Below are 57,671 nucleotides of genomic sequence, written 5' to 3' on the forward strand. Positions count from 1 at the left end.
GGAAACCTACCAACCTACCGTGTGGGTGGCTCCTCCATCCATGCTGCGTCTGTTGGCGGATGCGTATGTGGTAGGATATCTGACTGCTGTACCGGATAAAATCATCTCTGTTGCCGAGGTGCTGGACCCCCTGGATCGCAAGGTGTTGGAGCGGGTCTTCGGACAGACCGTTCATCAAGTCTATCAGTGCACAGAAGGGTTCCTGGGTGCAACCTGTCGTTATGGCACACTGCATTTGAATGAAGATATCGTGCATATTGAAAAAGAGTTCATTGATCCCGCCACCCGACGGTTCGTGCCCATTATTACGGACTTCTCCAGAACATCACAGCCGATCATCCGATATCGGTTGAATGATATTCTGACCGAGGCGGCGCTGCCATGTGCCTGTGGTTCCCCGTTTACTGCCATTGAGCGGATTGAAGGCCGCTGTGATGACACGCTTTATTTTTCAAACATGCATACGGGTGAGGCGGTACCGGTCTTTCCGGATTTCGTTACCCGTTCGGTCATTGGGGCTTCGCCGGATATTGAACATTATCGTGTGGTGCAGCAAGGGGACGGAACAATGGAGGTATCCCTTCGACTTGGCGGGAACGCAGTGATGGCTCAGGTTGAGACCAATGTACTGCTGGAACTGATGAAGCTGGGAGAGCGGCTTGAATGCACCTTACCTGAGATCAGATTTGTACCGTATACGTTTGAACCGGGACTTACGAAGCTGCGCAGGGTGGAGAGACGGCATAATGGAGTGGCGGATTAAGCAGCAGGGGCCGTGCGGTATAGGTAGGAACGGGAAGTAAGTAATTTACCGAGGAAAGAAGGACACACCGTGACAGTAGAGGAAAACTTAACAGAAGCCGGACAGGGACGGATTAATGCAGGTTCTGATGTAGTGAAAAAGACGAAGGAAGGAACTAACGCTCCGGTGGCCTTAATTACGGGTACCTCCAGTGGTTTTGGTATGCTTACCGCGATCACCCTTGCCAAGCAGGGATACCTTGTTGTTGCTACAATGCGTGATCTGAGTCGAAGAGAAGAATTGGTGAAACTGGCTGAACAGGCGGGGTTAGCTGATCGTTTGCAATATGTGCAACTGGACGTGACCGATGCTGAATCCGTGCAGAAAGCTGTGCGGTCCGTACTTCATAATAATGGCCGAATCGACATGCTGGTGAACAATGCAGGATTTGCGGTGGGCGGGTTCATTGAGGAAGTATCGATGGAGGATTGGCGGCGCCAGATGGAAACGAATCTATTTGGATTAATCGCCGTGACACGTGCGGTCCTGCCTGTGATGCGTGAACAGAAGCAGGGGTTAATTGTTAACTTGTCCAGTGTCAGTGGTTTGTCCGGTTTTCCAGGGTATGCGCCTTATGCTGCCTCCAAATTCGCTGTGGAAGGATTCACGGAAAGTCTGCGCCATGAGATGTCTTCGTTTGGTGTTCGGGTGGTATTGGTTGAGCCAGGCTCTTATCGCACGCCAATCTGGAATAAAGGTTTGGGTGAGATTCACCAGAGCGAGGACTCTCCGTATAAGCATAAGCTGGACGCGGTTCTTCGTTATTCCAAACATGCGAGCGAGACGGCACCTGATCCACAGGAGGTAGCTGATCTGATTGGCCGAATTGCACGGATGCGTGCACCAAGACTTCGATATGCTTTGGGAAAAGGTTCGCGTGTGCTCATCATAGGTAAAGTACTGCTACCCTGGAAGTGGCTGGAGTGGATCATCGCCCGTGGATTAAAATAGAGATAAGGTACGAGTCACGATTGCGTAATTTCCGAATGGGAGGGGTTAGCCATATTTGAATTTATCGTCATTATTTTACTTCTTGCGATTGTGGGTCTGCTCTTTCATATCAATAGTAAGCTGCCAGCGCGTGACTGGGTGAAGGAAGCAATGGAACGGGATCGGAATCAGAAACATAATCAGGATGCTCCAAATTAAAACGCGGAGGTTACCAATGAAAATGGCATTCGTTTTGTTTGATGGACTGACTTTCCTTGATTTTGCAGGGTTTTATGATGTGATCAATCGGTTGAATTTCTTTGAACCTACCAAAGGAACGACGTGGGAAACCTGTGCCATGACAGATCAGGTCACGGATGAGTCTGGTCTAACGTTGAAGGTGGATCGAGTGAAGCCTGACCTATCGGAATATGATCTCGTGTTTATCCCCGGAGGCATGGGAACGCGCAAGCTTCGATATGACGAGGCCTTTGTAGGTTGGCTGAAACAGGCTGAGTCTGTGCCTTTGAAGGTTTCGGTGTGCACAGGCTCTCTGCTGCTGGGTGCGGCTGGTTTTTTATCCGGCAAAAAAGCAACAACACATCCCCGTGCATATAATTTGCTTGAGCCGTATGTCACCGAGGTGATTCAGAAGCGGATTGTAAAAGATGGAAATGTAATTACTGCCGGTGGTGTGGCCACGTCCATTGACCTTGGGATTTATGTTGTTGGGTTGCTTGCAGGACAGGAAGCGGCAGCGAATGTAAAACTTCAGATCGATTATCCTTATGAGATGCAGGGAGTGGTCGAAGAATGAATGCAGATCGCAAGCAAGAGACTTATATCATTCGCAATATTCAGCGGGATGAAGCAGACATCTACTGGCCTTTGCGACTGGAAGCACTGAAAACACATCCTGAAGCCTTCGGGGCTTCGTTCGAGTTGTCCATTCAACTCCCCATGAGTGAAGTGCAGGAGCGCATACATAATGAACCGGATGATTATATTCTGGGAGCATACACAGAAGAAGGAACCTTGGCGGGAATGATGGGTTTCAAAAGAGAATATGGCCTAAAGCTCAGGCACAAAGGCATGATCTGGGGCGTCTATGTTGCTCCGCCATATCGGGGAAGTGGGCTGGCTTCGCTCTTGCTCCGCGAGGTGCTGGATCGTGGAAGACATCTGGAAGGCATCAAGCAGATTAATCTGAGTGTAGTGACAACGAATGAATCAGCCCGACGTTTATACGAGCGATATGGATTTGAAGTTTTCGGCATCGAGCGTAACGCATTGGAAGTCAACGGTCAGGGATATGATGAGGCGCATATGAATTACTTTTACACGGAGCATTCAACATTGAATGAAGATACCAGCACAGGAGGAGTCCGATGACAGATCAATTTGAACTTGAGATCGACGGTGTTTCCTTTGTCTTAAAAGAGTCTCATTCTTTCGACTGGTTACAGCCCTTGGGTACGGTCTTTCGCGTATTCGATCAGCAGGATTCAGGGAATCTCTCTTTTGGTATTGTGCAAAAGGATGGAAAGCGATTGTTCGTTAAATATGCGGGAGCACATACAATTCATGCGAATCATACGGGAAGTCCCCCGGAAGCCATTCGTAATCTGAAATCATCTGTTTCCGTTTACGAAGATTTGGCGCATGACACGTTGATTCGACTAACGGATCATTTTGCAACGGATGAGGGGTATGCCTGTGTATTCGATTGGGTGGATGGGGAGTGTTTGCATTCCCACTGGTATTTTCCGCCTCCGGCCAAATATGAAGATCCGCGTTCGCCCTACTATCGGTTCAGACAGCTTCCTGTTGAGACACGCATTCGGGCAATGGAGCAGATTCTGAATTTTCATATCGAGGTGGAACGAAGAGGTTATGTGGCTGTTGATTTGTATGATGGCAGTCTGATCTATGATTTTGACAGAAACTTTATGAAAATTTGTGATATCGACTTGTATCGGAAGGGCTCTTTTACCAATACCATGGGGCGCATGTGGGGATCTTCCCGCTTTATGTCCCCTGAGGAATTTGAGTTGGGTGCACCCATAGATGCGGTTACCAATGTATTCAACATGGGGGCAATGGCGTTTGGGTTGCTTGGTGGGGAGAAAGATCGTTCTTATGACAGATGGGATGCCGGAGAAGCATTGTATCAGGTTGTGATACGTGCAGTGAGCGATGATCGGTCCGAGCGGTACGCATCGATTGCGGAACTTGGTGAGGCCTGGAAACAAGCTACGATTTAAGGTCAATGAGTGAGTGGTGGAATTTTCGCAAATGTGCAAAATCCATTCGTATACGTGTGTGAAATCCCGTATAATGGAAATTATTAAGGGGGTGCAGATGATGTGCAGATATGCCTTGTCAGGACCATATAAAGACATCTATGCATGTTTCATTTGTCGCAAATCATTTAAACAAGTTTCCAGACATGACCTGAGCCCTGAGGTGGTGGCACAACTTGAATATAAATGCCCGCAATGTGCCACATCTATGGTTAGCATGGGACACGATTTCCAGGCGCCCAAGCAAAATGATACCAAACAATGGACCAAAGTGATGATGCTGTACCGTCATGGTTATACCTATCATAATTGCGGGTGCGGGGCTGGATATCGTCCTGCAGAATTACGTCAATTATCCGAATTTCTGGAGCAACAGGAAGCTGGTAAAGGCAGTGTAGGCAAACGATTATTGCAAAGGTTAACTTCTTAGTTATGGTTCCAAAATCGAACCTGTCGTCTATGGAAATGTTGAAAATACAGGTGAGTACTTTATATACGATCAACGAGCAGCAGCGTCTATTAAGCATCAACGAGCCGGGTGGTGGGCAGGCTCCAGCCATTTTTATCGGTATGACTTCTGCCAGTTCACTGATCTATTATCATGAGCAGTTACCGCCGGATCTAATGGATGAGTTGGGGAAGGATTGCGAGCTTCCGTTGGATATTCCGAAACTAATTCGCAAGGTGGAAACCTTTGAGCTAGTTAACCGTGTGTGGATGGGACCCGCCTATGCTTTTCCTGAGATATCTTACGAGTGGAATCAGAAGGTTCAGTTGATTGGTCAGGAGCAGCGTTATTTGCTGGCAGAGCATTTTCCTGAATTAACAGATCACTTATATGAAAAAAGCCCTGTTGCCGCTTATGTTATTGGGGATTCTGCTGTGGCAGTGTGCTGCTCCGCAAGGCTCTCCGATCATGGGGCGGAAGCGAGTCTGTATACGGCCCCCGGTTATAGAGGACATGGATATGCAGCGGAGACAGTAAAGTGCTGGCAGTATTATGTCAAGGAGCGTGGACGCATGCCAATCTACAGTACATCTTGGGATAATCTTGCTTCACAGCAAGTTGCCCGTAAACTCGGATTAATTCAGTTCGGTGTGGATTTCAGTATCACAACTGTGGATTTGAGGAAGGACTGTGATGTCTGATGATTCGCACTTTCGTACAAAAGGATCTGAAGTATGTCATTGAAGCGCATATCCGAATTTATCGAAACGAGTATAATTATGATCATAGCTTTGCTGAATTTATCACCAACGCGGTGAATTCGTTTGGACTTAAAGGCAATCATTGGAGGTAGATGTTATGGATTGTTGAGTTAGATCAGACAGCTTCCGGCTCCATAGGACTTACTCAGGTGAATGAAAATACGGCTCAACTTCGCTGGTTTTTGATCGAACCGGAAGCACGTGGTGCAGGATGGGGCGGGGAGCTTATCAAACAGGCAATTCTTTTTGCAAAAGAAAAGGACTACACATCCGTGATCCTGTGGACCAATGAGTCTTTGATCGGCGCGCGTAGATTATATCAATCTGTGGGCTTTGAAGTGAAGGAAGTTCGCAAGCAGATGTTGTCAGGTCAGGAGCTTACCGAAGAACAATGGGAACTTGTTCTATAACTCTCGTTGTTGAAAGGAGTGGTACAGTGAATCGGAGAAGACTGATTCTGGGTTTGTTATCCGTATGCACAGCATTGACGGTAGCAGCATGTTCGATTCGGACAGAAGACCAAGCATTAACAGCATCGATTGAAAGCAACCTGCAGCAGATGGTTAGCGACCCTGTCCTCCTGACCAGCAGCAATCCGAATGATTATATTGCTGGTAACCGGGAGGCTTACGACGACATCTTGAATACGGGGGAGGCAGGACTGCCTTTCCTGCTACAGCAGCTCGAATCCAGTCCGGATAATGGTCTCAAGGAATGGATCATGGCTCAGGCAAGTACTGAAATGCTCGGAGAGCTTAACCCTGTAGAGGCGTGGCATAGTGGCAAGGACTGGCTCAGACAGTATAAAATGAGCGTAGAATAATGGCTCATCTTCTCTATAGTACCTGACTTAGCGGAAGTAATGGAGGGGGCGGAATCGATTCTGAAGAAGCGATAGCGTTCGCCTTTGTCTCCGATCAGAAGAACGATCCGTAACCGGAATGGTTCCCGCAAGCCGTCAAGCACTGTAGTGTGTGATGAGCCGGAAGTACAAACCTCACCTCCAGTCAGCATGAGCAGCATTGAGAGGTTCTTGGAACCCGAAAGAATACATTATAGAGGTGAAATCCTTGAAAAAGAAAATTGCTTTTTTTGATTCAGGCATCGGTGGTTTAACCGTTTTGCATAAGGCATTACAACAGTTTCCGGAAGAAAAATTTCTGTATTACGCAGATACCTTGCATGTCCCCTATGGAACGAAGTCTGCGGATGAGGTTAGAGGACATATTTTTGATTGTGTGGAAGCCATCGTTCAGGAGGATGTTCAAGCCATCGTGATTGCTTGTAATACAGCAACAAGTCTGGCTGTGAAGGATCTGCGCGCCAAGTATGATATCCCGATCATTGGCATGGAGCCTGCAGTGAAACCAGCCGTGGAGATGAATCGCAACAGTGGGAAGAGGGTGCTTGTATTTGCTACGGCCCTCACCTTGAGCCAAACCAAGTATAACGAACTGGTATCACGTGTTGATGATCACCACAGTGTGGATTCCATTGCGTTGCCGGAACTTGTGGAGTGGTGTGAACAGCTGGATTTTGATCCGGGCAAAATCGCTGATTATTTCCGGTTCAAGCTGGCAGATGTTGATGTTCATGGGTATGGCACAGTGGTGCTTGGTTGCACGCATTATCCATTCTATACGTCCATTCTGCGCACGGTTCTGCCCGATCATATACAGATCATTGATGGCAGTAAAGGCACAGTGAACCATCTGAAGCAGCGGCTTGGACTGGTGGCTCAACATGGAGACAGAACAGGGGAACAGGTCACTTTCCTCAGTTCATCAGGCCGACCGGAAGAGCAGGAGAAGATGTACAGTGCACTTCAATATCTTGAGATGAACTCCAAGTAAGTTACACCATAGGAGGTGATAGCTATGCAGTCCATTTATCTTATCCGTCACGCCAAGGCCACAGGGCAGGAACCCCATGCAGAGCTTACTGATGAAGGGATCAGGCAGGCTGAAAAACTTGCAGATATCTTGGCTCATCATTCCATAACGTATATTGTCTCCAGTCCATGGAAAAGGGCCGTTCAGACGGCTATGCCACTGGGCATAGCAATGATGCAACATATACATACGGATGAACGTCTTCAGGAGAGGGTACTTAGCTCTCTTGATCTGCCTAACTGGATGGATGTACTGAAACGTGCATACGATGATGTGGATTGGATGGAAGAAGGCGGGGAATCTTCGAGAAACGCGGCTGCAAGGGGGCTGGCACTACTGGAAGAGTTGTGGAGCAGACCGGAACAGCACGCGGCCGTGGTTACACATGGAAACTTGTTATCACTGCTTATTCGTGAGTATGAACCATCCTTTGGTTATGAAGAGTGGACCAAACTGTCTAACCCGGATGTGTATGTGCTGGAGAGACAACGACCGGATGCAGGGCTGTCCACCATTCGAAGAATCTGGACAGATTAAACAGCAAAAGAGTGCTCCAGCGATATTATATCAGCCAGAACACTCTTTTCGTTTATCCACGGGGCATATTACAATGCAGCAATCATGATCATAACCCATCCAGCCAAAAATGCGACTCCGCCAAGTGGGGTAACGGCTCCCAATTTGCGAACACCCGTCACACTTAAAACGTACAGGCTGCCAGAGAACAGGATAATCCCGGCGAACATCAGCCATCCGGCAAGCATGACGAGTGAAGAGGATTCAAGACGGTCTGCCAGCAGTCCGATCAGGATGATGCCAAGTCCGTGGATGAGGTGATATTGAACACCGGTTTCATAGATTTTGATCATGTCAGCGGATAATTTGCGCTTGAGCGCGTGTGCGCCAAAAGCACCCAATGCAACAGCCAGGAACATCATAATACTGCCGAGTATAATCAGGGTTTGCAATGTGTTTTTCTCTCCTTTTAAGGGTAATTAGATATAACATCAAAGTTTACTGCACGAGTGTTGTCTACAGTTTGCGCAATTGAATCTGCCCAATGGAGTGATCGGCTTCCTTTTTCAGAATCAGTCTGGCACGTCCTTTGGTTGGCAAAATGTTTTCATGCAGGTTTTTGGCATTGATATCTTGCCAGATCTGGTTGGCCGTACGCACGGTTTCTTCTTCATCGATATTGGCGAATCGTTGATGGAAAAAGGAATCTGTGTTCTGGAACGCTGTATTGCGGAGTAGCTTGAAACGCTCAACGTACCAGTGCCTTATATGTTCTTCTTCCGCATCAATGTAGATGGAAAAATCGAAGAAATCACTAACCAGCAAAGGCGTTTCCTTTTTGATCTGAAGTACATTGATACCTTCAATAATGAGAATATCCGGTTGACAGATCTGCTTCTCTTCTCCTTGAATGACATCGTAGGCGAGGTGAGAGTAGACGGGTGCTTTCACTTCGGGTTTGCCAGATTTCACATCACCCATGAACTGAATCAGGGATTTGATATCATAACTTTCCGGGAATCCCTTGCGGTTCATGATGCCCTTCTCTTGCAGCACCGCATTGGGATATAAGAAACCGTCGGTTGTGACAAGGTCAACCTTCGGGCTATTCTTACCTCTGGCGAGCAGTGCCTGTAGTAAGCGGGCCGCTGTACTTTTGCCCACGGCAACACTCCCCCCGATTCCAATGATGTAGGGAGTGGGGAGGGCTTCTTTTTTCATAAAGGAGGCCGTCAGTTGATTCAGCTCTCGTGAAACTCTTGCATATAGGTCAATAAAGTGGGTAAGAGGCAAGTATATATCTTCGACTTCTTGAATCGATACCTCTTCATTCAATCCCTTTAACTGTTCTAATTCGGCTTCCGTCAGTGGAAGAGTGGTCTGATGTTCTTTAAGTTCAGCCCATTCCTTGCGGTTAAACTCGATGTAAGGAGAGTATAAATTCATGAGATCCCGCTTTCTGTATGTAATATAATTGTGGACACAACCTTTAGTGTATCAAATTTCAGGAAACTGACAACACCTTTACATTGTGCCTTTCGTCAAAATGGAGCGAAAAACAACTTACTAGGAAAGTTTAACCCAATTTATGTTAAAGTCAACGTATACCATGCGGAAGGGTGACAGCACATGATCGTATATGAGAGAGAGCATGATTTTGTTTTGACCGCACAGCATGAGCATGGATTAGTAGCCGGAGAGATGGCTTCCCACTGGAAAAATGAATTATTATCCGATGCTGCGCATCGGGATGAATTGATTCTAGCGGCCAAGGAACATGACCGTGGCTGGATTGAACTGGATTCGTCTCCGTTCTGGAATGATTACAGTCAATCGCCGTATTCGTTTCGTGACTTTCCATTGCGTCCGCGTTTTGTATTCTACCATAAAGGGATTGAAGAAGTTCGTCAGAAAAACCTCTACGCCGGATTATTGTGTAGCTTGATGTACACGGAACTATTTCAGAAAAATCTGGGGGCCAATGCTCAGGATGATGATGACATCCGAGATTATCTGCAACAAGAACACGAACGTCAGCTGGATTGGGAGAAACAGCTTGGTGGTGATGCTGAAGCATTGAAACAGAGGCTGCAAAGTGATGTGGAGATCATGCTTTTCTGTGATCAGCTCAGTCTGTTTCTCTGTATGGAGGAACCTGGAACACCTGCTGCGCGTTATGATTTTTTTGCAGAAGGGCTCAGTTGTACATTTGATGCCTGTTCCAGACAACCGATTCAGGCAGAGTGGTTATCCAATGAAAAAGTAGGCCTGTCTTTTTTCCCGTTTGATGAGGACTTTACGATCGTTTTACCATATAAATCGGTACCAAAGGCAAGTATCCGCAAATTTGGTATGCAACAGGCTTATCGCCGGGCTGAATGGAAGGAACGCCGGGTGTTGATTACGGAATTGAACTGAGAACTGGAAACTCCAGGCTTGAGGAAATAGCAGCATAGAATATAACAAAACAGGCGGGCTTCTGATGTACAGGTGTACAGGGCGTCCGCCTTTCGTATGCATATATATCATCATAGACTATACTGTGAGACCGGTGAAAATACGAATGAATCAGAGTGGGAATAAAGAAGGAAAACATAGGTTATTCCCAGAAATGTTAGTGTACAGCAGAGAAGCGCATGTTAGCAGGAGGACGAATATGGATACTAGAATAGAGATATTAACGATGTGTATGGTATGGGACAAAACGAATGATCAGGTGTTGTTAATGAATCGGCCGGACCGCAAAGGATTTCCGGGATACATCGCTCCTGGGGGGAAGGTAGATTTTCCGGAGAGTATCGTGGATGGTGCCGTGCGGGAGGTTCTGGAGGAGACGGGGCTAATAGTTAATGAGATTACGTATAAAGGGCTTGATGAGTTCTGTGATCCCGAACAAGGGTTGCGGTACATGGTATTTAACTATTTGGCGACTTCATTCGAGGGTCGGTTATTGCAAGATCCGCCCGAAGGCGAGCTGTTATGGGTGCCGATGAAGCGGGTTTTTGAGCTGCCTATGCAGGATTGGTTCGCTGAACGTTTCCCACGTTTTTTCCAAAAAGGCACTTTTGAGCGGAGTGTGATCTGGGAGAAGTCGTCCGGCCGTACGTTGCAAGAAACATTTATGGTGTATAGCGATTCCGTACTTGAACAGAGTAGGACCCGATAAGTTAAACCGTCAGAAGGAGGAAAAATCATGGGATACCAGCATGCCCTGCAAGGATACAGTGCGGCGACGCTTGATGGGGAATGGAAATTAATCCATGAGCATTTAAGCTTGGGTTAGGATAAAAAATAATGCCTCATAATGTATCATCCATATCTATATATTTATATCCAAATATTATGATATAATGAAGTTTACTATTTTTATAGGAGATGACTAGTCTGTGGGTAATAGTGTGTGATTAATAGATTGAGTAAACTAGTTTGTTGAAATGAAGAATGATATATTTGTAGATTTGCCATACATAGGCTTCTGCAAACAGAACGTAAATGAATATTGTACGATGAAAAGGTGGAGATTGGCATGAAATTGTCGTTCCGGATTTTGGACTGGGAAGAAGAGAGACCCTACGAACTTTTATTGATGGCTGATCCTTCAAAAGCAATTGTGGATGAATACCTGAGTCGGGGTGTTTGTTTTATTGCCGAGTATGAAGGAGAGATGGTTGGGGAGTTCGTATTGTTGAAGACTCGTCCAGAGACTGCGGAGATTGTTAATATTGCCGTACAGGAAGAACTGCAGGGACAAGGTGTAGGCAAACACATGATTAAGGAAGCGATGGAAGCTGCACGTAGATTGGGATGCCGAATTCTCGAGATTGGGACGGGCAACTCCAGCTTTCATCAATTGAAGTTATACCAACGTTGCGGTTTCCGCATTATCGGGGTTGATCGTGACTTCTTTGTGAGGCATTATGAGGAAGAGATTATAGAGGATGGTATCCGCTGTGTGGATATGATCCGTATGGCCATAGATCTGGATGCTGTTACAGAGGATGAAAACGAAAGGAAGAGTCCTTAAGTGAATCGGCATACACATATTGGGGTATATGGCTTGGTAGCTTGGGAGGGCCGATTCCTGTTGATTCATAAGGCTCGCGGAGCATATCAGGGGCAATGGGATTTACCAGGCGGAAGGCTGGAATTTGGCGAGCAGCCAGAGACTGCTCTTCATCGTGAGATTGAAGAGGAGACGGGCCTGACCCATCTACAAGTGATGATTCGTTCTGCGGAGTCTACGGTACTGGAATGGGTGTATCAAGGTGAGCCGGAAGAGTTGCACCATATCGGGATGTTGTATGATGTTGTTTTGACCGCAGCCAGTCAGCCGGATCATATCAAAAAAGAACCCGATGGTGAAGATTCGTTGGGCGCGGACTGGTTTACACTGGAGCAAGTTAGAGATCTTTCCCTAACGCCGTTTGCAGAGTATATGATTAGCAAAAGTACATCTTGATGTGCATCCTCAACTTTATTGTTAACTTAAATTTGATGAATCCAAAGAAGCTGCTCGGATAATTTATGTCTGGGCCAGCTTTTTGCTGTGGGTCTCCTGAAGAAAACCCTAATTATTTGTTGAATGTGACGTCAAATGGTTAATGTTTAACTTGACGGTTTGTTTTTGCACATAATGGACCACAATTCAATTAAGGAGGTAAAATGGGAGATCGTATGCCTATTTTGTTGTAATTAAGCGTTCGTTGTTCTACCCAAATTGATCGATTTATTCGATTCATCTAATTTATGCATCAATTGAACTAAAAATAGGAAATGCTCCTGAGCGTAAAAGTTTATAGAATAGATAGTAGAACATGGACTTCACTTGAAGAAGTGGAGAAAGTGTAACCTTCGAACGGATCAGGACAGTATTCGACATCTGTGCGACGGTATATACAATCATTGTTTTACTTTGATTTTGAAAACGCAGACAAACCTTGACGGGAGCGTCGGACTAACGTTACTACCACCAACAGCACGATTATTGGACTTCATGAAAAATTTCGCTTAAAATGTTGAACGAACGCAAATTACGGCTTAGTCAATGATTTCCGTCAAAAACTTATGACTAAATCAAGACGGAGGGAACGTCGATGACGATCGTGGAAGGCAACAAGAAGCCCTGGGAAAGTTACTATGGCCCCAATATGGGATACGTACAGGAACAATATGAATTATTCACTCAAGACCCTGGTTCGGTTACACCGGCTTATCGTGAACTATTTGAACAATGGGGTGCACCGCCGATGTCTGGCAGGGATGCACGCACAACCTTGAATTCCGGCAACGCCCAATCGGCTTCCGGAAGCGTAGACATTCAACTATTACAGAAAGCGGTTACAGCGGGTAAACTGGTATGGAACATCCGCACCTATGGTCATCTTGCTGCAGATATAGATCCGCTTGGAATCAGTGAAGATACAGACACATCTTTGCTGGAACCTCAGCATTTTGAATTAAACGAAGAAGATCTGAAAGCTTTGCCTGCTTCCCTGATCTGGGAAGGTGCAGATGGGCAGACAGCAACCGGATGGGATGCAATCCAACGTTTGCGTCAGATATACACTGGACCCATGGCATACGAATTCAGTCATGTGCACGAAGTTCAAGAGCGTGAGTGGCTGAATCGTCGTGCGGAATCTCGGACATCACCGGCTCCACTTACGCCGAAAGAACGTAAGGCTTTGCTGGAACGTTTGGTTGAAGTCGAGCAATTTGAAGATTATCTTCACAAAACATTTGTTGGGCAGAAACGTTTCTCCATCGAAGGTAACGATGTGCTTGTGCCGATGCTGGATGAAGCTGTTCGCATCATGGCAGAAGCCGGATCAAGCCACATTCTGATGGGTATGGCCCACCGTGGACGGTTAAATGTACTGGCTCATGTTTTGGGCAAACCGTACAGCAAGATTTTCTCTGAATTTCATCATGCTCCGAACAAAGATTTGGTTCCATCGGAAGGTTCGACTGGGATCAACTACGGTTGGACGGGGGATGTCAAATATCATATGGGTGCCAACCGTTTTGTGAAAGACGGGGAAACTGTGCAGGCACGCCTTACTCTGGCAAATAACCCGAGCCATCTGGAATACGTTAATCCGGTTGTACAAGGGTTTGCTCGTGCGGCTCAGGATGACCGTCGTGACCCTGGATATCCGAAGCAAGACGTGACGAAGGCAGCTACCATTTTGATGCACGGTGATGCAGCATTCCCTGGAGAAGGGATCGTTGCAGAGACGCTTAACTTCAAAGCTCTGCCAGGATATCAGAATGGCGGAACCATCCATATTATCGTCAACAATCGTCTGGGTTTCACTACAGATAGCAGTGATTCCCGTTCAACGTACTACGCAAGTGACCTTGCTAAAGGGTACGAAATTCCGATTGTACACGTGAATGCGGACAATCCGGATGCTTGTATTGCTGCTATTCGTATGGCAGCCGAGTATCGCAATCGTTTCAAAAAGGATTTCCTGATCGACTTGATCGGTTACCGTCGCTACGGCCATAACGAAACCGATGATCCCGAAACAACTCAACCTATCGTTTATGACAAGGTGAAAAACCATCCAACGGTAAGCCACTTGTATCAGGATCAGTTGAAAGAGGAATCGATTATCGATGATGCATCCATTACGAGCATTCGCGATGGAGTAACGAACAAATTAAAAGAAGCTTATGACCAGATGAAGAAAAATGAAGTGCATGAATATTATCAGCGGAAAATCAGTGAGCCGGAGGCTGTTACGATTACTCCGACTGCGGTACCGCTTGAGAATCTTCGCAGCATTAATGCCGATCTGCTGAAATGGCCTGAGAACTTCAATGTGTATCCGAAGTTACAGCGAATTTTGCAACGCCGGAGCACTTCCCTGAACGAAGGGGAAAAAGTGGATTGGAGCCTTGCGGAGACACTCGCATTTGCAACCATTCTGGCAGATGGCAAGCCAATTCGGATTAGTGGACAGGATGCCGAGCGTGCTACATTCGCTCATCGGAATCTGGTGTTGCATGATTCGGAGAATGGAGCAAAGTTCTGCCCATTACATCACTTGCCACAGGCAAGAGCATCCTTTGCAATCTATAACAGTCCGTTGTCTGAAGAATCCGTTGTTGGATTCGAATACGGATATAACGTATATTCACCCGATACACTGGTCATCTGGGAAGCTCAATTCGGTGACTTTGCCAACTGTGCACAGGTTATCTTTGATCAGTTTGTATCAGCGGGTCGTGCCAAGTGGTCTCAGAAATCCAGTCTGGTCATGTTGCTTCCACATGCGAATGAGGGTCAGGGACCTGAGCATACAAGTGCTCGTCTTGAACGCTTCCTTCAGCTTTGTGCAGAAGACAACATGACGGTTGCCAACTTGTCGAGTGCTTCTCAGTACTTCCACTTGTTGCGTCGTCAAGCTTCCTTGACTGAAACGGAAGATGCTCGTCCACTTGTGATGATGTCACCGAAAAGTCTCATTCGGAATCCGCGTGTTGCTTCACCGGCAGTCGAATTCAGTGAAGGCAAGTTTGAGCTTGTGCTGGAGCAAGCCGGACTGGGTACACAGCCGGATCGCGTAGAGCGCATTATTTTGTGCAGTGGCAAGATTGCCATTGACTTGGAAGATGCTTTTGAAAAAGATAAAGCTGATTGGTCATGGCTTCACATCATTCGAGTGGAACAGCTATATCCGTTCCCGGCAGAAGAGATTAAACGCATACTCGCACGTTTCAGCAATGTAAAAGAACTGGTATGGGTACAGGAAGAAAACAAAAACATGGGTGCCTGGACATACATGGAGCCTCGTCTTCGTGAAGTTGCCCCGGAAGGCACAACCGTTAGATACGAAGGTCGCCCGGAACACGCAAGTCCTTCCAGCGGTTATCAGCTTGTGCATAGTATGGAACAGCAACAGATTATTACATCTGCGTTGAAACAAACGACGAAGAATAATATTCCACTGGGGAGGTAACAGCTGTGAGTGAAATTAAAGTACCTGCAATGGGTGAGTCAATAACTGAGGGAACTGTATCCAGATGGATGGTTAAAGAAGGGGATACCGTTAATCAGGGTGATGTGCTTCTTGAACTGGAAACGGATAAAGTAAATATTGAGATCAGCGCAGAAGAAAGTGGCGTGCTGGAGAAGATCATTCGTCAGGAAGGAGAGACGGTAGTGATCGGTGAAACGATCGGTACACTCTCAGCTGGTTCTGGAGGAGGAAGCGGTGCACCCGCTTCCGAACCAGCAGCTGAAGAGAAAAAGGCCGTTACTCCTGCACCTGAAGCTCCACCACCACCACCAGCACCTGTTGCGGCAGCACCGGAGTCATCCGATAGTGCCAAGACGGCTTCACCGTCTGCCCGTAAGCTTGCACGTGAACGTGGTATCGAACTGGATCAGGTTCAGAGCAAAGATCCGATTGGACGGGTATACCAGGATGATGTGAAGAGTCATAACAATCAGGCGCCTGCTCCTGCTGCTCCACCTGCGAGTAAAGCTCCAGCAGCACCAAGTGCTCCGGCAGCTGGAAATTCAACCTATACCAAACCAGTGGAGCGTCAGCGGATGTCTCGCCGTCGTGCAACCATTGCGAAACGTCTGGTAGAGGCTCAGCAGACAGCAGCCATGTTGACTACGTTTAATGAAGTTGATATGACTGCGATCATGGATGTACGTAAACGCCGTAAGGACAAGTTCAAAGAGAAACATGAGATTAACCTGGGCTTCATGTCCTTCTTCACCAAAGCGGTTGTGGGGGCTCTGAAAAAATTCCCTACAATTAACGCAGAGATTGATGGCGAAGATGTTGTACTCAAAAAGTATTATGATATCGGCATCGCCGTATCTGCGAAGGAAGGACTGGTTGTACCGGTTGTGCGTGATGCAGATCGTCTGGGCTTTGCCGAGATCGAGAAGAGCATTGCGGACCTGGCATCCAAAGCTCGTTCCAACACGCTGGCGTTATCTGATCTGCAAGGTGGAACGTTCACCATCACCAATGGTGGAACATTTGGTTCCTTGTTGTCTACGCCAATTCTGAATACACCTCAAGTGGGTATTCTGGGGATGCATAAGATCCAGCTTCGTCCAGTGGCGATTGATGCAGAACGGATGGAGAACCGTCCAATGATGTACATCGCGTTGTCCTACGATCACCGGATTATCGACGGTAGTGAGGCTGTTCGCTTCCTCGTAACCGTGAAAGAACTGCTTGAAGACCCGGAATCCCTGTTAATTGAAGGTTAATCCATAACGTTTGATTATAGCTATTATTCATATCGCTTAACAAGAAAACCCCTGAACTGGAGCGCAGCGTGAGCTGTACATCCGATTCAGGGGTTTCTTTTTGCTCTTGATATGTCTCCGAGTCTATTATATAGAGTCAGCCGTCTCGGTAGGGCTCACCGGACTAGGGTGAGTATTCGAGCCAGGGGTATTCCGCTCTAGCCAGCTCACAACGTGCTGGGCTACTTCTGTTCGGTTAATCTCATGCAGCATTTCATGGCGTCCATCCGGATACAGGCGATACTCAATATTCTCCAGCTGAAGTTTCTTATACTGCGAGACCAGATTAAGAACGCCTTTGCCATGAAGTCCGACAGGGTCCTTCTCACCTGAGAACAGGTATACGGGTTTGTGTTTGGGTATGCGCTCCATATTGTGTGGAAGATGGACTTCAAGTAGCAATTTGAAGAAGTCGCGGAAAAATCCTGCTGTACAGACTGCTCCGCACAAGGGATCATCAATGAATCGCTGAACCTCTTGTGAGTCCCGGGACAACCAATCAAACGGTGTCGTTGCAGGTCGGAAAGAGCGGTTAAATCCACCAAATACAATCGCATTGAGCAGCATGCTGGGATGAGTAGCCCCCTGAATGCCACATTGCAAGAAGGCGAGCTTCTCTCCAATACGGAGCAGACCGCGTCTGCCGTTTGTCCCGGATAAAATAAAGGCATGGTACTGTTCATGACCAGCGTACATGAGATGTTGTACCAAGAATGAGCCCATGCTATGTCCCATGAGAAACAGGGGCACCCCAGGATTCTCCTTGGCGGCTACTTCGCCCAGATTGATCATATCACTCGCCATCCAGCGGAAGGCATCGATACCAGCATTACCAAGCAACTTGGCATTCTCCACAGTTTTGCCATGACCCCGATGGTCATTGGCATAAACCGCATAGCCATTTTGGGTAAGAATGTCGGCAAATTCGGCGTATCGGGCTGCTGTCTCGCCCATGCCATGTGCAATTTGCACTACACCTTTAACGTTGCATTCCGGATCGGGAAGCCAGCGGTACACATGAATACGGGTACCTTCACTAGCGACCAAGGCAAAGGTAGATTCCTGCATCTCGTGTAATTCCTCCTTCACGGGTCACATATAAGCTTGATTTAGGGCAGATAAGAGCGAAGAACAGTGGTATTCCCGTTCAATGTATAAGAACCCAGATTGGCTGGCAAGAGATAACATTGTCCAGCTTTCAATTCAAGGCTATCTGATTCAGCATGTGCCCACTCCAAAGTTCCTTCTCCTTCACAGACAACGAGAATCGTGAAGCTGTCAGGATTGGTGGAGAGTTCCCAACGTTTAGTCACAATCCCTTTTTCAACTACAAAATAAGGGCATTCCGCAAGCTTGAGCCATTCACCAGGAGTAGCGTTATTTGTTTTCATCGTTGAGGCACCTGCGCCCTCATAGGCGGTGACATTTAATGAGTCTTCAACATGCAACTCACGTGGTTTGCCATCCAGCCCTGGACGATTGTAATCGTATATCCGGTACGTCGTATCCGAGTTTTGCTGAATCTCAGCGACAACGACACCTGCACAGAGCGCATGCACTGTTCCGGCAGGGATAAAAAACGTATCGCCGGCCTCTACAGGTACCTGACGAAGGGTATCCATCACCGTGCCGTTTTCCAATGCTTCTTTTAATGTTGCCCGATCAACGCCTTCGTTCAAGCCATAGATGATGTGTGCGCCCGGTTTTGCGTCGAGTACATACCACATTTCTGTTTTGCCAAGCTCGCCTGGAGGAAGTGCCTCATAATCGTCTGTTGGATGAACCTGAACGGACAGGTCATCGTTGCAGTCAAGCAGCTTAATCAGAAGGGGGAAACGGCCGCCTTTTTCAGAGACACCTTTGGTTCCAAGCCATTCGGTGCCCAGTTGTTCACGAACTTCATCCAGACCCTTGCCAGCCAGTGCTCCATTTAATACCTTGGTTGTACCGTTGGGATGATCTGCAATCATCCATCCTTCTCCGATATGTCCTTCAGGGGGCGTAAGGCCGAATTGCTCCAGCGCACGACCGCCCCACACACGTTCTTTGAACTCAGGTTGGAATTGTAATGGGTATGGCGTAGACATCAGTAATCTCTCCTCTAGTATATGAAATGGTGGATCGCTTTAATCAGTCATGGGCATGTAGTCGCCATGAGCAAACAAGTGAATACGTTTGCATATGTAGATGTAGAACACAGATCGCAGTAAGAAAAAGCCGTTAATAGCTCGCCTTGCGATTGTGTCTAGTTTATTGTATTTGGTGAACAAAGGAAATTATTTTTTCTCGATTCCGATCAGAAAAGGAGAAGTTTCTCGCTGCAATTGGCGATACATCACAACCTGTGCCTGTTCCACCGGAAGGGCAGAGGACCAGTCCAATACAGCTTCTGCTTCCTGCGCCCCTCCGTCATGACCAGGGTAGAGCACAACCGTAATGATGCCGCGAGGACGTAATAAAGCGAGTGCGGCTTCGAGTGCAGCGATTGTGCTGTCTGTCTCGGTGATGATGGAGGAATCTGCACTTTCTGAAGGCAGGTACCCCAAGTTGAACATAACTGCACCAACCGCACCAAGCCATGACTCAGGCACCGCTTCTGCCATTCGATCATGGCTTAGTTGAAGCATGGAGATGGAGCCAAGCTTGGCTTCATCATTTTGTTTTCGAATCCGGGCCTGTGCCAGCGTGAGGGCTTCACTTTGAATATCGAATCCAATGACTTGACCACGCCGGCCTACTTGTTGTGCCAAAAATAGTGTGTCTGCTCCTGTGCCAACCGTTGCATCTATGGCCAGATCACCTGGCTGCAGACGGGAAGCAATCCACTGATGTGCACAGCTGAGAACTGAAAGAAAGCCCATCTATGCTCGCCTCCAATACTTACCTTGCCATGAATCCCGCTCTCGCAGCTCACGATCAATGGAGTTCAACACTTCCCATTTGTTCATGGACCACATCGGTCCAATCAACAGATCACGTGGTGCGTCGCCTGTAAGACGGTGTACGATCATTTCCGGTGGAAGCATCTCCAGTGTATCTACGATCAGTTTGATGTACTCGTCCTGATCCAAAAAACGTAAAAGACCGGCTTCGTATTGCTTCACCATTGGTGTTTTGCGCATCAGATGCAGCAGGTGAATCTTGATTCCCTGTACATCCATATTGGCAACTGCACGTCCAGTGTCCAGCATCATCTCATGTGTCTCTTGAGGCAGACCATATATGATATGTGTGCACACACGTATATTCCGTTTGCGCAGTTTCTCAACCGCTTCTTCGTAACACTTCGTGTCGTGCGCGCGATTAATCAATGTTGATGTGGAATCATGGATCGTTTGAAGGCCCATCTCAACCCACAGATAGGTGCGTTCGTTCAGTTCAGCCAAATAATCAACAACGTCATCTGGCAAACAATCCGGGCGAGTAGCGATGGACAAACCAACAACACCGGGTTGCTCAAGAATTTCTTCAAAATATTCGCGCAGCTCCTCAACCGGAGCATACGTATTCGTATAGGCTTGGAAGTAGCCAATATAATGGGCTTTAGGCCACTTGAGGTGCTGTTTATCTCGAATTGTATTGAATTGGGTGACCAGATCTTCACGTCTGCTGCCGGCAAAATCGCCTGATCCACGCGCACTGCAGAAGGTGCAACCACCTTTGGCAATGGAACCGTCGCGGTTGGGACAGGTGAATCCAGCATCCAGCATCACTTTGAAAACCTTATTGTTAAATTGATCGCGCATCTCATAATTCCAGGTATGGAATCGTTTATCTCCCCACAGGAGAGGGGACTCTAATGCAGGTGCATTCATCTTCAGGGTACTCCTTTGGCTGTCGAATTACCGTAATCATACGTGAACAAAAGAAGAAGCGCTATGCGATTTCCGTCATAGACGATGGATAGCGATTATAGGTGTCTTCATGAACTTTAGCATTTTGCATTATTCGATTTCAATCGCTCACGGGTACAAGATATGGACAGGAAAAAGCATCCTGATCCATATCTTGCTGATTGGAAGACGCTTATGGGATTTATGCAAAATGCTCACTTTATCATTGTATCAAAAAACTAAAAAAAAAGGGAATCGAAACGCAAAAATAGGCCGTAAAATCAAGGTTTTTTCCTTGCTATAGTTTACACCTTATGTTATATTTAAATCAGCGTCAGACACCATCTAATGGGTATTATTCATCATAGCATTTGAATCAACGTTGACGTCATGGACCATACTATACCGTGAGGTGATATGAATGAATTCCCAAGTTAAAAACAATGAATTGAATCATGTGTCTGTTGAATTGACGGCAGAAGAAGCACTGGCTTTAACAGGTGTTCGTTTTAATGGAAATCCGAAAGTGAAAGCGGCTGCAAGACAAAAAGTTCGCGATGCTTTCGAAAAGACATTTGATTTTTCACACCAAGATAAGGTAGACTATGAACTACTAAAGTAGTTGGACCCCAATTCCAAATAAATCGAAGAGGGAATCTTTGAGATTTGCCCAAAGTGGCAGATCCGAAGATTCCCTTTTCATTGCTCTTTACAATTTGCCAGTTCTTCGGCAAAATAAGTCTGAGACAAGTATGGGACAAACGGAGGAATAAAATGCGTTTACGTGGCAGAAAAGGGATAAGAGAAAATCTGGAGCAGCAAATTGATCTTGTTGTACTGGACCCCAAGCAACATAAAGGAAAATGGTCTGAACTGTTTGGCAATGATCACCCGATCTTCGTGGAATTTGGTATGGGTAAAGGTCAATTTATCAGCCAAATGAGTTATAAATATCCGGAATTTAATTTCATCGGTATTGATATGTATGATGAACTGGTGCGTCGTGCCAGTGAGAAAGCTCGTAATGCGTGGAGTCAGGCTGATGTGGAGACACCTCCGAACCTGAAGCTTGCGCTGGCGAATATTGAACAGATCGAAGAAGTTTTTGAACCGGAAGAACTGGAACGCATTTATTTGAACTTCAGTGATCCTTGGCCAAAAGCAAAGCATGCACGTCGTCGGTTGACGCACCCGCGCTTCCTGAAGAAATACACGGAATTGCTTAATCCCAAAGGTCAGATTCATTTCAAAACCGATTCGGAGACGCTGTTTGATTTCTCACTCAACGCCATTGCCGACTTCGGCCTGCAAATGACCAATATTTCTTTGAATCTGCATCGTGATGGTTTGAATGAAGAACATGTGATGACGGAGTACGAGCAGAAATTCATGGGTAAAGGTATGAACATTCACCGGGTTGAAGTGATTGTTGGTGAAGAGGCCTTGCGTGAGTATCAGCAGACACGTCTGGACAAGTATAAAGTTCGTGAAGCTTCGGATGAGTCTGGCGAAGATCAGGAACAGGAATAAATCGAAATCTAACTTAAACTCATTAAATAAGAGCGACACATGAGGGGAATGATTCATTCTCATAGGTCGCTCTTTTTTGCATTAACAATCGATGTGCATTACTCCATAAACTCACGTCTGGGATAAATTCAAAAGTTCTCTGAATGAAACTCTTTGCGACGATAATCGTTTGGTGTAACACCATTGAACTTTTTGAACATGCGATAGAAGTATGAACTGTTGGTGAATCCGGTCCTCTCGGCAATATCGGCAACGGAGTTCTCTGTCTCTACTAGCAGATGCTGGGCCTTGGCTATGCGGGTTTCGTTAATCACGTCCGTGAGCCCTTTCAGGGTGAGCTGTTTGTAGAGCCTGCTTACATAGATGGGCGACATGCCCAACTCATCTGCGATAGAAGTTAGACATAGATTGGGGTCCGCATAGTCCCGCTCAATAATGCCATTGATTTTACGAATCAACTCTTCGTGCTTCAGTGTACGTTTCTCCTCGACTTTGGAACCAAGCTCATCAAACATCCGATAGAAGTGTTCATGTACTTCACTGATGTCTTCCGCGTCTTTGACAGGCAGCATTAGACCATCCGAGACTGAATCAAGCGTGAGTTGATTATTCTTCTTGAGGGTATTTCGTACATGGTTCAGTGTCATCGTCAGATGGGATAAAGCTAGCTGGAAGACGGTAAATGGATATGCGGCTGTCTCGCCGACGATATCTGCATAGACTTGTTTTGCTTCTCGCGTCTTACCTGTCATTAGATGATCAACAAGTTGTCTTTCCTTACCTGCTGGAAATGCGTACTCCTTGGCGTGATAAGCCATGATGTCAGAGGTATAGATCAGACAGCCCGGTCCCATGAACAAACGATGAAGTGAGGCTTCGGCTGATCTGGTGTAGGATGCAATACTGTCTTCCAATGAATCTTCTTCCGTGCCGATCGTACAGGAGATGGAGCATTTCAAATGGGTCATTACAGCTGCCTGCATCATACGTAGCAGCTCTTCGATCCGGTTATGAGCAGGTTGCTCAAGTTCATGGTTTTCCGCTTTTTCATTGAAGATGAGTGTGATCAGATCACCCCCCATGTCCACAGCTTCCGCATTGTAGTGGAGATCGGCTGTCTCGGTGCAGATGTTCATCATGGCGTATTTTACAAGCTGGGTCTCATCACGATACGTTTCGCTGAATTCGGTAAAATGGTCAATACGCAGCAATACCAGTCTGGATGCACGCTGAACATCAATGGAGGAACCATAGAACTTCATCCGTTCTTCCAGCATACCTCCAGTTACTGTTTCGCGGCCCTGTAGGGCCCCTCGTAGAAAATCCTGCCGTAACAAATGAAGACTGCCACGTCGCTCTGCTTCCATCACACGTAAACGAACAAGCACCTTATCAATAGGGTGATATAGTTTTCGGGACACAAGGTAAGAGAGCAGTAACCCTGCGAAGAGAAGTCCAACACAAAACAGAACGGTATGTGTGCGCATACTCCGTATATCTGAGGTAATCAGATCATAAGGTGTTATTCTCACATAACGCCAACCCAGATCATCGGGAGCGGTATAGGTGATGAGCGATTTTTCTCCGTCGACCTTCTCGGTAAAGTAAGCTGATTGCTCCGTATCCTGCATAATTGGCTTCATAAAAGCTTCGCTGGAGAGATTTTTCATCAATGCACGGTCGCCAAAGTCGGATAAAAGGTCTCCATTCTCATTCACGATAAAGGTCTTGCCTGGTTGATCCACAGCATTCATATTGGGACTGAGCCAATCATCCTTGATATTAACGATGACAGCATAGTTTAGCTTCGCGTTATCATTAATCGTGTCATAACAGAGATAGGTGTAGCTGTTAACCTCTGTTGCTTCGGTAGAGCCGACCTGATATGTACGCGGGATGGGCACAAAAGGTTTATAGTCATGGAAGCGTTGGAGGATGCTTGTAATCCCCTGATCATCGATCTCCGAGATGGACTGCTGCCCATTGCGCACGTTGGAACTGATAAAGAATTCATTACTTTTGGAGTTATATACATAGATGGATTCAATAAAGGGAAGGGACATACGGTAGTTGTCGAGCTGCTCCATCGCCGATGTGATTTCATAGATATTTGGTTTGGAATAGAGCAGTAATGAAGAGATGGTGTAGTCCTGATAAATCTGATATGACAATGATTTTGCAGTCTCGGTCATTTTGGCCACTTCACGGCTGGTTTGAGTAAGACTGTTCATATCTGTACGATACACCTGACGAAGAGCAATTCGATTATAGTTGACGTACAAAATAGAAGAAACCACAAGTAAGGTAGCGACGGTACTGATAATAATGCCGATCAGAATCCGTGTGAAGACCTTCTGACTGTCCTCTGAACGTTTACGCATTCTGTTTCCCCCTCAGACCTCCTATTTTGGGTGAACCACATAGAAATTCATATACATACGTGAGGCTTCATAGTTGGAAGAGCAGAAGAGCAAGAGTAACTTGAATTATATATTATGTATGCGTTTACATCAATGATAGACAGGCTGTTTTGCCTGTTTTCTCTACATAAAGTTCAACTTTCGCTGAATTGTTCACTAGGTGTAGCCTATGCACGATATCAACATTTGTGAACGGATGTGTGTGGATGTCTGTTCATTTCATGGTTCGTTCATTTTGTTCATAGTTCATTTCGCAGAATCGTTCATTTTCTGAAGGGAAGCTTCAGTATCCGTGAGTGAAGAGAGCATCTACAATAAAAAGAGAGCTCCACCACGCAGCACCGCAAGAAATTCGGGAGGGATCGAGCCATGCTCAAAGAATTGAACAAAAACAAAATCATGTTTCTGATGCTGTTGCCCACGCTGATCTTTTTTCTGATTAACTCGTATTTTCCGATGGTCGGCATCTATTATGCGTTCACCCGGTATGATTTTGAAGGCGGATTATTTGGTAGTCCATTTGTCGGTCTGGAGAACTTTAAGTTCCTATGGCAATCCGGAATGTTGCTGAAGCTCACAACCAATACCGTGGGTTACAATCTCGCCTTCATTATATTAGGAAACGGTCTGGCGATCTTCTGTGCGATCATGCTTAGCGAGATCCGGGGCAGGTTATTCAAAAAAATTACGCAATCCGTCATGTTTTTACCGTATTTCATCTCATTTGTACTATTAAGTGTAATCGCTTACAACATGTTTAACTACGAGTCGGGTTTTGTGAACACGGTGCTCAAACGTTTTGAGGCCGGCCCGGTCGACATTTATAACACACCCTGGATCTGGGTATTCCTGATCATCATCTTTTACCTATGGAAAAATCTTGGATACAGCATGGTCATTTATCTGGCCGCCATAACGGGTATCAGTGATGAGTATTATGAGGCTGCCCGAATCGACGGGGCCAATATATTTCAGCGGATCTGGTACATTACAGTACCGATGCTGAAGCCAACCTTTGTCATCCTGCTGTTGTTCTCACTCGGCAGTATTATGAAGGGGCAGTTTGACCTGTTCTATCAACTGATCGGTAACAACGGGGTGCTGTACAACGCTACAGATATTATTGATACGTATGTGTACCGTTCACTGAAAGTAACGTTTGATATCGGGATGGCAACGGCTGCTGGTCTGTATCAGTCCTTGTTTGGATTCATTTTGATCATGACCGTCAACTATATTATCCGCAAAGTAAATGAGGACTACGCCTTGTTCTAGAACGCCCGCAGGGCAGGAGGGAGAACGATCATGAACACGCCAATGAATACTCACACTCGTACGAATACGCGTCTCAGAGATTCGGAATTCACTTTAATGTTTCAACTGATTTCCTACAGCTTCATCATCATTTTATCAATCATGTGCTTGCTACCGTTTCTGCTGATTTTATCCGGTTCATTCAGCAGCAACGAGTCCATTGTGAGGGATGGTTATCACCTTTTTCCAACGGACTTTTCCCTGGAAGGTTACAAAATGGTGTTCAAATTCCCGACTCAGGTACTCAAGGCTTATGGGGTAACGGTCTTTACAACGGTGGTGGGGACTACGCTAGGGCTGTTCCTCATCACGATGGCTGGATTTGTGCTCCAGCGTAAGGATTTTAAATATCGGAACACGTTCTCGTTTTTTATCTACTTCACAACCCTGTTTGGTGGGGGACTTGTGCCTTGGTACATTATGCTGGCGAACTACTTCAATCTCACAGATACGTACACCGTACTTATTTTCCCGGGGTTGATGACGCCATTCCTCATTATCCTGATGAAAAACTTCATTCGCTCGGCAGTGCCGGATGAATTGATTGAGTCCGCCAAAATTGATGGAGCGAATGACTTCCGCATCTATTTCAGCATTGTGTTGAAACTGGCGATGCCTGGTATCGCCACCGTAGGGCTGTTTTTGGCACTGGGTTACTGGAATGACTGGTTTACCTCATCCCTCTTCATTAACAACCCGGATATGTACCAACTTCAATTTTATCTCTACAACACGATGAACACGATTACATTCATTGACCAGATGGCGATTGGCACAGGGATCACACTCAGTCAGGATGTGCCTACCGAATCAACCAAGATGGCAATGGCTATCGTTGTAACGGGACCGATTTTGTTCCTGTATCCGTTTGTACAACGTTATTATGTTAAAGGACTCACCATTGGTGCAGTGAAAGGTTAGAACGTGAACGCGCTGTGGGCGTCAGGCCACTGATATCATTTCAGGTCTGAAACATGGCGAGTCTGCGCTAACATATAAAGGTTCACCACAAAAAGGGAGGATGCGTATGCGTAACAAAACAATTCGGCACCTGTCTCTGGTACTTGCCCTGATGTTGTTCGCCGGGGTATTTGCCGCATGTAATAACGATTCGGGGGGATCGACGCAAGGAAGCGAGCAGGGAGGAACATCCGGGAACAAAGGCGAGAAAGTCACGCTCCAATTTTACATGCTTGGGGATGCTCCGAAAGATCTACCTGTTATTGAATCCGAGATCAATAAGCTGGCGGAGGCTGATCTGAACGTCAATGTGAAATTCAACTACACCTCATGGACCGACTGGGATCAAAAATATAAACTGCTGCTGTCTTCCGGACAGCCGATCGATCTGATCTTCACAGCGGATTGGACATTCTACCAGTCCTATGCCAAGAAGGGCGCGTTCCTGCCACTGGATGAAATGCTGCCTACGGCAGCGCCGGCGCTGAAAGCTCATGTACCTGATGACATGTGGAATGCTGTCAAAATCAATGACAAAATCTATACTGTTCCATCAACTTGGATTGAGTATGTAACCGAGGGAATTGCGTACCGTGAGGACTTGCGCGAGAAGTACAATCTTCCAAAACCGGAATCCTTGGAGACGCTAGAAGCGTATCTGGAGGGCATCAAAGCCAACGAACCCAATATGATTCCGATTGCGGATAGCAATGCCAACCATACCCATGGTATTCGTCAATTGACATCCAAGCTGGTTAATACAGCAGGTCAACTTCCATATGGACTGGATATTATGTATGAAACACCAACAACCGTGACGTCCTACTGGGGATCGGCGCAACATCTGGAAGACCTGAAAACATACAAACGCTGGATGGATAAAGGCTTTTTCCCGAAAAACGTACTGAATGTAAAGGATACTTCCAACTCATTGCTGCAAAATGGAAAAGCGGCTGTTGTTCTGTCCGGGGAGAACCCGAACAAATTTAATGCAGATGTTATCAAGGTGCAGTCTACTCATCCAGATTGGAAACTGGCTTATTTCCCGTACCCGAATGCGAAAGGGTTTGCACAACCGGTTCACCCTATCCACAATGGTTTTGCGATTCCGCGTAGCAGTAAAAACCCGGAAAAAGCATTGGCATTTTATGAGAAACTGGTGACAGACAAACGATATAATTGGTTGACTGAATACGGCGTTGAGGGCAAAAACTTCGAGGTAGATAATGGTTACTACAAGATGGTCGGAGATGCACAAACCAATGGCTTCCCACGTGAGGGGATGAATGGCTGGGCATGGCGTAATCCGGAATTCATGCTCTATGATAAAACCTTTGATGACGTGCTGACCATGTTTGAAGATCTCGACAAAATCAAAAAGCCGGATATTTATACCGGATTTGCTGAAGACTGGACACCTTACCAAGCCGAGAAGGCTGCATTGGAACAAGTAGAAAAACAATATCTGTATCCGCTTAATGTAGGTTTGGTGGCAGACGTAGAGGCTGGATTGAACACATTTATGGAGAAGGCTAAACAAGCAGGATTGGAAAAAATTCAGGCAGAATACACCAAGCAGTGGCAGGAGTACTTGAAGTCTACAGGCATACAATAGTTTGTACTTTCCTTCATAAAGAAAAGGTGCCTTCTGATTCGAAGGCACCTTTTCAATGTGGTTGCAGGCTTGTTTGAAGCCGTTGGTTAGAGGCATGATTGGACGAAGAATGCGGGAAGCGACATCCTAATGGGATAAATTCATAAACGGGCCTCTTCTGCGGATGAAGGACGAACGTCCTCCAGCAGATCAATAATACTTTGAGCGCTCTGCATTGGATGAACCTTGGCGATTTCCGCCAGATGACGTTTGCGTTTACGTACAACATCCGGGTAGTGATGCAACAGCTTGTTCATCCATTTAACCACTACGTCGGGCGAAGTTATGGGTTCTCCCAACCCTCTTGCCGTAAAATAATGGACGTTTTCTTCTTCCTGACCAGGAATAGGGTTGTGGAACAACATGGGAATTCCTTTGGCCAAGCCTTCACTGCATGTCATTCCCCCAGGTTTGGTAATCAGAAGGTCGGATACTTCCATTAATTTGTCCACTTCGTTGGTGTATCCCATAATGTGAATGTTTTCTTTGCGATACATGGGGTTCTGTTCCATGCTGATCCGTGTTTTATCGTTGCGACCGAGACAAAAAATGATTTGAATATCTTCATGCCAGCGTGTCAGTAGCGGATGGACCAGCTTGTCGCTGAGCATTCCCCAACCGCCGCCCATCACCAGTACAGTAGGCATGTTCTTGAGGTTAAATCTGCTTCGGATCTCTTCTCGCCCGGGATGCTCCCAGAAATTTGGATGCACCGGAATGCCCGTGACTCGAATGTTTTCTGCAGGTACGCCTCGTAGCATAAGTTTGGACTTAACCTCATCTGAAGAAACCAGATAAAGGTCTACTTCACGGTTAATCCACGTCCCATGTGCATCATAGTCGGTGATGACTGTGCATAGGGGAACCTGTACACCCAGACGCTTCAGTCTGGATATGACAGCACTTGGAATCGGATGTGTACAGACGATCGCATCGGGACGTAACTGGCGCACAACGCTGCGTGTGTGTGTATAGAACAGTTTATGCAACGCCAGTGTTGTCAGCCTGTTCAATGATTTTTTATATTGGTGTCTGTATACGTACCCGAAAAGTTTGGGTTGGTTGGTAACCGTTTTTTTGTATGCTGTTATAATCAGAGGTGCAACCTTTGGATTTAAGAAACTTCCCAGTTCAAGCACTTTTGTCTGCACGTCTGGCGAGAGCTTTCGCAAATTGCTGGACAGTGCATAGGCGGCTTGAGTATGACCCGTACCAAAGCCTTCAGATAATAGTAATACTCTTTTTTTCTCCACGCTTGCTTCACCTGTTCCTGCTAGGTTTTTCTGAGTCTAACATATCGGCTTTAAGACCAGAATGCAACTGTTGCAAGTGCGACTAAAGTACCTATTGTGGCACCCGCCAGAACATCGGAAGGATAGTGTAACCCCAGATAAATTCGAGAGAATCCGACAATAAGGGCCACAGGCAACAATATTAGCAATAAGATCGGATCAGTGGTCATAAAGGGAACTGTGACCGAAAAAATGGCAGTTGTGTGCCCTGAAGGAAACGAGTGATCCGTCAGGGGATTACGGAACGTAATTGTATCCGGCAAGGCCAGATAAGGTCGAATGCGGGGATACAATTTTTTCGCGATGGCTACAGGGATGTGGCTGACCGCAAGGGCGATACATGCCTGGAGTCCTGTTGTGCTCCATGGAGCTGGAGCAAGCAGCCAGATTAACAACGATATTGCAATAGATGAAGTTGCTCCACCCAGATGGGTGAAATAATACAGCCAAAAATTCATAAAACGATTATGAAGTCGGCCGTTGATCCACATAAAAACATTTCGATCATAATCTTGAAACTTTAAGAATAAACGGCTCATATTGGCCTCCTGCCAGTCAGGCCGCCCATAATGGCGGCATTATTTCCGGTGATTTTCTGCATCCGGTTTCGTCCTGATTAGTATATAACCGTTTTTCATGAACTTGAGGTTATTTCAGGTATATGTTTATCATATTTTTAAATGTTGTCCTTTTCAAGAAGAACCCATGTAAAGAACGTGAAATTCATGTTAAAGAGTGGATATATACCCATCTTAACTTTTTGACTTGGGTCAGCCAAAAAAGATACAATGATTCAACATGGCTGAAATGAGGTAAAAAAATGTGAGTTCTGTTTCAAACTTTTTGAGGTCTGTTTGCGTTATTTGTTATAGAGCCTCTGACGAAGATTATCATGCTGATGAAAAAAGCAGGGACTTTAGAAATAAAAATCAAGTAAACGGCTGAAAATAAGATATAACAGGCATGAATGCGAGGTTGTGGTATCACGAAGTGTCTATTCAGCGTTTAAAGATCACATTTCTGCTTCAGAAAGTGGAATTGGGGTTTTGACAAATGACTGAAAAGGATACAGAATCGATAAAGCAGCCAACTGATAGCAACCAAGCTTTGAAACATTGCCTGATATAATCACGTAGTACACAAAAGAACAGGGTCATATTCTGCAGATCAAAAAAAAATAAATTGCAGAATCAGGAAGAGAAATGCTTGAGTAAACTGGGTTTTGAAAAAAAGGGGGTAACAGAGAACGATGTTGGACGCTATATTCGTCACGATGCAGGTCATTCTGGCACTGCTAGCCGTGTACCAATTCACGTTTTCGCTGTTCGGTCTGATTAAGAAAAAGAAAAAGAAACATTATCCGGCGACAAAATCATTCGCTGTACTCGTCGCAGCACACAATGAGGAACAAGTCATTGGTGCCTTGATGGAGAACTTGAAACAACTTGATTATCCGGAAGATCTGTACGATGTGTTTGTCATCTGTGACAACTGTACGGATGGAACGGCTCAAATTGTCAGAGAGCATGGATTAAACGCATGTGTACGTACCAATGCCGATTTAAGAGGTAAAGGGTACGCCATCGAATGGATGCTTAAGTACCTGTGGAAATTGCCACGTCAGTATGACGCAGTTGTTATGTTTGACGCGGATAACCTGGTTGACCGTAACTTCTTGCTTGAGATGAATGATGACTTGAACAATGGTTCGCGTGTTATCCAAGGATACATTGATACGAAAAATCCGGAGGATTCCTGGATTACTGCAGCTTACGGTGTTTCTTACTGGTACATCAACCGTCTGTGGCAGTTGTCTCGTCATAACTTGAATATGGCGAATTTCCTCGGAGGAACCGGAATGTGCTTTGAGACCAACCTGTTGAAGGAAATTGGTTGGGGTGCAACAAGTCTGGTTGAGGATCTGGAGTTTACGATGCGCAGTGTGCAACGTAATGTGTATCCTGTTTTCAACTATGACGCCAAAGTATTTGATGAGAAGCCATTAACATTCAAAGCTTCAGCGAGACAACGTCTGCGCTGGATGCAAGGTCACTTTACAGTTGCGCGTAGATACTTCTTCCCGCTGCTATGGCAGTCCATTAAGGAAAGAAGCCTGGTGAAATTTGACCTTGCTATCTACGGAGCCAATGTCTATGTGGTGTTGCTTACGTTCCTGATGACGGCTGTGATGTGGGTAGACATGGCTATATTCAGTGGTCCGCACATTGCTAATATTTATGGATACTTCCCGTTATGGGTTGGGTTCGTGGCTATTGGTTTGAACATTCTGACGTTCCTGTTGTCCATGGCGCTGGAGAAGGTTACCTTTGCCAAAGTTTATCTATATCTGATTTTGTTCCCGATCTACCTGCTGTCTTGGTACCCGATTACGTTCTACGCTTTCTTTACACAGAACAACAAACAGTGGAGCCACACTCAACATACACGTGTTGTACGGTTGGATGAGGTGCAAAGCAAACAAGGGTAAGGAACATGCATGCGATACTTTGTTGACATCTGATATCACAAATGTGTAATTCACGAAAAAAAGTTGTGAAGAATGTTGACAATGTATTTCATGGGTGATATAGTATTCAAGTGCCTTAAAGCGAATAGCAATGGAATCACAAGCAGAAGTCCGACTTCTCACCTGATCAACAAACATGTTGGCTGGTCAACGATCCCAATAATTTATGAAGTGTATACTCATGAAGAATTGTGTTGATTACAGGGATGTCGGTAGCTTGACCGGCATCCCTTTTATTTTTGTTTAACTGGATATTCAAAATGACCTGGAGGTGGACGATTATTAGTAAAGATCACATGATTAATGATGAGATTCGGGCGAAGGAAGTACGCCTTGTCGGAGCTGAAGGAGAACAAATTGGGATTACGCCCATTCGCGAAGCACTGCAAATGGCGATTGACCTGAATTTGGATCTGGTCAATGTGGCACCACAGGCTAAACCGCCGGTGTGTCGTATTATGGACTATGGCAAATTCCGCTATGAGCAACAAAAGAAAGATAAAGAAGCCCGTAAGAACCAGAAAATTGTTGATATTAAAGAAGTATGGTTCCGTTCCAATATTGAGGAGCACGATTATCAAACGAAGCTTCGTAATGTAGTTAAGTTTTTGAACGAAGGCGACAAAGTGAAATGTTCTGTTCGTTATCGCGGACGTGAAATTGCACATGCCGCGATTGGTCAACGGATTTTGGAGCGCGTTAAGGTAGAAGTTGCAGAACTTTGTACTGTTGAACGTCAACCGAAATTGGAAGGCCGCAGTATGATCATGATTTTGGCTCCTAAAGCCTGATAACATTGGAGGAGGAAACACAAAATGCCTAAAATGAAAACACACAGCAGTTTGAAAGGACGCTTCAAAATTACCGGTTCCGGTAAGGTCCTTCGTTACAAAGCTCACAAAAACCACTTGCTTTCCCACAAATCCAAACGTGCTAAGCGCGTTCTGAACGGTAACCCAGTTATGGCTGCCGGGGATGTTAGACGTTTGAAACAAGGCTTGGCTAACTTGAAAGGCTAATTTTAATTAGTACATTCCGTATGGGGGATCGGCTACGGCCGTACACATACCACGGATACATTTATATTTATTTGGGAGGTTCTTTAATATGGCAAGAGTAAAAGGCGGTTTTGTAGTACGTCGTCGTCATAAAAAGGTTTTGAAACTGGCAAGAGGTTATTTCGGTTCCAAACACCGTATTTTTAAAACAGCTAACGAGCAAGTAATGAAATCCCTGGTATACGCATACCGTGACCGTCGCAACACGAAACGTAACTTCCGCAGACTGTGGATCGTTCGTATCAATGCTGCAGCACGTATGAATGGTTTGTCTTACAACAAACTGATCCATGGTTTGAAACTTGCTGGAGTAGACATGAACCGCAAAATGTTGGCTGATCTGGCCGTTAACGACATCAATGCGTTCAACTCTTTGGCTACTGTAGCTAAAGGCAAAATCAACGCTTAAATTGTATGATACAAGCCGCCGTACCTATATGGCGGCTTTTTTTACGGCTTGGGAAGAAATTCGAGGATGAATCTCTGAGTGAGTAGAGCGAATAGGCTGTAGTCTGGAAGGGAACAATGAAACCAGATAACTGGTGAATAACGGTCCATGGGAATACATAAAATACGAACGGTGAAATAATACAAATAAAAACAGGTAAATCCCTCTCATCACTAAAGTTTACGATATGTTTTTGTTATATAACATTACATCGTTGTAACGTTAGTGTGTTAAATCGCTAAATTATTAAGCGTTTTCAATAAAAAAAGAACAAAAATATGTGATATTTGGTGATGAAACATCTGGATTTTAACACTGGTTGATTGTATAATCACCTCTAGTAGGCTAGTCCTAGATTTTTCTCTCCATGTCATAATGTTCGGTTTTTCGACAGGTGATAGGATGCTTCAAGGGTGAGAATGCGCTTTTAATGTCGAAGAAACCATACATTCTGCATAAAAGTCATTCCTGCTATCTGTTAACCGTTCAATTGTAGGCTGGATTGGAATGAGGGATATATCATTAAGGGGGAAAAAGAGAAATGAAAAAGATGCTCAGCTTGTCTTTGGTAATGTTGCTGGCGGTATCGGTTATGCTCGCAGGTTGCGGTAGCAAACCGAAAGAAGAAACAAATGCCGGAGGAGATACAGGTGGCACTTCCACTGAAGCAAAATCCGATCTCAAAATCGGTATGGTTACTGACGTAGGTGGAGTTAATGACAAATCCTTTAACCAATCCGCTTGGGAAGCTCTGCAAGCGACTGAAACAGAAACAGGTGCTGCTGTTAAATACCTGCAAAGTAAATCCGATGAAGAATACATTCCTAACTTGAACGAATTCGTTAAAGGTGGATATGATCTGACTTGGGGTATCGGTTTCCAATTGGCTGATGCAATCAAAACGGTTGCTGACCAAAACCCGGATGCTAAACTCGCGATCATTGACAGCGTAGTGGATTCCCCTAATGTTAAATCCGTAACTTTTGCTGAAGAAGAAGGCTCTTTCCTGGTTGGTGTTGTTGCGGGTCTGACAACAAAAACGAACAAAATTGGTTTTGTTGGCGGTATGGAAAGCCCACTGATCAAAAAGTTTGAAGTTGGATTCAGAGAAGGTGTTAAAGCAGTTAACCCTGACGCTAAATTCATTTCTAACTACACAGGTGCATTTGATAAACCTGACCTGGGTAAAGCAGCAGCAGCAACACTTTACAATGAAGGCGTAGATATTATCTTCCACGCTTCTGGCGCAACAGGTAACGGTGTGTTTAACGAAGCAATTGCTCGTAAGAAACAAGGTCAAGATGTATGGGTTATCGGTGTTGACAAAGACCAATCTCTTGAGTTTGGTGATGAGATCACACTGACTTCCATGATCAAAAAAGTTGACGAAGCAGTTAAGCGCGTTAACAAAGAAGTAGTTGATGGTACATTCGCTGGCGGTTCCGAGAACCTGACTTTGAAAGAAAACGGCGTAGGTATTGCTGATACCTCTACTGCCAATGTACCTGCTGATACACTTGCAAAAGTGGAAGAGTACAAAGAAAAAATCATCAGCGGCGAAATCAAAGTTCCTACGGAGTAATTTTGATCTTAGTCGCAAATGAATAATCATTGGGGCCGGTCTTGACCGGCCTTATGATTGCAAGAACAGGAACATTTGATCAAGTCATCATAACAATTGTACAAGGTCACTGTGCATCAACGCTCCGGTAGGAGCTTTTCTTAAGATAATGGAATTGATATGTTCTTAATGAGCTGAACCATTCGATTATCGCAAGAAAAACTTCAGCTAAGCGCGGTCTGTCTTCTTTGAAAGTACGTCGATAGACGTCTTTTTTTACGTTTGCGGAACCACACTATATCAGTTATAAGGGTGATTACATGGGTGCAGCAACCCCCGTCGTTGAGTTAAAACAAATTACGAAGCGTTTCCCAGGCATTGTTGCCAACGACGCCATCAGCCTTCAGCTTCGTAAGGGCGAGATCCATGCGCTACTGGGCGAAAACGGCGCTGGTAAGTCAACGTTGATGAATATTGTATTTGGTCTCTATCAGCCAGATGAAGGTTCCATTGAAGTGAATGGCAAGCCTGTCATCATCGACAGCCCTAACCGAGCGATCGATCTTGGCATAGGCATGGTGCATCAGCATTTTAAACTTGTACAGCCGTTCACGGTAACAGAGAACATTATTTTGGGATCTGAACCAACGAAGGGTCTCAATATTAACTATAAAAAAGCAGCCGCTGAAGTTCAGCGTCTTTCCGAACAGTATGGACTGAAGGTGAATCCTCATGCCAAAATTCATGATATTTCTGTCGGAATGCAGCAACGTGTAGAGATTGTTAAAACGTTGTATCGCGGTGCAGACATTCTGATATTTGACGAGCCTACAGCCGTATTGACTCCTCAAGAGATCAAAGAACTGATGATTATCATGAAGAAGCTTGTAGCTGAAGGAAAGTCCATTATTTTGATCACGCACAAACTGAAAGAGATTATGGAAATCTCCGATACGGTAACCATTATTCGTCGGGGTAAAGTAATTGATTCGGTTAAAACATCGGAAACCAATCCGAATGAGCTGGCAGAGAAAATGGTGGGGCGGAATGTCACATTCAAAGTGGACAAAAAACCGGCTACACCTGGAGCCAATGTGCTCGAAGTCAGTAAATTAACGGCCAAGAATAAAGAAGGTATTTCGGTTCTGAACCAACTTAACCTGAACGTACGTGCAGGAGAGATTGTTGGAATCGCAGGCGTGGATGGTAACGGTCAAAGTGAACTGATTGAAGCTCTTACCGGACTTCGTAAAGTAGAGAGCGGTTCGATTCTTTTGGAGGGCAAGGAGCTGTCCAATCATTCTCCGCGCCATATCTCGGAGTCGGGTGTAGCCCACATTCCGGAAGATCGACATAAACACGGACTTGTACTTGATTTTTCAGTGAGTGAAAATATCGTTCTGGAATCGTATTATAAAGCACCATACACCCGTAAAGGGTTCCTTAACTTCGATGCCATCAAACAGCAGGCGAAGCGGCTTGTTGAGGCTTTTGACGTGCGTACACCAAGCATCGAGACCAAAGCTCGGTCCTTGTCCGGAGGAAACCAGCAAAAGGCCATTATCGCCCGTGAGGTAGATAAAAACCCTGAACTGCTTATTGCTGCGCAACCAACGCGTGGTTTGGATGTAGGGGCTATTGAGTTCGTGCAAAAGCAACTGATTGCACAGCGCGATCAAGGGAAGGCTGTTCTGCTGATTTCATTTGAGCTTGATGAGATTATCAATGTATCTGACCGAATTGCTGTTATTTATGAAGGTCAGATCGTTGGTGAGGTGCTGCCGGAAGAAACCAATGACAGGGAGCTCGGCTTGATGATGGCGGGCAGCACCCAAAAGAGAGGTACTGCGCATGAATAACGTATTGAAATGGTTTACCCGAGATTCATTTATTTTACCTGTAGTAGCTATTATTATGGGTCTTATTCTCGGTGGAGTTGTCATGCTGATTGGTGGTTACAATCCAATTGAAGCCTATGGTGCATTGTTCACCAAGGTATTTGGCGACATGTACAACTTTGGTGAAGCAGTACGGGAAATGACACCACTAATTATGACTGGACTAGCATTTGCATTTGCATCACGTGCAGGGTTGTTTAATATCGGGGGAGAAGGTCAATTTCTCGTTGGTATGACCGCTGCAACATTTGTTGGTGTTAAATTTGCAGGTTTGCCGATCTACCTTCATGCGCCACTGGCTTTGATTGCCGGTGCATTGTTTGGTGGTCTGTGGGCCGCGATTGCTGGTTATTTGAAGGCGGCACGTGGGGTCAATGAAGTTATCAGTAGTATCATGTTGAACTGGATTGGTCTGTATCTGGCCAACCTTATCGTTCGCCAATTCTTGCTATTGAAGGGCGAGAATCGTTCCGTGGATATCAGCGAATCGGCTTCGATTAGTTTGACATGGCTCTCTGAGCTGATGGGCAATTCCCGTGTACACATGGGGACGTTGATTGCCCTTGTGATGGCTGTGCTCTTTTATATCTATATGTGGAAAACAAAACAAGGTTATGAAATCCGCGCGGTAGGTTACAACCCTAACGCGGCTGAATATGCAGGTATGCATGTTAACCGGAATATCGTAAAAGCGATGTTTATCAGTGGTATGCTTGCCGGTCTTGGTGGTGCATTCCAGGTTCTTGGTGTGTTCCAATACCAAACCGTAATGTCGGGTTCACCGGGAACAGGCTTTGACGGAATTGCGGTTGCCCTGATTGGTTTGAATCATCCGTTTGGGGTGTTATTGGGGGCAGTGTTGTTTGGTACCCTCACGTACGGATCTGCAGGTATGAGTTTTGCTGCGGATGTTCCGCCTGAGATTATTCGGATTGTGATCGGTTCGATTATCTTCTTCATTGCGGCACAAGGCATCGTGCGCTGGATACTTAAACCGTTCTATTCGAAGCGTAAGAAAGAGAAGGTGTTGTAGATGGACTTGTTGACAATTGGGCAAATTATCAATACGACGCTTGTCTTTGCTACGGCATTGATTTTTGCATCACTCGGCGGAATTTTTTCGGAAAAATCAGGTGTAACCAACCTTGGACTTGAAGGTTTTATGGTCTTTGGTGCCTTTGCAGCTGGAATCGGGGCGCATTATGCTCAAGAATCGGGCATGGGCGGAACGACATCGGCCTGGATGGGAGTTTTGCTAGCGATTGTATTGGGCGTACTGGTATCTCTGATTCATGCCGTTGCGTCTATCACATTTAAGGCAGACCAGATTATCAGTGGTATCGTCATTAACTTTTTGGCAGCAGGAAGTACGTTGTACTTGGTTAAACTGTTGTTTGAAGGTTCTGGTGATTCACCATTGGTTCAAGGCTTCAGCAAGTTTGATGTGCCATTGTTGAAAGACATTCCTTTGCTTGGAGAAGCCTTCTTTAAGAACGTATATCCAACGACATATCTAGCCATTCTGTTCGTATTCCTGACGTATTACATCATGTTCAAAACGCCATTTGGTCTGCGCCTTCGTTCTGTAGGTGAACATCCAAGTGCGGCTGATACGGTTGGTGTTAAAGTGCTTCGTTATCGCTATATTGGCGTTATGATCAGTGGTGCGCTTGCGGCCATTGGTGGAGCTGCGATTACGTTGACGACCACGGGTACGTTCTCACACAATACGGTTTCCGGCCAAGGTTATATTGCCATTGCAGCTATGATCTTTGGTAAGTGGAATCCGATTGGTGCCTTTGGTGCGGCTGTTTTCTTTGGATTCTCACAAGCGATCCGAAACTATGTACAGTTGTTTGAATGGTCACAAAGTATTCCCCAGGAAATTATTTTCATGTTGCCTTACCTGCTTACCATCATCGTTCTCGTTGCAGCGGTTGGACGTTCTTCGGCTCCGTCTGCACTCGGTGAAGCGTATGACCCTGGTAAAAGGTAAACTTGTAATATGTCAATTTACTATCCAAAAGCTTGATAAAAGGGTCCGCCTTGTGCGGGCCTTTTTTCGTTTTCTTGAACGCCCATCGACTTTTCCATGCTTAACTTGGTTCTCGTGCAGATACCCATATTTTCAGGTAGGGACAAAGAAACAGGCGAATTCAGTGATGGACGAATACACTGTTTTGAACGATCCGAGGAGGAGGGGAAAGTATGAAACAACAAGTTACGCGTGATGAAGCGATGAAATTAATAGGCAAAAATATTGTTGCAATCAAAAAAGACGGCACTCGGGTTACGGGAAAGCTGTTGAAAGTATCGGGCAACAAACTGGTACTCAAGCGTTTGAATGGCAAAAAAGTACGTACAAAAGCGATTCTGCCACTGGTATTGTTTGATCTGCTCGCTATTGCCACACTGCCTTATGCTTATGGAGGTGGTCCCGGCTTCGGTCCCGGATATGGACCTGGACCAAAACCAGGGCCTGGATATGGTCCAGGCTACGGACCGGGATATGGACCTGGAGGACCTGGTGGCGGATATGGACCTGGTCCTGGATTCGGCCCTTATGGTCCAGGTCCACGCCCACCAGGATTTTTCTAGGACATTCTATAATGTTTTTTCCAATTCGTAGCAGCGGCTTATCATGATGTATCGAATCGCGCTGTATCCATTTTTTTGATAAAACTGAAGCCCTTTGGTATTGCCCTCATCCACCATCACTTTAGATCTTCGACAACCCCGGGATACCGCAAAGCTCTCTGCTTTGAGCAACAAAGTTTGCCCGTAACGTTTGCGTTGTTCTTTCGGACTAACGGCCATCATATCGACATAGAGCAATTCCCCATGCATGAGAAAATGGATGAATGCCACAGCAGCTTTGTCTGGCTCCGGCGAGACAACAAAGGTCATGCCCCTGTTCATTCGCAGGGGTATTTCTTTGCGGATTTTATTAATTTCCTTTTCGCTCATATGGGATAAAGGAACAAGTTGAGTGTCAATCAGCTTCATGATGGCGCCATCATCCAGCTTGGATGTGCGTTGCCGAATCACCATGCGGAGCCTCCTTTCAGGACCAGTCGTGCTGCTCGTATATCCTATGCCCGAAGCAAGATAAAAGGTGACTGAATGAAGCGCTGGGATTAGGGCAACCTTATAGGCTGAAGAGGGAGGAAAGAAGGTTCTCTGAATTTTTATGCAAAACAGGTATTGACTTATCGGTTGGAGGAATCATATAATGTTCCTAACATTTAACGAGAATATTTCATCGGCTATGAAGAGGACGAAGTTTTAAGGGCTCTTTTGCTCAGAGAGTGGCTGGAATTGCTGAAACCACCACCATTATCCCTTATATACGAGCTCACCTCGGAGCTGTTTTCCTGAAAAGCACTGGATGTCACTCCTTTCGCGTATTAGGGAAAATCGTATGTCTGCGTTACAGACAACAGGTATGGGAAACGACTATGTTCGTTTGAGCTATTCGTTTTGTTGTACCTGGTAAGGTCCGTTATTGCGAAATTTCGGGCAAAGTTGGGTGGTACCACGGAAGCGATAACCTTTCGTCCCTCGCAAGCATGAACTTGTTTGCAGGGGATGGAAGGTTTTTTTTGTAACTTTAAATGTCAGAATGGTGTAAATTCCGAGAGGAGGATGACTAATGGGAGCTCAAATTCCAGAAGTTCGATCGACAGATGAATTACGTGAAAAATGGATGAAGCCGGAGGTCATTAGCGGTTCCGAGATTCTGCTGAGAAGCTTGTTGCTTGAAGGTGTGGATTGCGTATTTGGTTACCCGGGTGGCGCAGTGTTGTACATTTACGATGCAATGTATGGTTTCGAGGATTTCAAACACGTCTTAACCCGTCACGAACAAGGTGCAATTCATGCAGCTGACGGATATGCACGTGCAAGCGGCAAAGTTGGTGTTTGTATCGCTACCTCTGGGCCGGGAGCAACCAATCTGGTTACTGGAATAGCCACGGCATATATGGATTCTGTGCCGCTGGTTGTCATTACGGGAAATGTTAATTCCAGCCTGATCGGCTCGGATGCTTTCCAGGAAGCGGATATTACCGGGATTACAATGCCGATCACCAAACACAGCTATCTGGTAAAAGATGTTAAGGATTTGTCGAGTATCATTCATGAGGCATTCCATATTGCCAACACCGGCCGTAAAGGTCCTGTACTGATCGACATTCCGAAAGATGTCTCAGCCAACAAAACCTTGTTTGAACCGAGTACTGAACCTGTTACATTAAGAGGGTACAATCCACGGACAGTACCAAACAAACTGCAGGTTGACCGTCTGGCTCAGGCCATTCAGGAAGCAGAACGTCCAATGATTCTGGCCGGTGGCGGTGTGGTATACTCGGGAGGACATGAAGAACTGTTCGAGTTTGTTGAGAAGACAGGCATTCCGATTACGACAACCCTTCTGGGGCTTGGTGCATTCCCAAGTGGGCATGAACTATGGACAGGGATGCCAGGAATGCACGGAACATACACATCCAACCTGGCCATCCAACAGTCGGATCTGCTGATCAATATCGGCGCACGATTCGATGATCGGGTAACAGGTAAGCTGGACGGATTCGCTCCACATGCCAAAATCGTCCATATCGATATTGATCCGGCTGAGATTGGTAAAAACATTGCAACCGATATTCCAATCGTTGGTGATGTGAAGACCGTACTTGAAATAGCCAACAAAGAAGTTGGACGTGCAGAGCGTGCAGATGCATGGAGAGACCAGATCAAACAGTGGAAACAAGAGAAGCCATACAGCTATACGGATTCAGACGAAGTGCTGAAACCGCAGTGGGTTGTTGAAATGTTGAATGATACAACCAAAGGTGAAGCGATTGTGACTACGGATGTGGGACAACATCAGATGTGGGCGGCACAATATTACAAGTTTAATCAACCACGTTCATGGGTAACTTCGGGTGGTCTCGGAACGATGGGCTTCGGATTCCCTTCTGCAATTGGTGCTCAGATGGCCAATCCGGACAGACTCGTTATCTCCATTAACGGTGACGGCGGAATGCAGATGTGTTCCCAAGAACTCGCAATCTGTGCTATTAACAATATACCGGTAAAAATTGTGATCATTAACAATCAGGTACTTGGAATGGTTCGCCAATGGCAGGAACTCATCTATGAGAACCGTTACAGCCACATTGATCTGGCAGGAAGCCCGGATTTTGTAAAACTGGCTGAAGCATATGGCGTGAAAGGATTGCGTGCAACGAATAAAGAAGAAGCAGAGCGTGCTTGGCAGGAAGCTTTGGATACACCAGGACCAGTCGTTGTAGAATTCGTAGTACGCAAGGATGAAAATGTGTATCCAATGGTTCCGCAGGGAGCAACAATTGATCAAATGCTGATGGGGGATGCTGACGAATGATTAGACATACGATTTCAATATTGGTAAACGATCAGCCAGGTGTCCTTCAGCGTGTGTCAGGGTTGTTCGGTCGACGCGGATTTAACATTGAGAGTATTACCGTAGGTCAATCGGAAGAACCAGGACTCTCCCGGATGGTTATTGTCACCATTGGTGACGATAAAACGCTGGAGCAGATTGAGAAACAATTGTATAAAATCATCGATGTTATTAAAGTGGTTGATTTCAGCCTGAAACCGATGGTAGCCCGTGAACTCGCTTTGATTAAAGTGAAAGCAGAGCCTTCCGAGCGTCCTGAAATTCTGGGTGTGGTAGAAACATTCCGCGCATCCGTTGTAGATGTTGGTCCAGGCAGCCTGATTGTGCAGGTAGTCGGAGATACGGACAAAATTGATGCTATGATTGAATTGCTCAAGCCATATGGCATTCGCGAATTGTCCCGTACAGGCATAACTGCATTGGTACGCGGCAACGTATAAAGTTATAATGAATGAAAAGGGACGACGGTTAGCTAACATATACAGTTGATCTTATGTGAGTGTCAGTCCCTTAACAGTTGTAATTTAACATTTTAGTGATGTAACGCTTGAAAATATAGCTACATTCCCGCATTAATGGGCGGGTGTCTGAACGGATCGGATCAGACCAGAGATGCTTTTGACACTCCAAGCGAGGCGGTCCCTTGAGACACCCGCTCATTAATGAAGGGTTCTTTACAATACAAAGGAGGACTTATAAACATGCCAGTAACTACTTATTATGAACAGGATGCAGAGCTTAACGTATTGAAAGGAAAAACGATCGCGGTAATCGGTTATGGTAGCCAGGGCCACGCCCAAGCTCAAAACCTTCGTGATAGTGGATTGAACGTAGTCATCGGACTTCGTGAAGGTAAATCCTTCGACACTGCAAAAAATGACGGATTTGAAGTTCTGTCCCCGGCTGAAGCAACAAGCCGCGCAGATGTAGTTCAAATCTTGCTGCCAGACGAAACTCAAGCTTCTGTATACAAAAACGAAATCGAACCAAACCTGAAAGAAGGCGCTGCATTGCTCTTCTCACACGGTTTCAACGTTCATTTTGGTCAAATCGTTGCTCCAAAAAACAGCGATGTATTGCTGGTAGCTCCTAAGTCCCCTGGTCACATGGTACGTCGTACTTATGTGGAAGGTTTTGGTGTACCGGGCCTGATCGCGATTGAGCAAGATGCAACGGGTAAAGCTAAAGAAATCGGTTTGGCTTATGCTAAAGGTATCGGTTGTACACGCGCAGGGGTTATCGAAACTTCCTTCCGTGAAGAAACAGAAACAGATCTGTTCGGTGAGCAAGCTGTTCTGTGTGGTGGCGTGAGTGCATTGGTAAAAGCTGGATTCGAAACATTGACAGAAGCGGGTTACGCTCCTGAAATGGCATACTTCGAATGTCTGCACGAACTGAAGCTGATCGTTGACATGATGTATGAAGGCGGACTTTCAAGCATGCGTGATTCCATCAGTAACACAGCTGAGTACGGTGACTATGTAACTGGACCTCGCGTTGTAACTGAAGATACGAAGAAAGCAATGAAAGAAGTGCTGACGGATATCCAACAAGGTAAATTTGCACGTGACTTCATTCTGGAAAACCAATCCGGACGTGCATTCTTGACAGCAACTCGTCGCAACGAAGCTGAACACCCAATCGAAGTGGTTGGCGGACAATTGCGTGAGATGATGCACTGGATCAAGAAATAAGAATTAACTTCTAGAACATGCACTTAAAGGTATTCAAGTAAACTTAGAGCTTTAACTGGGAATAGCGGCCGTGCTTATGCGTGAGCCGCTATTGCTGGTTCAGAGAAACATATAACAACAAGTACAGGAGGTGCGAAGCGTGCGTAAAATCTATGTATTTGACACAACGCTGCGTGATGGAGAGCAATCCCCGGGAGTCAATCTGAACACTCGTGAAAAGGTGGAAATTGCCCATCAGCTCGAGCGGCTTGGCATTGACCGGATGGAAGCGGGTTTCCCGGCGGCATCTCCAGGTGATCTGGCAGCTGTCAATGCAGTAGCAAATGCGGTCAAAAATGTGACTGTAATTGGCTTGTCCCGTTCCAGAGAGCAAGACATTGATGCGGTTAAGGAAGCACTTAAAGGTGCACAGGACCCGTGCATTCACGTTTTCCTGGCAACTTCACCTATTCACCGCCAACATAAATTGCGTATGGACAAAGCGCAGGTACTGGATACAGCTCGTTCCGCGATTCGTTATGCAAAGAAAACATTCTCGAAGATCGAATTCTCCCTTGAGGATGCAGGTCGTACCGAGTATGATTTCCTCGTGGAAATGGTGAATATGGCTGTTGAAGAAGGTGCAGCCGTCGTGAATATTCCGGATACGGTTGGTTACCTGAGCCCATATGAATACGGAAACATTTTCAAACATCTCAAGGAGAATGTACACGGTATTGAAAAGGTACAGCTGAGTGCCCACTGTCATAATGACTTGGGTATGGCGACGGCCAATACACTTGCAGCCATTCTCAACGGAGCCGATCAGATCGAAGGTACGATCAATGGCATTGGTGAACGTGCCGGAAACACGGCGATCGAGGAAATTGCTATGGCGCTGGAGACACGTCAGGAATTTTTCCAAGCGAAAACATCGCTGCAGTTGTCTGAGATTGCACGGACCAGTCGTTTGGTTAGCCGTTTGACAGGTATGGTTGTGCCTGGAAACAAAGCTATTGTTGGGGCAAATGCCTTTGCACATGAATCCGGCATTCACCAGGATGGCATGTTGAAGGAAAAAACAACGTACGAGATTATGACTCCAGAGTCCATCGGTCTGAAGGAAAGTAAACTTGTACTGGGTAAACATTCTGGTCGTCATGCCTTCCGTGAACGGTTGATTGATCTGGGATATGAGCTGGAAGAAGAAGCATTGAATCGGGCTTTTGCCCAGTTCAAAGATCTGGCTGATAAGAAAAAAGAAGTTACTGACGAAGATCTGCTTGCCGTAATTGAAGAGAAATTGCAGGATGCACCTGAGGTGTATAAACTGGAATCCATCTTCGTAACGTACGGAGATGAATCGGTACCAACGGCCAAAGTCCGCATTGCAATGCTTGACGGGGATACGATTGAGAAGCAAGCAGAGGGTAACGGATCGGTAGATGCGATCTACAATGCGATTGACCAAGTGAGTGGGGAAGATGTAACGTTGTCTGACTATTCCATCAAATCGGTGACACATGGTAAGGATGCATTGGGTGAAGTACATGTTGTGCTGACTCAGAATCAGGTTTCGGTACAAGGACGTGGCGTAAGCACAGATATATTGGGTGCAAGTGCACGTGCCTATGTAGACGGCCTGAATCAATTGATTGAGAAGCGCAAGACATATACGAACCGTGTAAACGTTAACCTGTAGGCTCCAATGCAAGAAGCACGCACCCTTCATTGAACTGAACTTTAGCTGAGGCACATGTATGCTGCTAGAATGATCTATCTTTAATTTAATGGATATAGAAGATCGTTCGGCTTGCTTTGTTACGTTTAGTGAGGGATGTAAAGAGTCTGACTCTCCTGTGGAGGGTCAGACTCTTTTGCTTATTATTTATATGATTATGGCAGTAAAACACAGAACCTTTTCTACGCTTCCTATTGTATTGGCTTACGCTATCAAGCTATTACCACGCGTATGCATTAGGTGCATATCCACCTGGGCCCGGAAAAATCTCATCCAGACGTTTGAGCACAGCTTCATCCAAAGTCACGTCCAGACATTTGAGTGCGGTCTCAAACTGCTCCAGCGTACGCGGTCCGATAATCGGGGCGGTCACCGCCGTATTGGCTGCAACCCATGCCAAAGCCACCGTATCCTGTGGTTCACCGAGATCACGACACAGTGCGGCAAAGTCTTCAAGCTGAGTTTGCTGCTGCTCGATCCGTCCAGCGATGCCCCCGCTGCGTGTTCCTTCCAGCTTTTGCAGAGCGTTACGTCCCAGTAATCCACCATCCAGTGGACTCCATGGAATGACGCCGAGGCCCAGCTCTTTGGCTGCGGGCAGTACTTCCAACTCAGGCAAACGACAGTTGAGGCTATATTTATGTTGTTCGGAAACCAGGCCGAGGAAATGACGATTCTTGGCTTCACTTTGAGCGATTGCAATCTGCCATGCAGCAAAGTTACTCGATCCTACATAACCGATTTTACCCTGATGAACGGCATTCTCGAACGAACCCCACAGCTCGTCCCACGATATGGCAGGGTCTACATGATGCATCTGGTATAGCTCGATATGATCGGTCTGTAAGCGGCGGAGGGAACCCTCCAGATGCCGTCTGATTTTGTAGGCGGAGAGGCCAGCTTCGTTGTTGGGGCCATCTGTATCATCATGCATGGAGCCATAGACTTTGGTGGCCAGCACTACTTTTTCACGTCTGCCCCCACCCTGATTGAACCAGCGTCCGATAATTTCTTCGGTAAGGCCGGAATTTTCACCCCAGCCGTAGATGTTAGCGGTATCAAAAAAGTTCACGCCTGCATCGAGTGCTGCGTCCATAATGCGGAAAGCTTCTTTTTCATCTGTAGCAGGCCCGAAATTCATGGTACCGAGACAGATTCGGCTGACCTTGAGGCCTGATTTACCCAAATACGAATATTGCATGTTGCTTATCCCTCCTGCGTACCTGATTTGAATTCAGCTATATTTTAACCCAGCCGGGAGGTCAGAACAACTTGGAAAGGCCAATCTCTATTGGCTTATAGGTAAAATCTATTAAAGTCATAGATTGTATATCTTGGTCAAATGACCTTGGAATATGATACAAAGGAGAGAGTTAATATGAGACGTTACTTTATGAATAATTAATGAATGAAATATAAGGAGTGGACAACCCAATGGCAGACGTGAAAAAAATTGCAGTTATTGCAGGTGACGGAATTGGCCCTGAAGTCGTAGCTGAGGCTGAGAAAGTTCTTAAACGTACGGAGGAAGTATTCGGTTATCGTTTTGAGACAGAGCATGCGTTGTTTGGCGGAATCGCGATTGATGAGAAGGGTACACCTCTTCCTGAAGAAACACTGACTGTATGTAAAAGTGCAGATGCAGTCCTGCTTGGAGCGGTTGGTGGTCCAAAATGGGATAACAACAGCAAGGAGCTTCGCCCGGAAACAGGCCTGCTGGGTATTCGAAAAGCACTTGGATTGTTCTCCAACCTGCGTCCGGCTGTTGTATTTGATTGCCTGAAGGATGCTTCAACTCTGAAGCCTGAAGTACTGGAAGGTACAGATCTGATGGTGGTACGTGAGTTGACAGGTGGGATCTACTTCGGTGAGAAATTCAGACGTGAAAGTGCACAGGGCGAAGAGGCAGTAGATACGTGTGCATATAATGTAACAGAAGTGGAGCGGATCGTTCGTCAGGCATTCGAAATTGCGCAAGGACGTCGCAAAAAGCTGGCTTCTGTAGACAAAGCCAACGTATTGGAAACTTCCCGTCTCTGGCGTGAAGTCGTGAACCGGGTAGCACCGGATTATCCGGATGTTGAACTGGAGCATGTACTGGTAGACAACTGCGCGATGCAATTGCTGCGTCGTCCGTCCAGCTTCGATGTCATCGTAACGGAAAACATGTTCGGAGATATCTTGAGTGATGAAGCAGCGATGTTGACAGGTTCCATCGGTATGCTCGCATCTGCATCACTGGGAGAGGGCAGCTTCGGACTCTATGAACCGGTACACGGTTCCGCACCGGATATCGCAGGTCAAGGCCTCGCTAATCCGATTGCAACCATTCTCTCTTTGGCGTTGATGTTCCGTACAACCTTTGGTTATACAGAAGGTGCGGATGCCATTGAAGCAGCTGTGTCGGATGTATTGAATGCAGGACACCGCACGAGTGATATTGCTGTAGACAAGAGCACAGCGATCAGCACGACCGAAATGGGCGATTTGATCGTGGCGGCTATTCAGAAACAGGCGTAATTATATTACCAACTACAGGCAGCCCTTTGTTTCCAGTTATGGAATGTACAGAGGGCTGTTCCTTTATCATTTTTGCCACGAAAAATCCTTATTTATAATGATTATAAAAAAATAATGTTTATAATCTTGACTTTGGGAAGTCCGGATGATAACATTTTACTTGTACTTGTTATCAAGTATCAAATCATTTTAATTACAGGAAAAGCGTACGCGTTTTTCTTGATGATGAGCAATCCGCAAGGATGCTTACATAATCCCAAAGGAGGAATTTTTAGTTATGGCAGAACGTTTGGTAGGTAGACCAGCACCGGATTTCGCAATGGAAACAGTATCGGGAGACGGACAAGACTTTGGTTCCGTTAAACTGTCCGATTATCGTGGCAAATGGCTTGTATTCTTCTTTTATCCTTTGGACTTCACATTTGTGTGCCCAACTGAAATTACAGCTTTGAGCGTTGCTTCCGAGCAATTCAAAGCTTTGGATACAGAAATTCTTGGCGTGAGCGTAGACTCCGTACACAGCCACAAAGCATGGATCAATACACCTGTAGACAGCAATGGTCTGGGTCAATTGAACTTCCCGCTGGCTTCCGATATCACGAAGCAAGTGGCTAAAGATTACGGCGTTCTGATCGAAGAAGAAGGCGTAGCATTGCGCGGTCTGTTCATCATCGATCCAGAAGGCGAATTGAAATATCAAGTGGTTAACCACAACGATGTAGGCCGTAGTGTTGAAGAAACACTTCGCGTACTGCAAGCACTGCAATCCGGCGGATTGTGTGCAATGAACTGGAAACCAGGCGACACTAACCTGTAAGCCAGATTAACTTGAACGGTTTTTGTTCAAGCCCTCATCCCGTTAGGGATTGAGGGCTTTTTGCACCCTTTTGACGGAAGTTATCACGAAGTTAATCAAAAGTGTTTGAACAAGCAGCTAAGCGTGTTAATAATATATTAGAAGAAAGTCTTCTTTTTATCTGTTGAAAGAGGAATTGATGGCCTTCAAGGCGAATAGGGTATGGAAACCCGGTAAATATTCCGGTGCTCTGCATTTATAATCTGTACATGAATGTGATACACTGATGGAACTATTCCTTTTTGGAAGTGCTGTAAGTGTACGGGATGGCATTTTAACAAAAAAAGTCCCGGCACGTAATAAGGAGGGTGAACAAAAATGAGTTACTGTTGTGGGGCAAGTATGGTTGGAACGAAGGGCACGCTGAAGCATTACCGCACCCAGGTTCATAATGTTCCCCTGCTGTTTTGCCCGGTGTGTCACCGGGTTGAGGTGCATTATAAAGTGGAAAACGAATACGAAATCCTGGCTGAATATGCGCATGGAGACGGTGCATCCGAGATCGACTTTCAAGATTATGTTACAGAAGATGAGGATGCGATTTTCGAAAACTGTGTAAACCGTGAGAGCGAGGATGCCATGGTCATTGTGCAGCGCCAGATTGATATGGCTCTGGATTTGCTCAGGCTCGCCAAGGAAACCAAAGACGAGAAGTGGGAAAGCGAACTTAAACGTCGATTAGCTGTGATGAGTCAGCGCAGACTGAAAATTCAGCATAATAAGACCGGACTATAGATGATCTCGGATATATCACCAATTAAAGATATTAAAAACGAAGCTGATTTGCCTACTGGGTGAAACGGCTTCGTTTTTGTGCTGTATTCTGGAACTAATTCGAGGTTTTTTTTAAAATAATTTCCATTCGACACTTTCTCCGATTGACTCTCTTCTATAAACTTGTCTATGATAAAAACAGACTTGCAAAGAGGCGGAGCAAAAAATGTTCGTGTTTGGGAATAGGAGAAGGTCAGAATGGAACAAACGTATATGATTTTCCGGATCGACTGTTGGTTACCGGGAATAGACCAGCTTGAGTTCCGGACATGCCATCCATATTTTCGGCTCAGCCCCCCAACGAAAGGGCACCGGTAATGAACAATAAAATCGGCCCTTCCTGTTTCTGTGATGATATGATGTCCGAATGGCAAGTTTATCATTTACGTGAAAAGGAGGAACCTGACATGATTAGTGAATTTCAGGATACAGTGCCTCAACCAACGGATGGATTCCCGCCTGTGCATCTGGATAACAACAAGTACGAGAATGTACTGGAACATCTGGATAGCGGTATTATGTTGTTTGACAGTCACGGTGTATTGACGTTTATTAACGTTCAGATGGCAAAGTTGTTGGAGCTTCCACGAAGTCTGTTGAGCGGCTGCACCCTGATGCAAATGCTGCATCATCCGCAGATGAGCCGATTCAAGAAAAAGAAAATTTTACGTATCTATCGGGAAACTATTTTTCACCGTAAGCGCTATCATGAGTTGATTGATGAATACGGAAGGCATTGGCTGGTTACTGTGACGTACGGTGATCAGATGGATGGCGACTTCTTATTCAGCGTCAAAGATGTATCTGATTATAAACAAATTGAACAGACCGCTTATCAAAATGACAAACTTGCGATGCTGGGGCGGATTTCAGCATCTATTGCTCATGAAATTCGTAATCCGTTGACTGCAATCCGTGGGTTCATCCAATTGCTCAGACCCCATTTGCTGCAGCTCGGCAAAGACGAGTACGCTCGAATCATACTGACGGAGATTGATCGGGCGAATGACATCATCTACGAATTTCTGAATTCTTCCAAACCGTCAGCTCCACAGAAGACCGTGATATCCGTCGACTCTTTGCTCAAAGAGGTGGTCTTGCTGACCGAAAGCGAAGGGTTGATGAAGGGATGCGAGATCGTACTGGATGAAGGGGATGCCCCGCTGAATGTGTCCATTGATGTCAAACAGATTAAGCAGGTTATTTTGAATATGGTGAAAAACGCAATGGATGCCATTGAGGAAGTTGGCGAAGAACATACGGGTCTAATTCGAATATCTACCGCCACGGAAAACAAGTTCGTGCAGATCTCCATCGCGGATAACGGTCATGGGATGGACCATAACACGCTTGTACGTCTGTTTGATCCATTCTTCACGACCAAGGAGAGCGGAACGGGGCTTGGACTTTCGGTGAGTTACCGAATCATCAAGAACCATGGAGGCACCATCTCTGTGGATAGCAAAAAGGGCGAAGGCACGCGGTTTATAATTATGTTACCCTTGGTATATTGAGAAAAGCGGGGAGTCGAGGAGTTGGCCATTTGCCAACTCCTTTGTTTTATGTTGCCAATAACGGTTATAGTTAGTAATGAATGCGAATACATAAGCTCCATAACGGAAGGATGAGATGCAGATGGAAATCCAAGGAATGGAACGAATGAATCAACAACTGATGGATCACGTGGGAAAAGTGATTGTGGGAAAAGAGCATACGATAGAGCTGGTGATGACAGCGATCATAGCGTCAGGACATGTGCTGCTGGAGGATGTACCGGGTACTGGGAAAACGATGCTTGCCAAATCGGTAGCCTCTTCATTGGACTGCACATTCCAACGGATACAGTTTACACCGGACTTGCTGCCCTCTGACTTAACAGGGATTCATTTTTTTAATCAAAAAGAAGGGGATTTTGAATTCCGACCCGGCCCCTTGTTTGCCAATCTTGTACTAGCCGATGAGATTAACCGGGCTACACCGCGTACACAATCAAGCTTGCTGGAGTGTATGGAAGAGCGCCAGATCAGTATCGACGGTTCAACGAGACAGCTGGAACGGCCATTCATCGTTATCGCCACCCAGAATCCTGTAGATAACCAGGGAACTTTTCCACTACCTGAAGCGCAGATGGATCGTTTTATGATGAAAATTCGCATGGGTTATCCAAGCAGTGAAGAGAGTGTAGAAATTTTGAGACGTACGGTAGCCAGTCTTTCTGTTGATGATCTCTCGGCAGTGATCAGTCGTGAAGAACTTTTGAAGGCGCAGGATACGTATAAAACAGTGCAAATCAATGAAGATTTGCTACGATATATCATTCAGTTAACCGAAGCGACAAGGCAACATCCTGAGCTTTCGCTTGGCGTAAGTCCACGAGGGGCTCAGGCATTACTCAAGGCAAGTCAGGCATGGGCTGCACTGCATGGCAGAGACTTTGTTTTGCCTGATGATATTAAAGTACTGGCGGAACCTGTGCTGGCGCACCGACTTGTGTTTCGTAACCGGATCAGACAACAAGAGGGCTTGGCGGAGCGTATCATCCAGGAACTTCTGAATCAGACAGAAGTGCCTACGGAGAATCTCGCTACAAGCGGGCGTTAATCTTATGGCATTATTATGGCTTGTCCTTGTTGGAGGCATTGTCGTTGTTATACATGGTGTGTGGTTTGGACGACCTGCACTGCGAAAACTCAAGTACAGCAGACAATTCAGCAAGCTGCGTTGTTACGCTGGAGATGAACTTGAGATGGTGGAGACGATATCGAATGAGAAACGAGTCTCCGTACCGTGGCTCAGACTTGAATCGATGATGCCAGTGTCGTTTGTATTTCGTTCCGGCTCAGGTATGGATATTAGCCAAGGCGAAATCTATCAGAACCATAAGAGTATTTTTACGTTAAAACCGTTTACTCGTATTACGCGCAAGCATCCTTTTACATGTACTCAGCGTGGGATTTATCCATTAAATACAGCAACGATGACAGGTGGGGATCTCTTTGGTGTGTGGCGTTCCACCAAACCGATTCCTTTGCAAATGTCTATGATCGTGTATCCTTCATTAGTGAATGCAGAGGATCTTCCTGCAATTTATCAGGTATGGCAGGGAGAAGTGGAAGTATCACGATGGATCGTTGAAGATCCTTTCTTGATCCTGGGTGTTCGGCCTTATGGTGCAGGGGACCCCATGAATCGTATTCACTGGAAAGCGAGTGCACGTACAGGTGAATTACAAGTCTACAAGCAGGGATGGACGGCTGATCCGCAATCCTGGATTGTAGTCAATATTCAGGAATCTGCAGATATGTGGAGTGTTGTTACTCGACCGGAAAAGATTGAACGGGCACTTCGTTACGCTGCCACGGCTGCAGTGGATGCCATCGGTAGAGGGTTGCCAGCAGGTTTCGCCCATAATGGTTATCATGTGGGTGGAGGCCGAGATACACTTCGGATTGAGCCGGATTATGGCACGCCCCATCTGGAACGGTTACTGGAAGCTATGGCTGAGACAGAGTTGAAATGTATGGTGCCCATGGAGCAATTCCTGAATGATGAAGTACGTCTGAATGAAGAAGCACAGCAAATCCGCAGCTATCTGCTGATTACATCCTATGTATCTGCCGCTATGGAGCACGAGATTGCACGTCTGCACGAACAAGGACATCGTGTAACGATTCTCCCGGTAGAGGACGTGAAGGGTAATACGAAGGCGGTGAGTGCATGAGGAACAGACCGGTAGCGACGACCACAGGACTCATAACAATGCTTGCCGTCTTGATGGCTGGCATATACCTTTTTCCGATATTTACGCTTGCTTCATTCTACGCAATGGAACATTTGCCGTACACATTATTCATCCTGGTTGTTCTTGTAGGTTGGTTGGGACAGTTCATTCAGCATAAAATTCCAGGTTTTAGCGAGAAAAGTACACTCATTCGTGGACTAGCGGCACTCGTCATAGGATTTCTCTTCGCACTCGTTGTTGGGATGAGCCTTATTCTCCCGTTGCCGGATATCATCACATTGGTACTGTGTGGAGTCATCTCGGCTTATGCAGGTCTGACCTTCCAGCCAGTCTTTCATTCTGTGTTGTTATGGCGCTTGCAGATTATGGGTGTAATCAGTGCGATCGTGCTTATGATTGCTTCGAATTCGTTGGAATTCATGCAGCCGATACAAACCTATACCCTATGGATCTATATTGCGGGAGTGATCAGCTTTGCCTTTTGGCTGGTTGGACGATATATGCTGCAACTGGATCAGGCAATACTCAATGACGGCAAGAGAAGATTGGTATTAAGAGATTTTGCACGTGCGAATCATCAGCGGTTCATGTGGATGTTTATTGTTATCGTCGCGATTGGTGCTTTCCCAAGTCTGGCTGCCTGGCTGGGACCGCTACGTGATCGCTTGCTCGCATGGATCAGGGGATGGTTTGGTCCGATTTCCGGCGAGGAGCCACGATTACCAATGGACAACCCCAATCAGCAGTTAAATATACCGAATGACTGGAGAGAGCCGCCATCCGAGCCCTCAGTCTTCTGGAACATCCTCGGATGGGTAGTGATGTGTGCTGTAGCAGGAGTAATTCTGTGGCTGCTTCTGAGGTTGGGACAAAAAACGATAAACAGACTTATGGACCGATTCAAGGGGATGTTACAACCAGGTGAAAAGAAGGCAGAACCACGGACGGAGTATATCGATGTCAGTGAGACGCTTGATGCGCCAGCAAAAGTCCGAAAGAATTGGTTTCGCAAGAAAGAGGCGCCCCCTGCACAGGATGCCGAACGTGTTCGGTATTACTATCGGACTTGGATTGAAAGAGCAGCTCATCGAGGCGTGGAAATACAGCGGACACACACTCCGCTGGAGGCTGCACAGACCATTATTCAGAATGGTATGAAGGTAGAAGAAGATGAGCTGTCTGCGAGACTACCAGATACGTATAATGCCGTCCGTTATGGAGAGAAAGCTCCCGATCGTTCCGATATGGTTGAGATTGACCGAATCTGGAGATCTTATCGAAGTAAATAAGTCCGGAATCCCTTTACTTTTCTTGTCACGTTCAAGTATCATGAGAGGAATACACAAGTTGGTCAGAAAAGGAGCAGACATTAATGAAGACAAATCATTGCAAAATTGTAGATTGTACGATCCGTGATGGCGGATTGGTGAATAATTGGGACTTTAGCGTGGACTTTGTTCAACAGCTATATGCTGGATTGAATGAAGCTGGCGTTGATTATATGGAAATTGGATATAAGAACTCTCCAAAGTTGCTTAAAGGTGCCGAGGAAGCAGGACCATGGCGTTTCCTGAACGATGATTTCCTGCGTAAAGTTATTCCTCAAAAAGGCAATACCAAACTGTCTGCACTGGTTGACGTTGGACGTGTGGACGAAAATGATATCTTGCCTCGCAGTGAGAGCATGCTGGATCTGATCCGGGTTGCCTGCTACAGCAAAGATGTAGACAAGGCACTTGCACTGGTTCAAACATTCCATGATCGTGGATATGAAACTACACTTAATATTATGGCACTCTCCAATGTTATGGAGAATGAATTGCTGGAAGCATTTGAATTGATCAAAGAAAGCGCTGTGGATGTTGTTTACATTGTAGACTCCTACGGTAGCTTGGACCATAATGATGTGAAATATCTGGTAGAGAAGTTCAAGACTCACTTGCCTAACAAACGTCTTGGTGTTCACACACATAATAATATGCAACTTGCGTTTTCTAACACATTGGTTGCGGCAGAACTTGGCGTCGAACTGCTTGATGCTTCTGTGTATGGTATGGGCCGTGCTGCTGGAAACTGTCCAACCGAATTGCTCGTAGCTCATCTGAAAGGAACAAAATACAATCTGCGTCCAGTACTTGGTGTATTGGAACAGTTGATGGTTCCACTCAGAGAAAAAGAAGAATGGGGTTACATTCTGCCTTACATGATTACAGGCGCGTTGGACGAGCATCCACGTTCAGCGATGGCGATTCGCTCATCGGAAGACAAGGATAAGGTTGTTGATTTCTATGATAAATTAACAACACCAGAAGTGAATTTTGATAAGTAATATAGTCTGAAATACAGTTGTAAAATAGGAAAACATGGACTCTAACTGGAGATCCATGTTTTTTTAGTTCTTAATGCCTTGTTTTTCTATATATTTGTGAATAAATATTCCTAGGAGTAACTATTTTTTAGTTCACGTATACAAAATTAAATGTTATTATGTACCAGATAGCATGTGTATGCATGTGAATTGAACGTTGGTTAATATGTTTTTTGTCGAATCATGTAGTAAGTTGTTGAGTTTGGTTAATGTAATTCAGGATAGGTGATCCCGGGAAGGAAAACACGGCATGAAGGTTAATCTGCAAGATCAGAGAAAAATAAGTTGGGTCGCTGTGGGCGGCTTATTATGTTTCCTCGCAAGTCAATGGTTTCGTTCTTCTTCAAGCTCTGATCTGATCATATCGGGTTACCCGGTTTTGACACTCTTGGGTGGATTTGCTGCGGTAGCGGCTTGTATCGGCATCTATAATCAAAGCTGGTTGTTTCGGACACAGAAGCTAACGCTTCGGAAGACATTATTGACAACACTCTTTTTATTGATTGGTCTATTTGAACTGGTTCATATCGTTTCATTTGCAGAAGAGATTCCAAATGGAGCCATGATGGAATCGGAGTTCTCCTTAATGATGTCAACCATGGGATCTTTGGTATGTTCCGTAGGATTATTGCTCGTGTATACCTTAAATGAGAAAGAATTTGCATTACCACGCAAATTCTTGCTTTTAAGTGGGACATTGGGTACCTTTGTTATTTTGTACATATTGGCTATTCAGGAATGGAGCATGTTGCCGAGTATGCTTGATGGGGAAGTGCTTGGTGGTATCTTCACTCGAGTTCATCTTATGGTTGGATTGCTCTATGGCATTATTGCAGTTCTTTTGTTTGTACAATGGAAAAAAACCAAAGACGGTGATTTACCAACCATTCTATGTGGCATTCTGTGTTTCTTTTTTGGTGAATGTTATTTTGTTTCAGCAACTGGGGTGAACGATCTCAATCTATTATTAGGATTGCTGAGTAATTGTATGGCATATTTTTTCATTCAAAAAGGGCTGTATACGTCCGTAGTGGACACACCTTTCCTGCAACAGCAGGTCGCGGAAGCCAAGATGAACTATATTGCTCATCATGATGACGTGACGGGACTTCCAAACCGTCGTC

Annotated in this window: 55 protein-coding genes (2 of these 55 running past the window's edge); 44 read left to right on the forward strand and 11 right to left on the reverse strand. The window is 45.7% G+C overall.

The features are described from left to right. The 11 genes from NSQ20_RS08830 to NSQ20_RS08880 form a co-directional block, all read left to right on the forward strand. On the forward strand, window positions 1-763 hold the 3' portion of the coding sequence (locus NSQ20_RS08830) for a F390 synthetase-related protein (protein WP_340032296.1). The gene continues 566 nt to the left of window position 1, outside the view; 763 of the gene's 1,329 nt are visible here — the last part of the coding sequence; its start codon lies off the left edge, out of view; the stop codon is at window positions 761-763. Between the two features lie 69 nt (window positions 764-832). Then, window positions 833-1,753, forward strand: coding sequence for an SDR family oxidoreductase (locus tag NSQ20_RS08835; protein ID WP_340032297.1), 921 nt, complete (start codon window positions 833-835; stop codon window positions 1,751-1,753). A 214-nt stretch (window positions 1,754-1,967) separates the two neighbouring features. Continuing rightward, window positions 1,968-2,549 carry a DJ-1/PfpI family protein gene (locus NSQ20_RS08840; protein WP_017689696.1) on the forward strand — a complete coding sequence of 194 codons (582 nt, stop codon included), beginning with the start codon at window positions 1,968-1,970 and terminating at the stop codon, window positions 2,547-2,549. Beyond that, window positions 2,546-3,124, forward strand: a complete 579-nt coding sequence (locus tag NSQ20_RS08845) for a GNAT family N-acetyltransferase (RefSeq protein WP_076252494.1) — start codon at window positions 2,546-2,548, stop codon at window positions 3,122-3,124. The genes NSQ20_RS08840 and NSQ20_RS08845 overlap by 4 nt, the downstream gene beginning before the upstream one ends. Continuing rightward, window positions 3,121-3,996 carry a serine/threonine-protein kinase gene (locus tag NSQ20_RS08850; RefSeq protein ID WP_076327073.1) on the forward strand — a complete coding sequence of 292 codons (876 nt, stop codon included), beginning with the start codon at window positions 3,121-3,123 and terminating at the stop codon, window positions 3,994-3,996. The genes NSQ20_RS08845 and NSQ20_RS08850 overlap by 4 nt, the downstream gene beginning before the upstream one ends. A 100-nt stretch (window positions 3,997-4,096) precedes the next feature. Further along, window positions 4,097-4,465: a hypothetical protein gene (locus tag NSQ20_RS08855; RefSeq protein WP_076327072.1), complete on the forward strand. Its 369-nt coding sequence runs from the start codon at window positions 4,097-4,099 to the stop codon at window positions 4,463-4,465. Between the two features lie 50 nt (window positions 4,466-4,515). Continuing rightward, window positions 4,516-5,184, forward strand: coding sequence for a GNAT family N-acetyltransferase (locus NSQ20_RS08860; protein WP_282318810.1), 669 nt, complete (start codon window positions 4,516-4,518; stop codon window positions 5,182-5,184). 152 nt (window positions 5,185-5,336) lie between these two features. Next, a complete protein-coding gene (locus tag NSQ20_RS08865) occupies window positions 5,337-5,654 on the forward strand; it encodes a GNAT family N-acetyltransferase (protein WP_340032298.1) in 318 nt (105 codons plus the stop codon). 26 nt (window positions 5,655-5,680) lie between these two features. Further along, window positions 5,681-6,067 carry a hypothetical protein gene (locus NSQ20_RS08870; protein ID WP_076327069.1) on the forward strand — a complete coding sequence of 129 codons (387 nt, stop codon included), beginning with the start codon at window positions 5,681-5,683 and terminating at the stop codon, window positions 6,065-6,067. A 247-nt stretch (window positions 6,068-6,314) separates the two neighbouring features. Further along, window positions 6,315-7,097: a glutamate racemase gene (gene murI / locus NSQ20_RS08875; protein WP_076327068.1), complete on the forward strand. Its 783-nt coding sequence runs from the start codon at window positions 6,315-6,317 to the stop codon at window positions 7,095-7,097. Between the two features lie 24 nt (window positions 7,098-7,121). Further along, entirely contained in the window at window positions 7,122-7,673 is a 552-nt protein-coding gene (locus NSQ20_RS08880) for a histidine phosphatase family protein (RefSeq protein WP_340032299.1), read from the forward strand. 68 nt (window positions 7,674-7,741) lie between these two features. Here NSQ20_RS08880 and NSQ20_RS08885 read toward each other — a convergent pair whose 3' ends face one another. Both NSQ20_RS08885 and coaA read right to left on the reverse strand, forming a co-directional pair. Continuing rightward, the gene (locus NSQ20_RS08885) at window positions 7,742-8,104 is read right to left on the reverse strand and encodes a DUF423 domain-containing protein (RefSeq protein ID WP_036610220.1); all 363 of its coding nucleotides are present in this window, start codon (window positions 8,102-8,104) and stop codon (window positions 7,742-7,744) included. A gap of 64 nt (window positions 8,105-8,168) precedes the next feature. Then, a complete protein-coding gene (gene coaA / locus NSQ20_RS08890; RefSeq protein WP_036610217.1) occupies window positions 8,169-9,098 on the reverse strand; it encodes a type I pantothenate kinase in 930 nt (309 codons plus the stop codon). 183 nt (window positions 9,099-9,281) lie between these two features. Between coaA and NSQ20_RS08895 the strand changes: the two genes are divergently transcribed. From NSQ20_RS08895 to odhB, 6 genes are all read left to right on the forward strand, one after another. Then, window positions 9,282-10,070, forward strand: a complete 789-nt coding sequence (locus tag NSQ20_RS08895) for a DUF3891 family protein (protein ID WP_036610214.1) — start codon at window positions 9,282-9,284, stop codon at window positions 10,068-10,070. 238 nt (window positions 10,071-10,308) lie between these two features. Continuing rightward, window positions 10,309-10,818, forward strand: coding sequence for an 8-oxo-dGTP diphosphatase (locus NSQ20_RS08900; protein WP_340019837.1), 510 nt, complete (start codon window positions 10,309-10,311; stop codon window positions 10,816-10,818). A gap of 360 nt (window positions 10,819-11,178) precedes the next feature. Beyond that, entirely contained in the window at window positions 11,179-11,676 is a 498-nt protein-coding gene (locus NSQ20_RS08905) for a GNAT family N-acetyltransferase (RefSeq protein WP_036610208.1), read from the forward strand. Continuing rightward, window positions 11,677-12,111 carry an NUDIX domain-containing protein gene (locus NSQ20_RS08910; protein ID WP_340032300.1) on the forward strand — a complete coding sequence of 145 codons (435 nt, stop codon included), beginning with the start codon at window positions 11,677-11,679 and terminating at the stop codon, window positions 12,109-12,111. It abuts the gene before it with no gap. A gap of 634 nt (window positions 12,112-12,745) precedes the next feature. Continuing rightward, window positions 12,746-15,619 carry a 2-oxoglutarate dehydrogenase E1 component gene (locus tag NSQ20_RS08915; protein WP_047842236.1) on the forward strand — a complete coding sequence of 958 codons (2,874 nt, stop codon included), beginning with the start codon at window positions 12,746-12,748 and terminating at the stop codon, window positions 15,617-15,619. Between the two features lie 5 nt (window positions 15,620-15,624). Next, on the forward strand, window positions 15,625-16,896 hold the full coding sequence (gene odhB, locus NSQ20_RS08920; RefSeq protein WP_340032301.1) for a 2-oxoglutarate dehydrogenase complex dihydrolipoyllysine-residue succinyltransferase: 1,272 nt from the start codon (window positions 15,625-15,627) through the stop codon (window positions 16,894-16,896). Between the two features lie 126 nt (window positions 16,897-17,022). Here the strand turns inward: odhB and NSQ20_RS08925 are convergent, their stop codons facing one another. From NSQ20_RS08925 to NSQ20_RS08940, 4 genes are all read right to left on the reverse strand, one after another. Continuing rightward, entirely contained in the window at window positions 17,023-18,003 is a 981-nt protein-coding gene (locus tag NSQ20_RS08925) for an alpha/beta fold hydrolase (protein ID WP_340032302.1), read from the reverse strand. Between the two features lie 41 nt (window positions 18,004-18,044). Then, the gene (locus NSQ20_RS08930) at window positions 18,045-19,022 is read right to left on the reverse strand and encodes a type I phosphomannose isomerase catalytic subunit (protein ID WP_340032303.1); all 978 of its coding nucleotides are present in this window, start codon (window positions 19,020-19,022) and stop codon (window positions 18,045-18,047) included. A 189-nt stretch (window positions 19,023-19,211) separates the two neighbouring features. Beyond that, window positions 19,212-19,796 (reverse strand): class I SAM-dependent methyltransferase, encoded by a 585-nt coding sequence (locus NSQ20_RS08935; protein ID WP_340032304.1) that lies wholly within the window; start codon window positions 19,794-19,796, stop codon window positions 19,212-19,214. Continuing rightward, window positions 19,797-20,750 (reverse strand): TIGR01212 family radical SAM protein, encoded by a 954-nt coding sequence (locus NSQ20_RS08940; protein WP_340032305.1) that lies wholly within the window; start codon window positions 20,748-20,750, stop codon window positions 19,797-19,799. A 439-nt stretch (window positions 20,751-21,189) separates the two neighbouring features. On the opposite strand from NSQ20_RS08940, the gene NSQ20_RS08945 reads away from it, so the two are divergent. After that, complete coding sequence (locus NSQ20_RS08945) at window positions 21,190-21,390, forward strand: hypothetical protein (RefSeq protein ID WP_036610190.1); 201 nt, start codon at window positions 21,190-21,192, stop codon at window positions 21,388-21,390. Between the two features lie 152 nt (window positions 21,391-21,542). After that, window positions 21,543-22,298: a tRNA (guanosine(46)-N7)-methyltransferase TrmB gene (gene trmB / locus NSQ20_RS08950; RefSeq protein WP_076327060.1), complete on the forward strand. Its 756-nt coding sequence runs from the start codon at window positions 21,543-21,545 to the stop codon at window positions 22,296-22,298. Between the two features lie 128 nt (window positions 22,299-22,426). Here trmB and NSQ20_RS08955 read toward each other — a convergent pair whose 3' ends face one another. Beyond that, window positions 22,427-24,679 carry an AraC family transcriptional regulator gene (locus tag NSQ20_RS08955; RefSeq protein WP_340032306.1) on the reverse strand — a complete coding sequence of 751 codons (2,253 nt, stop codon included), beginning with the start codon at window positions 24,677-24,679 and terminating at the stop codon, window positions 22,427-22,429. Window positions 24,680-25,087: 408 nt separating this feature from the next. Between NSQ20_RS08955 and NSQ20_RS08960 the strand changes: the two genes are divergently transcribed. From NSQ20_RS08960 to NSQ20_RS08970, 3 genes are all read left to right on the forward strand, one after another. Then, a complete protein-coding gene (locus NSQ20_RS08960) occupies window positions 25,088-25,993 on the forward strand; it encodes an ABC transporter permease subunit (protein WP_017689672.1) in 906 nt (301 codons plus the stop codon). Window positions 25,994-26,023: 30 nt separating this feature from the next. Next, window positions 26,024-26,953 (forward strand): carbohydrate ABC transporter permease, encoded by a 930-nt coding sequence (locus tag NSQ20_RS08965; RefSeq protein ID WP_340032307.1) that lies wholly within the window; start codon window positions 26,024-26,026, stop codon window positions 26,951-26,953. Window positions 26,954-27,059: 106 nt separating this feature from the next. After that, complete coding sequence (locus NSQ20_RS08970; protein ID WP_340032308.1) at window positions 27,060-28,607, forward strand: extracellular solute-binding protein; 1,548 nt, start codon at window positions 27,060-27,062, stop codon at window positions 28,605-28,607. Between the two features lie 140 nt (window positions 28,608-28,747). Here the strand turns inward: NSQ20_RS08970 and NSQ20_RS08975 are convergent, their stop codons facing one another. After that, window positions 28,748-29,899 (reverse strand): glycosyltransferase, encoded by a 1,152-nt coding sequence (locus NSQ20_RS08975; RefSeq protein ID WP_076327057.1) that lies wholly within the window; start codon window positions 29,897-29,899, stop codon window positions 28,748-28,750. A 50-nt stretch (window positions 29,900-29,949) separates the two neighbouring features. Further along, entirely contained in the window at window positions 29,950-30,477 is a 528-nt protein-coding gene (locus NSQ20_RS08980) for a phosphatase PAP2 family protein (protein ID WP_017689668.1), read from the reverse strand. 710 nt (window positions 30,478-31,187) lie between these two features. Here NSQ20_RS08980 and NSQ20_RS08985 point away from each other — a divergent pair. The 9 genes from NSQ20_RS08985 (at window position 31,188) to NSQ20_RS09025 (ending at window position 40,028) form a co-directional block, all read left to right on the forward strand. Continuing rightward, window positions 31,188-32,426: a glycosyltransferase family 2 protein gene (locus NSQ20_RS08985; RefSeq protein ID WP_036610177.1), complete on the forward strand. Its 1,239-nt coding sequence runs from the start codon at window positions 31,188-31,190 to the stop codon at window positions 32,424-32,426. A 335-nt stretch (window positions 32,427-32,761) separates the two neighbouring features. Further along, the gene (gene infC, locus NSQ20_RS08990) at window positions 32,762-33,256 is read left to right on the forward strand and encodes a translation initiation factor IF-3 (protein WP_017689666.1); all 495 of its coding nucleotides are present in this window, start codon (window positions 32,762-32,764) and stop codon (window positions 33,254-33,256) included. Between the two features lie 24 nt (window positions 33,257-33,280). Further along, on the forward strand, window positions 33,281-33,484 hold the full coding sequence (rpmI, locus tag NSQ20_RS08995; RefSeq protein WP_017689665.1) for a 50S ribosomal protein L35: 204 nt from the start codon (window positions 33,281-33,283) through the stop codon (window positions 33,482-33,484). A gap of 88 nt (window positions 33,485-33,572) precedes the next feature. Then, window positions 33,573-33,932, forward strand: a complete 360-nt coding sequence (rplT, locus tag NSQ20_RS09000) for a 50S ribosomal protein L20 (protein WP_017689664.1) — start codon at window positions 33,573-33,575, stop codon at window positions 33,930-33,932. A gap of 580 nt (window positions 33,933-34,512) precedes the next feature. Further along, entirely contained in the window at window positions 34,513-35,553 is a 1,041-nt protein-coding gene (locus NSQ20_RS09005) for a BMP family ABC transporter substrate-binding protein (protein ID WP_340032309.1), read from the forward strand. Window positions 35,554-35,852: 299 nt separating this feature from the next. Next, window positions 35,853-37,391 (forward strand): ABC transporter ATP-binding protein, encoded by a 1,539-nt coding sequence (locus NSQ20_RS09010; RefSeq protein ID WP_036610171.1) that lies wholly within the window; start codon window positions 35,853-35,855, stop codon window positions 37,389-37,391. Beyond that, window positions 37,384-38,463: an ABC transporter permease gene (locus NSQ20_RS09015; protein ID WP_036610168.1), complete on the forward strand. Its 1,080-nt coding sequence runs from the start codon at window positions 37,384-37,386 to the stop codon at window positions 38,461-38,463. The genes NSQ20_RS09010 and NSQ20_RS09015 overlap by 8 nt, the downstream gene beginning before the upstream one ends. Beyond that, window positions 38,464-39,426 (forward strand): ABC transporter permease, encoded by a 963-nt coding sequence (locus tag NSQ20_RS09020; protein ID WP_047842245.1) that lies wholly within the window; start codon window positions 38,464-38,466, stop codon window positions 39,424-39,426. It begins immediately after the preceding gene. A 212-nt stretch (window positions 39,427-39,638) separates the two neighbouring features. Further along, a complete protein-coding gene (locus NSQ20_RS09025) occupies window positions 39,639-40,028 on the forward strand; it encodes a hypothetical protein (protein ID WP_047842246.1) in 390 nt (129 codons plus the stop codon). A gap of 6 nt (window positions 40,029-40,034) precedes the next feature. On the opposite strand, the gene NSQ20_RS09030 is transcribed toward NSQ20_RS09025, so the two are convergent. Continuing rightward, on the reverse strand, window positions 40,035-40,481 hold the full coding sequence (locus NSQ20_RS09030; protein ID WP_100529523.1) for a GNAT family N-acetyltransferase: 447 nt from the start codon (window positions 40,479-40,481) through the stop codon (window positions 40,035-40,037). A 601-nt stretch (window positions 40,482-41,082) separates the two neighbouring features. Here NSQ20_RS09030 and ilvB point away from each other — a divergent pair. The 4 genes from ilvB (at window position 41,083) to NSQ20_RS09050 (ending at window position 46,248) form a co-directional block, all read left to right on the forward strand. Continuing rightward, window positions 41,083-42,834 carry a biosynthetic-type acetolactate synthase large subunit gene (gene ilvB / locus NSQ20_RS09035; RefSeq protein WP_127544452.1) on the forward strand — a complete coding sequence of 584 codons (1,752 nt, stop codon included), beginning with the start codon at window positions 41,083-41,085 and terminating at the stop codon, window positions 42,832-42,834. Beyond that, window positions 42,831-43,313 (forward strand): acetolactate synthase small subunit, encoded by a 483-nt coding sequence (gene ilvN / locus NSQ20_RS09040; protein WP_024628317.1) that lies wholly within the window; start codon window positions 42,831-42,833, stop codon window positions 43,311-43,313. Before ilvB ends, ilvN begins: the two co-directional genes overlap by 4 nt. Window positions 43,314-43,574: 261 nt before the next feature. Beyond that, window positions 43,575-44,567, forward strand: coding sequence for a ketol-acid reductoisomerase (gene ilvC, locus NSQ20_RS09045; RefSeq protein ID WP_036669754.1), 993 nt, complete (start codon window positions 43,575-43,577; stop codon window positions 44,565-44,567). Between the two features lie 139 nt (window positions 44,568-44,706). Then, the gene (locus NSQ20_RS09050) at window positions 44,707-46,248 is read left to right on the forward strand and encodes a 2-isopropylmalate synthase (RefSeq protein WP_340032310.1); all 1,542 of its coding nucleotides are present in this window, start codon (window positions 44,707-44,709) and stop codon (window positions 46,246-46,248) included. A 259-nt stretch (window positions 46,249-46,507) separates the two neighbouring features. On the opposite strand, the gene NSQ20_RS09055 is transcribed toward NSQ20_RS09050, so the two are convergent. Beyond that, a complete protein-coding gene (locus tag NSQ20_RS09055) occupies window positions 46,508-47,488 on the reverse strand; it encodes an aldo/keto reductase (protein ID WP_340032311.1) in 981 nt (326 codons plus the stop codon). A 233-nt stretch (window positions 47,489-47,721) separates the two neighbouring features. On the opposite strand from NSQ20_RS09055, the gene leuB reads away from it, so the two are divergent. From leuB to NSQ20_RS09100, 9 genes are all read left to right on the forward strand, one after another. Beyond that, window positions 47,722-48,807: a 3-isopropylmalate dehydrogenase gene (gene leuB, locus NSQ20_RS09060; RefSeq protein WP_036669759.1), complete on the forward strand. Its 1,086-nt coding sequence runs from the start codon at window positions 47,722-47,724 to the stop codon at window positions 48,805-48,807. Between the two features lie 277 nt (window positions 48,808-49,084). Further along, complete coding sequence (locus NSQ20_RS09065; RefSeq protein WP_036610146.1) at window positions 49,085-49,624, forward strand: peroxiredoxin; 540 nt, start codon at window positions 49,085-49,087, stop codon at window positions 49,622-49,624. Between the two features lie 357 nt (window positions 49,625-49,981). Further along, entirely contained in the window at window positions 49,982-50,398 is a 417-nt protein-coding gene (locus tag NSQ20_RS09070) for a hypothetical protein (RefSeq protein WP_017689649.1), read from the forward strand. Between the two features lie 446 nt (window positions 50,399-50,844). Beyond that, window positions 50,845-51,951 carry a PAS domain-containing sensor histidine kinase gene (locus tag NSQ20_RS09075; RefSeq protein ID WP_036610143.1) on the forward strand — a complete coding sequence of 369 codons (1,107 nt, stop codon included), beginning with the start codon at window positions 50,845-50,847 and terminating at the stop codon, window positions 51,949-51,951. 121 nt (window positions 51,952-52,072) lie between these two features. Continuing rightward, window positions 52,073-53,038: a MoxR family ATPase gene (locus tag NSQ20_RS09080; RefSeq protein ID WP_036610140.1), complete on the forward strand. Its 966-nt coding sequence runs from the start codon at window positions 52,073-52,075 to the stop codon at window positions 53,036-53,038. A gap of 4 nt (window positions 53,039-53,042) precedes the next feature. After that, the gene (locus tag NSQ20_RS09085; protein WP_047842250.1) at window positions 53,043-54,158 is read left to right on the forward strand and encodes a DUF58 domain-containing protein; all 1,116 of its coding nucleotides are present in this window, start codon (window positions 53,043-53,045) and stop codon (window positions 54,156-54,158) included. Beyond that, window positions 54,155-55,468: a DUF4129 domain-containing protein gene (locus tag NSQ20_RS09090; RefSeq protein ID WP_340032312.1), complete on the forward strand. Its 1,314-nt coding sequence runs from the start codon at window positions 54,155-54,157 to the stop codon at window positions 55,466-55,468. The genes NSQ20_RS09085 and NSQ20_RS09090 overlap by 4 nt, the downstream gene beginning before the upstream one ends. A gap of 83 nt (window positions 55,469-55,551) precedes the next feature. Further along, window positions 55,552-56,508: an aldolase catalytic domain-containing protein gene (locus NSQ20_RS09095; RefSeq protein ID WP_047842252.1), complete on the forward strand. Its 957-nt coding sequence runs from the start codon at window positions 55,552-55,554 to the stop codon at window positions 56,506-56,508. 289 nt (window positions 56,509-56,797) lie between these two features. Then, window positions 56,798-57,671 carry the 5' portion of an EAL domain-containing protein gene (locus NSQ20_RS09100; RefSeq protein WP_340032313.1) on the forward strand. Its footprint extends 1,253 nt past the window's final position, so only the first 874 of its 2,127 coding nucleotides appear in the window; the start codon lies at window positions 56,798-56,800; its stop codon lies beyond the right edge, outside the window.

Source organism: Paenibacillus sp. FSL K6-1122 (assembly GCF_037977015.1).
GTDB lineage: Bacteria > Bacillota > Bacilli > Paenibacillales > Paenibacillaceae > Paenibacillus > Paenibacillus amylolyticus.

Bases quoted from the DNA above. Each gene is read 5' to 3' on its own strand.
- NSQ20_RS08925 (WP_340032302.1), bottom strand. From the start codon at position 18,003: ATGCAGGAATCTACCTTTGCCTTGGTCGCTAGTGAAGGTACCCGTATT.
- NSQ20_RS08945 (WP_036610190.1), top strand. From the start codon at position 21,190: ATGAATTCCCAAGTTAAAAACAATGAATTGAATCATGTGTCTGTTGAA.
- NSQ20_RS08895 (WP_036610214.1), top strand. From the start codon at position 9,282: ATGATCGTATATGAGAGAGAGCATGATTTTGTTTTGACCGCACAGCAT.
- rplT (WP_017689664.1), top strand. From the start codon at position 33,573: ATGGCAAGAGTAAAAGGCGGTTTTGTAGTACGTCGTCGTCATAAAAAG.
- NSQ20_RS08915 (WP_047842236.1), top strand. From the start codon at position 12,746: ATGACGATCGTGGAAGGCAACAAGAAGCCCTGGGAAAGTTACTATGGC.
- NSQ20_RS09020 (WP_047842245.1), top strand. From the start codon at position 38,464: ATGGACTTGTTGACAATTGGGCAAATTATCAATACGACGCTTGTCTTT.
- NSQ20_RS09005 (WP_340032309.1), top strand. From the start codon at position 34,513: ATGAAAAAGATGCTCAGCTTGTCTTTGGTAATGTTGCTGGCGGTATCG.
- NSQ20_RS08905 (WP_036610208.1), top strand. From the start codon at position 11,179: ATGAAATTGTCGTTCCGGATTTTGGACTGGGAAGAAGAGAGACCCTAC.
- NSQ20_RS09070 (WP_017689649.1), top strand. From the start codon at position 49,982: ATGAGTTACTGTTGTGGGGCAAGTATGGTTGGAACGAAGGGCACGCTG.
- NSQ20_RS08935 (WP_340032304.1), bottom strand. From the start codon at position 19,796: ATGGGCTTTCTTTCAGTTCTCAGCTGTGCACATCAGTGGATTGCTTCC.
- NSQ20_RS09055 (WP_340032311.1), bottom strand. From the start codon at position 47,488: ATGCAATATTCGTATTTGGGTAAATCAGGCCTCAAGGTCAGCCGAATC.
- leuB (WP_036669759.1), top strand. From the start codon at position 47,722: ATGGCAGACGTGAAAAAAATTGCAGTTATTGCAGGTGACGGAATTGGC.
- NSQ20_RS08985 (WP_036610177.1), top strand. From the start codon at position 31,188: ATGTTGGACGCTATATTCGTCACGATGCAGGTCATTCTGGCACTGCTA.
- NSQ20_RS08980 (WP_017689668.1), bottom strand. From the start codon at position 30,477: ATGAGCCGTTTATTCTTAAAGTTTCAAGATTATGATCGAAATGTTTTT.
- NSQ20_RS09065 (WP_036610146.1), top strand. From the start codon at position 49,085: ATGGCAGAACGTTTGGTAGGTAGACCAGCACCGGATTTCGCAATGGAA.
- NSQ20_RS08970 (WP_340032308.1), top strand. From the start codon at position 27,060: ATGCGTAACAAAACAATTCGGCACCTGTCTCTGGTACTTGCCCTGATG.
- NSQ20_RS09095 (WP_047842252.1), top strand. From the start codon at position 55,552: ATGAAGACAAATCATTGCAAAATTGTAGATTGTACGATCCGTGATGGC.
- NSQ20_RS08845 (WP_076252494.1), top strand. From the start codon at position 2,546: ATGAATGCAGATCGCAAGCAAGAGACTTATATCATTCGCAATATTCAG.
- NSQ20_RS09030 (WP_100529523.1), bottom strand. From the start codon at position 40,481: ATGGTGATTCGGCAACGCACATCCAAGCTGGATGATGGCGCCATCATG.
- NSQ20_RS09010 (WP_036610171.1), top strand. From the start codon at position 35,853: ATGGGTGCAGCAACCCCCGTCGTTGAGTTAAAACAAATTACGAAGCGT.
- NSQ20_RS08840 (WP_017689696.1), top strand. From the start codon at position 1,968: ATGAAAATGGCATTCGTTTTGTTTGATGGACTGACTTTCCTTGATTTT.
- NSQ20_RS08865 (WP_340032298.1), top strand. From the start codon at position 5,337: ATGTTATGGATTGTTGAGTTAGATCAGACAGCTTCCGGCTCCATAGGA.
- NSQ20_RS09075 (WP_036610143.1), top strand. From the start codon at position 50,845: ATGATTAGTGAATTTCAGGATACAGTGCCTCAACCAACGGATGGATTC.
- NSQ20_RS08850 (WP_076327073.1), top strand. From the start codon at position 3,121: ATGACAGATCAATTTGAACTTGAGATCGACGGTGTTTCCTTTGTCTTA.
- NSQ20_RS08955 (WP_340032306.1), bottom strand. From the start codon at position 24,679: ATGCGTAAACGTTCAGAGGACAGTCAGAAGGTCTTCACACGGATTCTG.
- rpmI (WP_017689665.1), top strand. From the start codon at position 33,281: ATGCCTAAAATGAAAACACACAGCAGTTTGAAAGGACGCTTCAAAATT.
- NSQ20_RS08880 (WP_340032299.1), top strand. From the start codon at position 7,122: ATGCAGTCCATTTATCTTATCCGTCACGCCAAGGCCACAGGGCAGGAA.
- infC (WP_017689666.1), top strand. From the start codon at position 32,762: ATGATTAATGATGAGATTCGGGCGAAGGAAGTACGCCTTGTCGGAGCT.
- NSQ20_RS08900 (WP_340019837.1), top strand. From the start codon at position 10,309: ATGGATACTAGAATAGAGATATTAACGATGTGTATGGTATGGGACAAA.
- NSQ20_RS08965 (WP_340032307.1), top strand. From the start codon at position 26,024: ATGAACACGCCAATGAATACTCACACTCGTACGAATACGCGTCTCAGA.
- trmB (WP_076327060.1), top strand. From the start codon at position 21,543: ATGCGTTTACGTGGCAGAAAAGGGATAAGAGAAAATCTGGAGCAGCAA.
- NSQ20_RS08940 (WP_340032305.1), bottom strand. From the start codon at position 20,750: ATGAATGCACCTGCATTAGAGTCCCCTCTCCTGTGGGGAGATAAACGA.
- NSQ20_RS09085 (WP_047842250.1), top strand. From the start codon at position 53,043: ATGGCATTATTATGGCTTGTCCTTGTTGGAGGCATTGTCGTTGTTATA.
- NSQ20_RS09090 (WP_340032312.1), top strand. From the start codon at position 54,155: ATGAGGAACAGACCGGTAGCGACGACCACAGGACTCATAACAATGCTT.
- NSQ20_RS08960 (WP_017689672.1), top strand. From the start codon at position 25,088: ATGCTCAAAGAATTGAACAAAAACAAAATCATGTTTCTGATGCTGTTG.
- NSQ20_RS08930 (WP_340032303.1), bottom strand. From the start codon at position 19,022: ATGTCTACGCCATACCCATTACAATTCCAACCTGAGTTCAAAGAACGT.
- ilvC (WP_036669754.1), top strand. From the start codon at position 43,575: ATGCCAGTAACTACTTATTATGAACAGGATGCAGAGCTTAACGTATTG.
- ilvB (WP_127544452.1), top strand. From the start codon at position 41,083: ATGGGAGCTCAAATTCCAGAAGTTCGATCGACAGATGAATTACGTGAA.
- NSQ20_RS09025 (WP_047842246.1), top strand. From the start codon at position 39,639: ATGAAACAACAAGTTACGCGTGATGAAGCGATGAAATTAATAGGCAAA.
- NSQ20_RS08855 (WP_076327072.1), top strand. From the start codon at position 4,097: ATGTGCAGATATGCCTTGTCAGGACCATATAAAGACATCTATGCATGT.
- NSQ20_RS09015 (WP_036610168.1), top strand. From the start codon at position 37,384: ATGAATAACGTATTGAAATGGTTTACCCGAGATTCATTTATTTTACCT.
- coaA (WP_036610217.1), bottom strand. From the start codon at position 9,098: ATGAATTTATACTCTCCTTACATCGAGTTTAACCGCAAGGAATGGGCT.
- ilvN (WP_024628317.1), top strand. From the start codon at position 42,831: ATGATTAGACATACGATTTCAATATTGGTAAACGATCAGCCAGGTGTC.
- NSQ20_RS09080 (WP_036610140.1), top strand. From the start codon at position 52,073: ATGGAAATCCAAGGAATGGAACGAATGAATCAACAACTGATGGATCAC.